This is a genomic window from Pseudomonas sp. LBUM1652, from assembly GCF_059716105.1.
In genome coordinates this window covers 1-57,364 of sequence record NZ_CP166804.1, presented here as the reverse complement: position 1 = coordinate 57,364, position 57,364 = coordinate 1, and the positions used below count along the sequence as shown (strand labels likewise).

The 57,364-nt window shown below is 59.6% G+C and carries 52 protein-coding genes (1 of these 52 cut by a window edge); 21 read left to right on the top strand and 31 right to left on the bottom strand.

Annotated elements, in window-relative coordinates; translation table 11 throughout:
• Window positions 1-759: the final stretch of an EAL domain-containing protein gene (locus ACA069_RS00260; RefSeq protein ID WP_187677284.1), read on the top strand. The gene continues 858 nt to the left of window position 1, outside the view; 759 of the gene's 1,617 nt are visible here — the last part of the coding sequence; its start codon lies off the left edge, out of view; it ends in the stop codon at window positions 757-759.
• Here the strand turns inward: ACA069_RS00260 and ACA069_RS00255 are convergent.
• Both ACA069_RS00255 and algB read right to left on the bottom strand, forming a co-directional pair.
• On the bottom strand, window positions 756-2,546 hold the full coding sequence (locus tag ACA069_RS00255; RefSeq protein ID WP_497615791.1) for a KinB sensor domain-containing domain: 1,791 nt from the start codon (window positions 2,544-2,546) through the stop codon (window positions 756-758). The genes ACA069_RS00260 and ACA069_RS00255 overlap by 4 nt on opposite strands.
• A 10-nt stretch (window positions 2,547-2,556) precedes the next feature.
• Window positions 2,557-3,903 carry a sigma-54-dependent response regulator transcription factor AlgB gene (gene algB / locus ACA069_RS00250; RefSeq protein WP_305440665.1) on the bottom strand — a complete coding sequence of 449 codons (1,347 nt, stop codon included), beginning with the start codon at window positions 3,901-3,903 and terminating at the stop codon, window positions 2,557-2,559.
• A gap of 427 nt (window positions 3,904-4,330) precedes the next feature.
• On the opposite strand from algB, the gene ACA069_RS00245 reads away from it, so the two are divergent.
• The 5 genes from ACA069_RS00245 (at window position 4,331) to ACA069_RS00225 (ending at window position 8,816) form a co-directional block, all read left to right on the top strand.
• A complete protein-coding gene (locus ACA069_RS00245) occupies window positions 4,331-4,615 on the top strand; it encodes a hypothetical protein (protein WP_497615789.1) in 285 nt (94 codons plus the stop codon).
• A 72-nt stretch (window positions 4,616-4,687) separates the two neighbouring features.
• Entirely contained in the window at window positions 4,688-4,852 is a 165-nt protein-coding gene (locus tag ACA069_RS00240; RefSeq protein WP_003177151.1) for a DUF1328 domain-containing protein, read from the top strand.
• A gap of 2 nt (window positions 4,853-4,854) precedes the next feature.
• Window positions 4,855-5,319, top strand: a complete 465-nt coding sequence (locus ACA069_RS00235) for an inhibitor of vertebrate lysozyme family protein (RefSeq protein ID WP_187677280.1) — start codon at window positions 4,855-4,857, stop codon at window positions 5,317-5,319.
• A gap of 706 nt (window positions 5,320-6,025) precedes the next feature.
• A complete protein-coding gene (gltP, locus tag ACA069_RS00230) occupies window positions 6,026-7,357 on the top strand; it encodes a glutamate/aspartate:proton symporter GltP (RefSeq protein WP_305440660.1) in 1,332 nt (443 codons plus the stop codon).
• A 229-nt stretch (window positions 7,358-7,586) separates the two neighbouring features.
• A complete protein-coding gene (locus ACA069_RS00225; RefSeq protein ID WP_187677278.1) occupies window positions 7,587-8,816 on the top strand; it encodes a nucleoside recognition domain-containing protein in 1,230 nt (409 codons plus the stop codon).
• Between the two features lie 121 nt (window positions 8,817-8,937).
• Here ACA069_RS00225 and ACA069_RS00220 read toward each other — a convergent pair whose 3' ends face one another.
• The 10 genes from ACA069_RS00220 to ACA069_RS00175 form a co-directional block, all read right to left on the bottom strand.
• The gene (locus ACA069_RS00220) at window positions 8,938-9,567 is read right to left on the bottom strand and encodes an ABC-type transport auxiliary lipoprotein family protein (RefSeq protein WP_497615786.1); all 630 of its coding nucleotides are present in this window, start codon (window positions 9,565-9,567) and stop codon (window positions 8,938-8,940) included.
• Window positions 9,564-10,502: an MlaD family protein gene (locus ACA069_RS00215; RefSeq protein WP_497615784.1), complete on the bottom strand. Its 939-nt coding sequence runs from the start codon at window positions 10,500-10,502 to the stop codon at window positions 9,564-9,566. Before ACA069_RS00215 ends, ACA069_RS00220 begins: the two co-directional genes overlap by 4 nt.
• Before the next feature lies 1 nt (window position 10,503).
• Complete coding sequence (locus ACA069_RS00210) at window positions 10,504-11,307, bottom strand: ABC transporter ATP-binding protein (protein ID WP_187677275.1); 804 nt, start codon at window positions 11,305-11,307, stop codon at window positions 10,504-10,506.
• Complete coding sequence (locus ACA069_RS00205) at window positions 11,304-12,452, bottom strand: ABC transporter permease (protein WP_497615781.1); 1,149 nt, start codon at window positions 12,450-12,452, stop codon at window positions 11,304-11,306. The genes ACA069_RS00210 and ACA069_RS00205 overlap by 4 nt, the downstream gene beginning before the upstream one ends.
• 54 nt (window positions 12,453-12,506) lie before the next feature.
• On the bottom strand, window positions 12,507-13,535 hold the full coding sequence (locus ACA069_RS00200) for a DUF5924 family protein (RefSeq protein WP_401268261.1): 1,029 nt from the start codon (window positions 13,533-13,535) through the stop codon (window positions 12,507-12,509).
• 194 nt (window positions 13,536-13,729) lie between these two features.
• Entirely contained in the window at window positions 13,730-15,124 is a 1,395-nt protein-coding gene (locus ACA069_RS00195; RefSeq protein ID WP_497615779.1) for a M16 family metallopeptidase, read from the bottom strand.
• Window positions 15,125-15,305: 181 nt separating this feature from the next.
• Window positions 15,306-16,964 carry a Na/Pi cotransporter family protein gene (locus ACA069_RS00190; RefSeq protein ID WP_187677271.1) on the bottom strand — a complete coding sequence of 553 codons (1,659 nt, stop codon included), beginning with the start codon at window positions 16,962-16,964 and terminating at the stop codon, window positions 15,306-15,308.
• Between the two features lie 327 nt (window positions 16,965-17,291).
• The gene (locus tag ACA069_RS00185; protein ID WP_187677270.1) at window positions 17,292-18,059 is read right to left on the bottom strand and encodes a TerC family protein; all 768 of its coding nucleotides are present in this window, start codon (window positions 18,057-18,059) and stop codon (window positions 17,292-17,294) included.
• An 85-nt stretch (window positions 18,060-18,144) separates the two neighbouring features.
• The gene (locus tag ACA069_RS00180; protein WP_401268255.1) at window positions 18,145-19,452 is read right to left on the bottom strand and encodes a CitMHS family transporter; all 1,308 of its coding nucleotides are present in this window, start codon (window positions 19,450-19,452) and stop codon (window positions 18,145-18,147) included.
• Window positions 19,453-19,851: 399 nt separating this feature from the next.
• The gene (locus tag ACA069_RS00175; protein WP_497615776.1) at window positions 19,852-20,178 is read right to left on the bottom strand and encodes a DOPA 4,5-dioxygenase family protein; all 327 of its coding nucleotides are present in this window, start codon (window positions 20,176-20,178) and stop codon (window positions 19,852-19,854) included.
• Window positions 20,179-20,261: 83 nt separating this feature from the next.
• On the opposite strand from ACA069_RS00175, the gene ACA069_RS00170 reads away from it, so the two are divergent.
• A complete protein-coding gene (locus ACA069_RS00170; RefSeq protein ID WP_187677264.1) occupies window positions 20,262-20,924 on the top strand; it encodes an NAD(P)-dependent oxidoreductase in 663 nt (220 codons plus the stop codon).
• Between the two features lie 4 nt (window positions 20,925-20,928).
• Here ACA069_RS00170 and ACA069_RS00165 read toward each other — a convergent pair whose 3' ends face one another.
• Window positions 20,929-21,879 (bottom strand): choline sulfate utilization transcriptional regulator, encoded by a 951-nt coding sequence (locus ACA069_RS00165; protein WP_497615773.1) that lies wholly within the window; start codon window positions 21,877-21,879, stop codon window positions 20,929-20,931.
• Window positions 21,880-21,993: 114 nt separating this feature from the next.
• Between ACA069_RS00165 and betC the strand changes: the two genes are divergently transcribed.
• The 3 genes from betC (at window position 21,994) to ACA069_RS00150 (ending at window position 26,212) form a co-directional block, all read left to right on the top strand.
• Entirely contained in the window at window positions 21,994-23,508 is a 1,515-nt protein-coding gene (betC, locus tag ACA069_RS00160; RefSeq protein WP_489880142.1) for a choline-sulfatase, read from the top strand.
• 16 nt (window positions 23,509-23,524) lie between these two features.
• Window positions 23,525-24,445: a choline ABC transporter substrate-binding protein gene (gene choX / locus ACA069_RS00155; protein ID WP_497615771.1), complete on the top strand. Its 921-nt coding sequence runs from the start codon at window positions 23,525-23,527 to the stop codon at window positions 24,443-24,445.
• Between the two features lie 198 nt (window positions 24,446-24,643).
• Window positions 24,644-26,212 (top strand): SulP family inorganic anion transporter, encoded by a 1,569-nt coding sequence (locus ACA069_RS00150; RefSeq protein ID WP_497615769.1) that lies wholly within the window; start codon window positions 24,644-24,646, stop codon window positions 26,210-26,212.
• An 81-nt stretch (window positions 26,213-26,293) separates the two neighbouring features.
• Here the strand turns inward: ACA069_RS00150 and aroE are convergent, their stop codons facing one another.
• Window positions 26,294-27,112 carry a shikimate dehydrogenase gene (gene aroE / locus ACA069_RS00145; protein ID WP_187677259.1) on the bottom strand — a complete coding sequence of 273 codons (819 nt, stop codon included), beginning with the start codon at window positions 27,110-27,112 and terminating at the stop codon, window positions 26,294-26,296.
• 13 nt (window positions 27,113-27,125) lie between these two features.
• A complete protein-coding gene (gene hemF / locus ACA069_RS00140; protein ID WP_489880145.1) occupies window positions 27,126-28,040 on the bottom strand; it encodes an oxygen-dependent coproporphyrinogen oxidase in 915 nt (304 codons plus the stop codon).
• A gap of 162 nt (window positions 28,041-28,202) precedes the next feature.
• On the opposite strand from hemF, the gene ACA069_RS00135 reads away from it, so the two are divergent.
• Window positions 28,203-29,180: an NADPH:quinone reductase gene (locus tag ACA069_RS00135; protein ID WP_497615766.1), complete on the top strand. Its 978-nt coding sequence runs from the start codon at window positions 28,203-28,205 to the stop codon at window positions 29,178-29,180.
• A 7-nt stretch (window positions 29,181-29,187) separates the two neighbouring features.
• Here the strand turns inward: ACA069_RS00135 and ACA069_RS00130 are convergent, their stop codons facing one another.
• The 8 genes from ACA069_RS00130 to ACA069_RS00095 all read right to left on the bottom strand — a co-directional run bounded on the left by ACA069_RS00130 (window position 29,188) and on the right by ACA069_RS00095 (window position 37,350).
• Window positions 29,188-30,519 (bottom strand): phenylacetate--CoA ligase family protein, encoded by a 1,332-nt coding sequence (locus ACA069_RS00130; protein ID WP_497615764.1) that lies wholly within the window; start codon window positions 30,517-30,519, stop codon window positions 29,188-29,190.
• The gene (locus ACA069_RS00125; RefSeq protein WP_497615762.1) at window positions 30,476-31,744 is read right to left on the bottom strand and encodes an aminotransferase class I/II-fold pyridoxal phosphate-dependent enzyme; all 1,269 of its coding nucleotides are present in this window, start codon (window positions 31,742-31,744) and stop codon (window positions 30,476-30,478) included. Before ACA069_RS00125 ends, ACA069_RS00130 begins: the two co-directional genes overlap by 44 nt.
• A complete protein-coding gene (locus tag ACA069_RS00120) occupies window positions 31,741-32,835 on the bottom strand; it encodes a DUF3419 family protein (protein ID WP_489880149.1) in 1,095 nt (364 codons plus the stop codon). Before ACA069_RS00120 ends, ACA069_RS00125 begins: the two co-directional genes overlap by 4 nt.
• A gap of 42 nt (window positions 32,836-32,877) precedes the next feature.
• Window positions 32,878-33,612, bottom strand: a complete 735-nt coding sequence (locus ACA069_RS00115) for an iron-containing redox enzyme family protein (protein ID WP_497615760.1) — start codon at window positions 33,610-33,612, stop codon at window positions 32,878-32,880.
• Window positions 33,590-34,258, bottom strand: a complete 669-nt coding sequence (locus ACA069_RS00110) for a GNAT family N-acetyltransferase (protein ID WP_497615758.1) — start codon at window positions 34,256-34,258, stop codon at window positions 33,590-33,592. Before ACA069_RS00110 ends, ACA069_RS00115 begins: the two co-directional genes overlap by 23 nt.
• 272 nt (window positions 34,259-34,530) lie before the next feature.
• Entirely contained in the window at window positions 34,531-35,088 is a 558-nt protein-coding gene (gene tsaC, locus ACA069_RS00105; protein WP_187677252.1) for an L-threonylcarbamoyladenylate synthase type 1 TsaC, read from the bottom strand.
• 55 nt (window positions 35,089-35,143) lie between these two features.
• Window positions 35,144-36,244, bottom strand: coding sequence for a DNA-processing protein DprA (dprA, locus tag ACA069_RS00100; RefSeq protein WP_497615757.1), 1,101 nt, complete (start codon window positions 36,242-36,244; stop codon window positions 35,144-35,146).
• Between the two features lie 80 nt (window positions 36,245-36,324).
• Window positions 36,325-37,350, bottom strand: a complete 1,026-nt coding sequence (locus ACA069_RS00095) for a LysM peptidoglycan-binding domain-containing protein (protein WP_187677250.1) — start codon at window positions 37,348-37,350, stop codon at window positions 36,325-36,327.
• A gap of 159 nt (window positions 37,351-37,509) precedes the next feature.
• Between ACA069_RS00095 and def the strand changes: the two genes are divergently transcribed.
• The 5 genes from def (at window position 37,510) to ACA069_RS00070 (ending at window position 42,199) form a co-directional block, all read left to right on the top strand.
• On the top strand, window positions 37,510-38,016 hold the full coding sequence (gene def, locus ACA069_RS00090; protein WP_187677249.1) for a peptide deformylase: 507 nt from the start codon (window positions 37,510-37,512) through the stop codon (window positions 38,014-38,016).
• A 56-nt stretch (window positions 38,017-38,072) separates the two neighbouring features.
• Window positions 38,073-39,032 (top strand): methionyl-tRNA formyltransferase, encoded by a 960-nt coding sequence (fmt, locus tag ACA069_RS00085; protein WP_401268225.1) that lies wholly within the window; start codon window positions 38,073-38,075, stop codon window positions 39,030-39,032.
• Window positions 39,029-40,339 carry a 16S rRNA (cytosine(967)-C(5))-methyltransferase RsmB gene (rsmB, locus tag ACA069_RS00080; protein ID WP_497615756.1) on the top strand — a complete coding sequence of 437 codons (1,311 nt, stop codon included), beginning with the start codon at window positions 39,029-39,031 and terminating at the stop codon, window positions 40,337-40,339. Before fmt ends, rsmB begins: the two co-directional genes overlap by 4 nt.
• Window positions 40,340-40,361: 22 nt before the next feature.
• Complete coding sequence (trkA, locus tag ACA069_RS00075; protein ID WP_497615755.1) at window positions 40,362-41,738, top strand: Trk system potassium transporter TrkA; 1,377 nt, start codon at window positions 40,362-40,364, stop codon at window positions 41,736-41,738.
• A 146-nt stretch (window positions 41,739-41,884) separates the two neighbouring features.
• The gene (locus ACA069_RS00070; protein ID WP_497615753.1) at window positions 41,885-42,199 is read left to right on the top strand and encodes a tetratricopeptide repeat protein; all 315 of its coding nucleotides are present in this window, start codon (window positions 41,885-41,887) and stop codon (window positions 42,197-42,199) included.
• Window position 42,200: 1 nt separating this feature from the next.
• Here the strand turns inward: ACA069_RS00070 and ACA069_RS00065 are convergent, their stop codons facing one another.
• The 3 genes from ACA069_RS00065 to ACA069_RS00055 all read right to left on the bottom strand — a co-directional run bounded on the left by ACA069_RS00065 (window position 42,201) and on the right by ACA069_RS00055 (window position 44,010).
• Window positions 42,201-42,440, bottom strand: a complete 240-nt coding sequence (locus tag ACA069_RS00065; protein ID WP_401268220.1) for a PilZ domain-containing protein — start codon at window positions 42,438-42,440, stop codon at window positions 42,201-42,203.
• An 83-nt stretch (window positions 42,441-42,523) separates the two neighbouring features.
• A complete protein-coding gene (locus ACA069_RS00060) occupies window positions 42,524-43,411 on the bottom strand; it encodes a lysophospholipid acyltransferase (protein WP_305440626.1) in 888 nt (295 codons plus the stop codon).
• Between the two features lie 41 nt (window positions 43,412-43,452).
• Window positions 43,453-44,010 (bottom strand): DNA-3-methyladenine glycosylase I, encoded by a 558-nt coding sequence (locus ACA069_RS00055; protein ID WP_034152197.1) that lies wholly within the window; start codon window positions 44,008-44,010, stop codon window positions 43,453-43,455.
• Window positions 44,011-44,091: 81 nt separating this feature from the next.
• On the opposite strand from ACA069_RS00055, the gene glyQ reads away from it, so the two are divergent.
• From glyQ to ACA069_RS00035, 4 genes are all read left to right on the top strand, one after another.
• Entirely contained in the window at window positions 44,092-45,045 is a 954-nt protein-coding gene (gene glyQ / locus ACA069_RS00050) for a glycine--tRNA ligase subunit alpha (protein ID WP_034152298.1), read from the top strand.
• Window positions 45,042-47,096 (top strand): glycine--tRNA ligase subunit beta, encoded by a 2,055-nt coding sequence (gene glyS, locus ACA069_RS00045; RefSeq protein WP_497615749.1) that lies wholly within the window; start codon window positions 45,042-45,044, stop codon window positions 47,094-47,096. Before glyQ ends, glyS begins: the two co-directional genes overlap by 4 nt.
• 4 nt (window positions 47,097-47,100) lie before the next feature.
• On the top strand, window positions 47,101-47,640 hold the full coding sequence (gene gmhB, locus ACA069_RS00040) for a D-glycero-beta-D-manno-heptose 1,7-bisphosphate 7-phosphatase (protein ID WP_305440623.1): 540 nt from the start codon (window positions 47,101-47,103) through the stop codon (window positions 47,638-47,640).
• Between the two features lie 83 nt (window positions 47,641-47,723).
• Window positions 47,724-48,503, top strand: a complete 780-nt coding sequence (locus tag ACA069_RS00035; protein WP_401272136.1) for a lysophospholipid acyltransferase family protein — start codon at window positions 47,724-47,726, stop codon at window positions 48,501-48,503.
• Window positions 48,504-48,671: 168 nt separating this feature from the next.
• On the opposite strand, the gene ACA069_RS00030 is transcribed toward ACA069_RS00035, so the two are convergent.
• A complete protein-coding gene (locus ACA069_RS00030; RefSeq protein ID WP_497615747.1) occupies window positions 48,672-50,204 on the bottom strand; it encodes a sensor histidine kinase in 1,533 nt (510 codons plus the stop codon).
• 167 nt (window positions 50,205-50,371) lie between these two features.
• Here ACA069_RS00030 and ACA069_RS00025 point away from each other — a divergent pair, with 167 nt between their 5' ends.
• Complete coding sequence (locus ACA069_RS00025; protein ID WP_489880157.1) at window positions 50,372-51,091, top strand: response regulator transcription factor; 720 nt, start codon at window positions 50,372-50,374, stop codon at window positions 51,089-51,091.
• Window positions 51,092-51,156: 65 nt separating this feature from the next.
• Here the strand turns inward: ACA069_RS00025 and gyrB are convergent, their stop codons facing one another.
• The 4 genes from gyrB to dnaA are packed head-to-tail and all read right to left on the bottom strand — an operon-like array spanning window position 51,157 to window position 57,364.
• Window positions 51,157-53,574 (bottom strand): DNA topoisomerase (ATP-hydrolyzing) subunit B, encoded by a 2,418-nt coding sequence (gene gyrB / locus ACA069_RS00020; protein ID WP_187677237.1) that lies wholly within the window; start codon window positions 53,572-53,574, stop codon window positions 51,157-51,159.
• 5 nt (window positions 53,575-53,579) lie between these two features.
• On the bottom strand, window positions 53,580-54,683 hold the full coding sequence (gene recF / locus ACA069_RS00015; RefSeq protein WP_007911886.1) for a DNA replication/repair protein RecF: 1,104 nt from the start codon (window positions 54,681-54,683) through the stop codon (window positions 53,580-53,582).
• A 14-nt stretch (window positions 54,684-54,697) separates the two neighbouring features.
• Window positions 54,698-55,801: a DNA polymerase III subunit beta gene (dnaN, locus tag ACA069_RS00010; protein ID WP_007911887.1), complete on the bottom strand. Its 1,104-nt coding sequence runs from the start codon at window positions 55,799-55,801 to the stop codon at window positions 54,698-54,700.
• Between the two features lie 39 nt (window positions 55,802-55,840).
• Window positions 55,841-57,364, bottom strand: a complete 1,524-nt coding sequence (gene dnaA, locus ACA069_RS00005; RefSeq protein ID WP_187677235.1) for a chromosomal replication initiator protein DnaA — start codon at window positions 57,362-57,364, stop codon at window positions 55,841-55,843.

The following is a 57,364-nucleotide window of genomic DNA, read 5'->3' as shown; positions in this document are numbered from 1 at the left end:
CGCCGTGGCGAATTGCAGGTGCTCTATCAACCGATCTTCGACCTCGACACTCGCAACTGCGTAGGTGCCGAGGCCCTGCTGCGCTGGCGCCGTCCGGACGGCACGCTGACCAGCCCCGACCTGTTCATTCCACTGGCAGAAAACACCGGGCAGATCCGGCAGATGACCGACTTCGTTCTCCAACGCTTGCTGGAGCAATTGGGGCCGGTGCTGCGTGCCAACCCGCAGTTGTATATCTCGGTCAACCTCGCTGCCTGTGACGTGATGGTGCCGCGCATCGGCCAGGTCATGGCGCGTCTGCTGACCCTGCACAGAGTGGCGGCCAAGCAGATTGCGTTCGAGGTCACCGAACGTGGCCTGATTGATGTGGTGGTGGCGAAGGAAAACCTGCAAGCATTGCGAGATGTCGGCCATCAGGTATTGATCGACGACTTCGGCACGGGATATTGCAGCCTCGCCTACCTGCAAACACTGCCGGTGGACTGCCTGAAAATCGACAAGGCGTTCATCGACGCACTCGGCCATGACGCTGCCAGCAGCGGCGTCGCGCCACACATCATTCATATGGCGCAGGCGCTGGATTTGAAGGTGATTGCCGAAGGGATCGAACTCGAATCACAAGCCCAATTGCTCAGCAGCGAGGGCGTGAAGTTCGGTCAGGGCTGGCTGTTTGCGCACGCCCTGAGCGCGGTACAGTTCATTGAACTGATCACCCGTGGGCGACGGCTCGCCGGTCGCCGAATGGATGACGAAGCTTAAACGGCCAACGCCATATAGAACTGCGTCCCCTGCCCCGGCCGCGAATAAACCCCCATCCGTCCGCCATGCAGCTGGACGATTTCCTTGCACAGCGCCAGCCCAAGCCCGGCGCCACCCTTCTTGCGTCCAACCTGGACGAACGGCTCGAAAATTCGTCCTTGCTGGCCGTAGGCAATGCCTTCGCCGTTGTCTTCGACGCTGATGATCACCCGCTCGCCGTGGCGACGCGCCTGCAAGCGAATCTGACCGTCGCGGGCGGTGTGGCGCAGGGCGTTATCGATCAGGTTGTCGAGCACTCGATCCAGTTGCGCTTGATCCGCCTGCAAGCGCGGCAGCGGGCCCTGTACCTCTACTATCAATGCGATGCCTTTTTCCGCGGCCGTGTCGGCAAAGCGCAGTTGCGCCTGCTCCAGCAAATCTTCGATGGAGCACGGTGCCAGTGTCAGTTTCTGCAAGCCATTCTGGTAGCGCGAAAAGTTGAGCAAGTCGTTGATCAACTGCATCAAGCGCTGCATCTCTTCGTTGACGGTGTCGAGCAGGTCCGCCTCACGAGAATCCGCCGCAAACTTCGCCCGCTCACGGAACAGGCCGAACGCCATGTGCATACCAGTGACTGGCGTGCGCAGCTCATGGGATGCACGTAATACGAATTCGCTGCGCACCCGCTCGAAGGCACGCTGCTCAGTGACATCGTGCAGCACCATCACCGCTCCCAGAATATGACCCTGGGTATGGCTCACCGGGGTCAGGCTGTAAGTCAGCAGGCGAGATTCGCCGTCGACCTCAATGCTCAAATCTTCCGGTGCTCGTTCGAGGGTGCCGCCGCGCAACACCAGTTGCAGTTGCGCATCCAGCTCAGGCCGCCCAAGTGCGCTGCCCAGGCCTTGGCCGAGACGGTCATCGTCCCAGCCCAACTGGCGCTGGGCGACCGGGTTGAGATGCTCCAAGTGGCCCTCGCGGTCGATCATCAGCAAGCCGTCATCGATGCTGTCGAGCACGGCCTGTAAGCGTTGTTGACCGGCCATCAACTCATCGACGTTAGTCGCCTGATGCTCACGCAAGGCTTCGGCCATAAGCCCGAACCGCTTGGTCAGCAGATTCATTTCCATCGCTGAGGAAATCGGCAGGGTCACTTCAAAGTTGCCTTGGCCGATATTGTCCGCCGCCCGCGCCAGCGCCTCGATCGGTGCGCCGAAACGCCGGGCAATGCCTTGGGCCGTGACGAAACCGATGATCAACACCGCCAGCCCCACAAGCCCAAGCAGGCCGGCGACCAACAGCGCCCGCTCGCGGGCATCTCGCTGGACGGCGTTGATATTGTCGAGCGCATGCTTGTGCTCGGCGATCAGTCCGTTGCGCAAGGTATTGAAGCGCTCGCGGAAGTCCGCATTGCTCATCATCGTCTTGGCAGGGTCACGGGACAGGTCGAACGCCTGCAGGAAATTCAGATAATCTTTTTTGGCCTGACTGAAACCATACAACTGACCATCGCCCTCCTTTTCCTGGGCGATGCCTTCGTCGAGCAACTGGAAATAATGCTGCCTGGACGCTTCGAACGCCACGGGATCAGGCTTTTCCGCCAGCATGATGATCAGTTGATCACCCAGCGTCTGCCGTAGCTTGAGGCCCAGATCAAGGGTGGCGAAGTTACTGCGCACCCGCTCTTCCTGAGTTCCAGCCATCTGCATCACGCTGACCAGCCCGAGCAACAGCCCGAGCAAAGCCACTGTGATCAGTGCGGAAATGCTCAGGAACAAGCGGGTCCGCAACTTCATCGCCAGTTTCATCGTCGGGCGCTCACAGGTTGTACTGCTTGCGCTTGCGATACAGGGTCGAGGCATCAATGCCGAGGGTTTTCGCCGCTTGATCCAGCGTGCCGGCGGTGGCCAGAACGGCGCCGATATGCGCTTTTTCCAACTCGTCCAGGCTCAGCGCCGCGCCGACCCTTGGCGCATTGCTGGCGGGTTGCTCGGCCATGCCCAAATGGCTGATTTCCACGCGCTCCTGCGGGCAGATGATGCTTGCGCGCTCAACCACGTTGCGCAACTCGCGGATGTTGCCCGGCCAGCGATAGCCGAGCAGCGCCTCACGGGCTTCGTCGCTGAACCCCCGAGCCGGACGTGCGTACTCTTTAACGAAGCGGGCAAGAAAGCGGTCGGCCAGGGTCAAAATGTCTTCGCTGCGCTCGCGCAACGGCGGCAAGTGCAAGGTGATGACGTTGAGGCGATAGAGCAGGTCTTCACGGAAACGCCCGTCGCGCACCATGTCCTCTAGATTGAGGTTGGTCGCCGCCAGAATCCGCACGTCGGCGCGGCGGGTCACCGGGTCGCCTACCCGCTCGTATTCCTTGTCCTGAATGAAGCGCAGCAACTTGGGTTGCAACGTCAGGGGAAAATCGCCAATCTCGTCGAGAAACAGCGTACCGCCGTCGGCCTGATTGACGCGACCCAAAGTACTTTCGCTGGCACCGGTAAACGCACCGCGACTGTGACCGAACAGCTCACTTTCCATCAGTTCGGCGGTCAGCGACGGGCAGTTGATGGTCACGCAGGATTTCTTCTCGCGCTTGCTCCAGCCGTGAATCGCCCGGGCCAGTTCACCTTTACCGGTGCCGGACTCGCCGAGAATAAGAATGTTGGCGTCAGTGCTCGCCACCTGCCGCGCAGTCTCCAGCACGACTTTCATCGCCGGGCTGTGAGAATCGAGGCCGTCCTTCGGCTTGCGGATTTCGCCTTCGAGGGCTTCAAGACGTGCCGAGAGTTGGCGCACTTCCAGTTGCTTGGCGGTCGCCAGGCGCAGTTGATCCGGGCTGCACGGCTTGACCAGATAGTCGGCGGCGCCAGCCTGAATGGCATCCACGGCGGTATCGACAGCCGAATGCGCGGTGACGATCACCACGCGCATCCACGGCGCCTGAATGCGCATTTGCGCCAGCACATCGAGGCCGTTGTCTTCGCCCAAGCGCAAATCAAGGAAGCACAGATCAAAGACCTGGCGTTGCAGCAGTGCATCGGCCTGGGCCGCGCTGTTGGCAGTGGCGACCGTATAGCCTTCATCTTCGAGGCAATAACGGAAGGTTCGCAGGATGGCGGATTCGTCGTCCACCAGCAGAATGCGGCCTTGATGCTCAGTGGCAGATTCCATTTTTCCTACGCTCCATAGTGATTGGTCTTGGGTTAGTCCCGGAAAAATCGGGCAAGTTGCATGGTTGATTCTGAACGATGCCAGCCATAGGAGGGTAGCTCTCTCCTGCCTTTACGGCTAATACACTGATTTTGTTGATTTTTTAAACAATCATCGATTTGCAGGGGATTCCCTGCGTACTTTTCTGACATCCGCGCCCTGCTCTCAATTCCATAAGAATGAAATCTCCTACGAAATAATCGTGCATTGCGCACGACCCTAGGAGCCCCATCGTGCAGGATGCGTCGTAATTCATTTTTATAGCACTCATAACTAATTGATTTTATTGAATATTTTTCAAATAAAAAATTGGCATGCAGCCTGCAATATCTCTTTTAGCCCGGGCAGATAAGAACTGCCCCAACCGAATAAGAGTGAGGAACCCAGGATGACTCGCCAACGTGCCGCCCAAGTGCGTATCTCGCCACTGCATATCCAGCAAGGCCTGTTCGGCGTTCTTGCCCTGTTGATCACCCTGATCGCGTGCCAGCAATACCTGAGCTGGGAAAACAGCCAGAAGGCTGAGCCGCTGATCTCGATGCAACACAGCACGCAGAAGCACTTCAGCGCCGTCAGCAGTAGCCAGGCAGAGAGCGCCTCAATGCGCATGATGGATGTTGATCAGGCGCAGCCAATGGATCAGATGCCACGTGAAGAGCGCTGGGTTTTCTAACTGTTAAACAGATTCGGGCGCGATGCGCCGGAACACGCCACACCCCTAAATAGAGAAGTAAGGAGAATCACCATGTTGAGCTGGGCAATTACATTCTTGATCATTGCCATCATCGCTGCAGTACTGGGCTTCGGTGGTATCGCCGGCACCGCCACGGGTATCGCCAAGATTCTCTTTGTCGTGTTCCTGGTGATGTTCATCGCTTCCTTCTTCTTTGGCCGTCGCGGCCGAGGTTAACGATGATTGCGTTGAAGACATTGGCAGCCGCCCTGCTTCTGGGCGGTAGTGCCATGGCGATGGCGGCCAACGACGGCCAGACGCGAGTCAACGAACTCTTGAGTTCCGACCCGCAATACCGGGAAACCTGGGAAGGCGTGGTAAAGAAGGAAGAACGCCTGCCGGAATGGGTGATGAACCTGTCCGGCACGCCTGACCAGCAAATGAATGCCGTGACTGAAGATGGCGACCAGTATCTGGTTGGGCCGCTCTGTGAAAATGCAGACAAATGCCTGAACCACCGCTTGATCGTCGCGTTCAGTTTCGACAAGAAAGATGCCTACGCCATGCTCGTCGATGTGCCCGAAGGTCTGCCGGCTGACAAGTCGCCAACGCGACATGCCACCTACCGCTTCCTCGGCAAACCCGACCAGGGCATGCAGGATCTTTTGATGGAAACGCTGAAGAAAGATCCGAAGTGGTATTGATGCGAGTTTGAACATGAGGGCAGCCCCCCGCTGCCCTCCATTGCGCCCACCCGAGGAAGGCCGGCGCATGACCAAGGGGCCGGGACGTTCTGACTGTTACAGGGTCGGAGTGACCTACGGGTACAGGGAGTGCCTGCGCAAGGGCCGGGTCAGGGTAAAAGCTGCGCCGCAGGTTCGCCGACCCACAGTGGCTCGACGGACTTGCGCTGAGCTTTCAATCAGGCAGAACATTGATCTAGAGCGTCCTGCTCATCCTTTTATCGCTCACACTGCGCGCGAAAACATTTCGCGGTGTTTCCTGGCGACCGTATATCGCGAAAACATGTTTCCAACCAGTAGGACTTCTAGTCTCGAAATGTAGGCTTTTTCCGAAAATTTCCGTCGAAATTACTCGTTCAAAAAACAACCAATCTGCGCTGTGATGGCCGGTTCACGGCACTTATGCCGGCTGAAATGTCGCAATCGAACCGGTTGGGACGCCAGTTTCGTTAAAAAAAACTCATGCCGATTCGGCATAGGGTAGGCGTTTACGGCATTAGACGGCGCAACCTTGCATCGGAATAGTTGCGCCTTTTTTCGCCTGCCGAAGAGCCGTAAACACGCGCTTTGGGGCACCTTATACGGAGGCAGATGCACAGACTTTTCCGCTAAAAAGCGTTCCAGTTCCTGCATCTGCCTGAGTCAAACGCAAGTAAGGGTAAAGATAATGAAGAAGGCAAAACTCAGCCTCGCCTGGCAGATCCTCATCGGTCTGGTTCTAGGGATTGCAATTGGTGCGTTGCTCAACCATTTCAGTGCCGAGAAGGCCTGGTGGATCAGCAACGTCCTGCAACCGGCAGGCGATATCTTTATCCGTCTGATCAAGATGATCGTGATCCCGATCGTCATCTCTTCCCTGATCGTCGGCATCGCTGGCGTGGGCGACGCCAAGAAGCTCGGGCGTATCGGCCTGAAGACGATCATTTATTTCGAAATCGTCACCACCATCGCCATTATTGTTGGCCTGGTTCTGGCGAACGTGTTCCATCCGGGTGCCGGCATCGACATGAGCACGCTGGGTACAGTGGATATCTCCAAGTACCAGGCGACCGCCGCCGAAGTGCAGCATGAACACGCGTTCATCGAGACCATCCTCAACCTGATCCCGTCGAACATATTCGCGGCCATGGCTCGCGGCGAAATGCTGCCGATCATCTTCTTCTCCGTGCTGTTCGGCCTCGGCTTGTCGAGCCTGCAGTCGGATCTGCGCGAGCCGCTGGTGAAGATGTTCCAGGGCGTCTCGGAAAGCATGTTCAAAGTCACCCACATGATCATGAACTACGCCCCGATCGGCGTATTCGCACTGATCGCGGTGACTGTCGCCAACTTCGGCTTCGCCTCGTTGCTGCCGTTGGCCAAACTGGTGATCCTGGTTTACGTCGCCATCGCCTTCTTCGCCTTTGTGGTGCTGGGCCTGATCGCCAAGCTGTTCGGTTTCTCGGTGATCAAGCTGATGCGCATCTTCAAGGATGAGCTGGTGCTGGCTTACTCCACCGCGTCCTCGGAAACCGTGCTGCCGCGCGTGATCGAGAAGATGGAAGCCTACGGTGCGCCGAAAGCCATCTGCAGCTTCGTGGTGCCGACCGGTTACTCGTTCAACCTCGACGGTTCGACCCTGTACCAGTCCATCGCCGCCATCTTCATTGCCCAGCTCTACGGCATCGACCTGTCGATCAGCCAGCAACTGCTGCTGGTGCTGACCCTGATGGTCACCTCCAAAGGCATCGCCGGTGTACCGGGCGTGTCCTTCGTGGTGCTGCTGGCCACCTTGGGCAGCGTGGGTATTCCGCTGGAAGGCCTGGCATTCATCGCCGGTGTCGACCGCATCATGGACATGGCGCGTACTGCCCTGAACGTGATCGGCAACGCTTTGGCCGTACTGGTTATCGCGCGCTGGGAAGGCATGTACGACGACGCCAAGGGCGAGCGCTACTGGAACTCCCTGCCGCACTGGCGCAGCAAGGAAAAACTGCCGGCCGGCGAAATTTCCAAGAACTGATTGCTGAACCCTGTGGGAATGGCTTTTCTGTGGGAGCGAGCCTGCTCGCGAAGCGGTATGTCATCACGCATTGATGTGACTGACCGGACGCTTTCGCGAGCAGGCTCGCCCCCTCAGGGGATTTGAGCAAGACACAAGAGATGCACAGACAAACCCCGGACAAAATCCGGGGTTTGTCGTTTCTGGCGACCCCGCTATCATTCGCCGCATCTTCCGGGGGATTTGACTGATGCTTAATGGCCTGTGGCTTGGCTTCTTTGTCGTGGCAGCAATATCTGCGCTGGTGCAGTGGCTGGTCGGCGGTAACGCCGGAATCTTCGCGGCGATGGTGGAAAGCATTTTTGCCATGGCCAAGCTGTCGGTCGAGGTCATGGTGCTGCTGTTCGGCACCCTCACCTTGTGGCTGGGCTTTCTGCGCATTGCCGAGAAGGCCGGCATCGTCGACTGGCTGGCCAAGGTGTTGGGCCCGCTGTTTCTGCGCCTGATGCCGGAAGTCCCACCCGGTCACCCTGCCCTTGGCCTGATCACCCTGAACTTCGCCGCCAACGGACTTGGCCTGGACAACGCCGCCACGCCGATCGGCCTTAAAGCCATGAAGGCGTTGCAGGAACTCAACCCCAGCGCCACCATCGCCAGCAACGCGCAGATCCTGTTTCTGGTACTCAACGCCTCCTCCCTGACCCTGCTGCCGGTGACGATCTTCATGTACCGCGCCCAGCAAGGGGCGCCGGATCCGACCCTGGTGTTTCTGCCGATTCTGCTGGCAACCAGTTGCTCGACCATCGTCGGTTTCCTCTCGGTGGCATTCATGCAGCGTCTGCGGGTCTGGGACCCGGTGGTGCTGGCCTATCTGATTCCCGGTGCGCTGATCCTCGGTGGCTTCATGGCGCTGCTGGCGACGATGTCGGCCACCGCATTGGCGGGTCTTTCGTCGATCCTCGGCAATCTCACGTTGTTCGGGCTGATCATGCTGTTTCTGGTGATCGGCGCCTTGCGCAAGGTGAAGGTTTACGAAGCATTCGTCGAGGGTGCGAAAGAGGGCTTCGACGTCGCCAAGAACCTGCTGCCGTATCTGGTCGCAATGCTCTGTGCCATTGGCGTGCTACGCGCCTCCGGGGCACTGGATTTTGGTCTGGACGGGATTCGCCATCTGGTCGAATGGGCCGGTTGGGACACGCGGTTTGTCGATGCGCTGCCGACGGCGATGGTCAAACCATTCTCCGGCAGCGCTGCGCGGGCGATGCTGATTGAAACGATGAAAACCTCCGGCGTGGACAGCTTCCCGGCGCTGGTGGCGGCGACGATTCAGGGCAGTACCGAGACCACGTTCTATGTGCTGGCCGTTTACTTTGGAGCGGTGGGGATTCAGCGGGCGCGGCATGCGGTGGGGTGTGCGTTGCTGGCGGAGTTGGCGGGCGTGATTGGCGCGATTGGCGTGTGCTACTGGTTCTTCGGCTGATCACAGATCAAAACTGTAGGAGTGAGCCTGCTCGCGATAGCTTGCTGACAACCACTAATGATGGTGACTGACAAACCGCCATCGCCAGCAGGCTGGCTCCTACATTGGTTTTGTGTGGGGCTTAAGGTCTGGGTTGTGGTGCGAGTTTCTGCCCTTGATCTACCGCCCACGCCACGACCTTCGCGGTCAACCGATCACTGGCCTGGCCGAAGCCTGCGACCACCGCTGGCACCTGCACATCGCTCAACGGTTGACGCTCTTCAAAGCGGCGGCTGGCCAGAATCCGCTGGTCATAGCCACGCACCAGCAGCGCATCGACTCGCACCACGACGCTGGCCTGCGTCCCCTGATATTCAGTCTGAAACGCCTGCAAATTCCCGCCCAGCTCCAGATCCGCGGCAAAGTTGCTGTCATCGGTACTCAGCAACGTCACCCGGCCATCACGCGCGAAGCCGTCCAGCAACCGATTACGCACCAGCACCGGCGCCGGATCGCTCCAGCGCGAAGCCTTGTAGCTGCTGATCACGTCGCCCTGTGGAATCACCGCAATACTCGGCCGGTTCAACGCTTCGCTGGCCTGCAACTTGTTCAGGCGCAGCGACCACTGCTGCGGCGCCGCCGAACTGGCCGAGGCGGGTGCTTGTGCGCTCGGCAGACGGTAAACGTCCGATGGCTCCGACTTGGGCAAGATCGAGCACGCGCTGATCAGGGTAATGCTGGCGGCGAGGAGGGCGAGGCGAGTCAGCTTCATGGCGTGAACTCCTTGTTCTTGTCACTGCCCAGCAGGTAACCGCTGGGGTTGGCCTCCAGGCGTTGGGAAATGGCGCGCAGCGAAGTCAGGGTTTCGCGCAGTTCGCGGATCGCCGGGGCGAGGCCATTGAGGCCCTGCATGCCGTTGTCGAGGGAGTTCTGGTTCTTGCTCAGCAGGCCGTTGATGGTCGCGCTGCTTTGTTCCAGCGACTTCATCGCCTGTTCGGCACTGCCTAGCGCCTGTTTGCCCTGATCGTTGAGCAGGCCGTTGGCGTTGCGCATCAACAGCGAGGTCTGTTCGAGCATGTTGCCGGCCTGTTTGCCGACCGTCGCCAGTTGCTGCATGGCCTGACGCAAGTCGCCGCGCTGATCGTTGATCGAGCCGGTGGTTTGTTCCAGATGGGCGAGGGTGTTGCTGACGCGTTCGACATTCTCGGCGGAGAACATGTGGTTGGCATTACCCAGCAACGTACTGATGCCGGTCATCAAGTCGTTGCTGTCATTGAGCAGGCGCGAAATCGGCGAAGGCGAGGCGACAATGGTCGGCAGGTTGCCGTCATGCCCTCTGAGTTTCGGGCTTTCTGGCGTACCGCCGCTGAGCTGGATGATCGACGTACCGGTGATCCCGGTCAGCGCCAGTTTGGCCAGAGTGTCTTCCTTGATCGGGGTGTCGCCATCCAGACGAATCCGCGCCAGCACCCGGCGCGGGTCCTTTGGATCGAGCCGCAGGCTGACCACGTCGCCGACCTTGATCCCGCTGTACTGCACCGAACTGCCCTTGGACAGACCGCTGACCGCCTCGTTGAAGACGATTTCGTAATCCTTGAACTCGGTGTCGACGCTGGACTTGGCCAGGAACAGACCGAAGAGCAGGGCGCCGGCCACCACGATGACGGTGAACAGGCCAATCAACACATGATGGGCTCGGGTTTCCATGTCAGACCTCGTTAAGCAATTTTGCGGCGTCCAGCGCCGAGCGGCCGCGCGGGCCGTGGAAGTATTCGTGAATCCACGCGTCATCCGTTTCCGAAACGACGTCGATGGGACCCGCGACCAGCACTTTCTTCTGCGCCAGCACCGCCACGCGGTCGGTGATGGTGTAGAGCGTGTCGAGGTCGTGGGTCACCAGAAACACGCTCAGGCCCAGCGCGTCGCGCAGGGTCAGGATCAATTGATCGAACTGCGCCGCGCCGATCGGATCGAGGCCGGCGGTGGGTTCGTCGAGAAACAGGATGTCCGGATCCAGCGCCAAGGCCCGCGCCAATGCGGCGCGCTTGATCATGCCGCCGGACAGCGACGACGGGTATTTGTCCGCCGCCGACAGCGGCAACCCGGCCAGCGCCAGTTTGACCGCGGCCAGATGCTCGGCATCGTGGCGGCTCAGGCCGGCGTGCTCGATCAGGGGCAGGGCGACGTTCTCGGTCACCGTCAGCGAGGAAAACAGCGCGCCTTTCTGGAACAGCACGCCAAAGCGCCGCTCGACCAGTGAGCGCTCGTGCTCGGACAGGCTTGGCAGGTTCTGGCCAAATACTTTGACGTTGCCTTCGCTGGGCCGGCGCAGGCCAACGATGCTGCGCAAAAGCACCGACTTGCCGCTGCCGGAACCGCCGACCACGGCGAGGATTTCGCCTTTGTACAAATCCAGATCGAGGTTTTCGTGCACGCTCTGGCTGCCAAAGCGATTGCACAGACCACGGACTTCGATCACCGCCTCGGCGGGCGCGCGGGGTAGACGACTCACCAGCCCATCTCCATGAAGAACAGCGCGGCCACCGCATCAAGCACGATCACCACGAAAATCGACTGCACCACGGCGGAGGTGGTGTGGGCGCCGACCGATTCGGCGCTGCCGCTGACCTTGAAGCCTTCCAGGCAACCGATCGCGGCGATCAGGAAGGCGAAGATCGGCGCTTTGACCAGCCCGACCAGGAAATGCTGAATGCCGATGTCCGATTGCAGCAGCGACAGGAACATCGCCGGCGAAATATCCAGCGACACCGCGCAGACCACGCCGCCACCGACGATGCCCGAGAGCATCGCCAGAAATGTCAGCATCGGCAACGCCACCAGCATCGCCAGCACCCGTGGCACTACCAGCAACTCCATGGGGTCGAGGCCGAGGGTGCGGATCGCGTCGATTTCTTCGTTGGCCTTCATCGAGCCGATCTGCGCGGTGAACGCACTGGCGGTGCGCCCGGCCATCAGGATCGCCGTCAGCAACACGCCGAACTCACGCAGGAACGAGAAGCCCACCAGATCCACGGTAAAAATCGTCGCGCCGAAACTGGCCAGCACCGTCGCGCCGAGAAACGCCACCACCGCGCCGACCAGAAAGGTCAGCAACGCCACGATGGGTGCGGCGTCGAGTCCGGTCTGTTCGATGTGCGCGATCATCGGCGTGATCCGCCAGCGCTTGGGCCGGAACAGGTTGCGGGCGATGGTTTCCAGAATCAGCCCGACGAAGCCGAGCAGTTGCAGGGTGTCTTGCCAGATCGTGTCGACGGCGCGGCCGATGCGCGTCAGCAACTGCACGCTGACGCTGACTTCCGGTTCCTTGATCGGCACGCAGAAATCGGTCAACGACTGATACACGGTTTGCAGCAGCGCGCGATCAGCAGAGGAAATCGAGCAATCGGGATGTTCGGCGGATTTGCCGAGGCGTTCGGAACCGAGCAGTTCCACCAGCAACGAGGCGCCAGCGGTATCGAGGGCACCGAGGCCGTTCAGATCAATCGGCGTGCTGGCGTCGTATTGGCCGTGGAGCTTTTCGCTCAGTTGCTTGAGGTCGGCGTAATGGGCGAGCGTCCAGTCCCCGGAAACCCGCAGGCGGGCAGGGGTGATCGACGTGTCCAGTTGGGCACTGCCTGTCATTGAACGGCTGGTCATAAGCTCCGTGCTTTTCGGCTAAATACGCTGGCATACGTAATAGCACGAACCTGACTACTTTTCTTTGACCGCTGTGCTGTCCGTCACTTCAAACCGCAGCACGCCGATCACTTGGCCATCCTCGGTCAGTACTCGAACCTGCCACTTGCCTGCCGGATTGCCGGGGAAATTCTGCTTGTGCGTCCACGCCCGGTAGCCTTCCTTGCGCCCGCCATGGATGTCGAGAGCGATGCGATCGACCTCTTTGCCGTTGAACTGCCAGACGTGATAAATCCGCTCATCCAGGCCGCGCGGCGCGTTGATCGCGGTGTAGGCGTAGAGCCCGCCGTTGCGGATCTGTTCGGCACTGACCTCGTCGAGGCTGGCGCCGGGGGTGCGATCCTGCATCTGCGTACTGATCGCCACGTCGCTCATCCACAGCGTCGCTGGCGGCACCCACGAACGCAGCACCCAGCCGACGCCGCCGATGCCCACCGTGATGCAGAGAATCGCCAGCGCGTTGCGCACCGTGCGGATCGGGAAGATGGAGGCCAGGCTCGGGAACGACAACACCACTGCGGTGCCCAGCGCCCATTTGAAACTCTGCGAAGTGGTCAGGTGCATGATCACCGGCAATGCAGTGAGCAGGGCGGCGAACAGGGTCAGGGTATGCAGCGCGAGAAACGCCCAGCGTCGCGGCGCCAGCCATTTGTAGTAGAGCGGATCGATCACCGAAATCAGTGCGGCGATGCTCAACAGCCCGGTGAAAATCAACTGGCCGCTGTTCCACGTCGTGGTGATGAAGAAGAACGGCAGGACAAAAAACAGGCTTTCCTGATGGATCATCTGCGTCGCGTAACGCAGCAGCGGCTGGGGAATTTCCCGTTTGAAAATCCGCGTGAACAGCTTGGTCAGGCTGTTTTCCAGCATCAGCCAGATCCAGCTCAGCAGCATGATCGTGGTGATCCAGCTCGCCAGGCCCTGTTGCCGGTCGACCAGGATGAAACTGCCGACCCCGGAGATGAAACCACCAAGCGCAATGACCCCGGGATAGCGCTTCATCAGTTCGAGGATGCGCTGGATCAGCAGGGTCAGTTTTGGCATTTTGGGGAGTCACGACACTGTAGGAAAAAACCCGGAAAGGTTACCGCCACATAACCCCTGTGGCGAGGGGATTTATCCCCGATCGGCGGCTCAGCCGTCGCAAATCCGGTGAATGCGGTTTGCCTCAATGAACGGGGTTCCTGTGTTTGGGGCTGCTGCGCAGCCCATCGGGGATAAATCCCCTCACCACAGGGTTATTGGTTGCCCACAGATTTTCGGCGGTGGTGCAAACGCCAGCCAGTCAGAATCAGCAGCAACACGCCCAGCCCACCCGCACTCAGCCACAACACCTGATCATCACTGATCAACGGCTTCTCGATCCGCAGATACCCCGGTTGCAGCAACAACTCGCGCATGGCCTTGTTCGCCGCGTCCAGCGTCACGCCCTGCAGCTCGCGGGCGGGGTTGGCGAAACGGCCGTCCTCATAGTCACCCAGCGCGCTCCAGTAGTAATCGGCCAGCGCGCTGTTGCCTTGCACCGCCCAGGCCTGATGGGCGATGGCAGCTTGTTTGATGCGGGCGAAGGTGTCCGGATCGAGGCCGTTTTTCAGCAGATCGGCCTTGAGGGTTTCCAGCACCTGGATGGCTTCGTCAACGTCATCGCGATCCAGATCAGCATTCAGGCTCATGAAGCCGACGCCACCAAACACTTCGCGCTCGGCCCACGGCCCATAAGACAAACCGTGGTTCAGGCGTATCTGTCGATACAGCGCCCAGTCGAGGTAGTCCTTGAGGATGTCGAAGGTCTGGTCGTACTGATCGTCCAGCACCGGTTCCGGCACCAGCCAGTGCAGCTTGGCGCTGTCGCCGATAAAACCACGCGTGAGGGTGCGTTCATGGGCAGCGCTGGAGCGGATGTCCGGCAGCGGGCGATGTTCGCTCGGTTCAACCGCGTCGAGCGCGCCCCAGGTGCGTTCCAGATAGGCCGGCAGCAATTTGTCGAGTTCGCCGACGACGATCAGGCTCATGTTGTTCGGCGCGTACCAGGCCTTGCGCACCTTCTCCAGTTGCTCTTGGGTCAGGTGATCAACCTCCGCGCGTTGCGGACATTTCAGGCCCAGTTCGACCGCCAGTTGATTGCTCGCGGTGTGGCCCAGATCCTGACGGTCGAGAAAGCGTTGCAGCTTGGTGTAGTGACCGCCGTCCTCACGCTCGACCACACGTTTGGCGGCGTTGATTGCGTTGTCGTCGATGCGGGTCTGGGTCAGCAGATCGAGCAGCAGGTCGAGCACTTTGCGCTGGTTCTTCGCCGGGGCTTCGATGACGAACGTGGTGTCGGCGTTGCTGGTGAAGGCGTTCCACTCGCCACCGATCGCCTGCATGCGTTCTTCGAGGCCGCCTTCGCCCGTGGCGTCGATGCCGCTGAACAGCAGGTGTTCGAGCAGGTGCGGCAGCTCCTTTTCGTCGCAGTCAAAATCGTCGAGGCCGACGCCCACCACCAGCCGGATCGCCACATGCCCGCGTTCGGTGCCGGGCTTGAGTAGCAACTGCAAACCGTTGGGCAATGCATAGCCTTCGACCTGAAAACGATCCAGGGCAAAAGAGGGGAGTGAACCGAGCAACAGACAGGCGAACAACAGGCAACGCATAACAGGCTTCCATACGGCTGATTTGGAGATCCGTGTCGCTATTCAGGCCGCCCTTCGCGAGCAGGTCGAATCGTCGCACCGTCACTCCCACAAGGGAACGTGTTTCAAAGGTGGGAGCGAGCCTGCTCGCGAAGGTCTTAAGGCTGAATCAAAGTTACTGACTAAACCCAGCCCCAGACGTTCAAGGCGAATGCGTAATGTCGCTCATATCATCCGCCGCCAGCGCCCCGGTATCCGCCGTTTCCAACACCACATACGCGCTGCCGCAAAACAGCGAATTGAGCCGTCTCATGTCTGCAATCAACTCCAGATGCAGCGAACTGGTTTCAATACTCTGCACGATCTTGCGTTGCAAACGGCTGACATGCGCATGGGCCAAACGCCGTTCCTGCGCGCGAAAGCGCCGTTTCTCGCGCAGCAACTGGCGAGCGCTTTCGCGGTCGCTGCTGAGAAATACCGACAGGCCCAACCGCAGGTTGGCGATGAGTTGCTGATGCAGGACGGCCAAATCCTCCAGCCCCTCTTCGGAAAACGAACGACGCTGCGAAGTCTTCTGCTGCTGAATCTTGCGCAGCATGCGTTCGATCAGATCACTGGCCAGTTTCAGGTTGATCACCAGTTCGATGATCTCCGCCCAGCGCCGGCTGTCGTGCTCGCCGAGGTCCTCGCGGGGCATCTGTGCCAGATACAGCTTGATCGCGCTGCACAGCGACTCGATGTCATCGGTCAGCCGACGGATTTCCTGGGTGACGGCAGTTTGTTTGCCGCGCAGTACGTCGAGGGTGGCGTCGAGCATGTTGTCGAGCAGATCGCCCACGCGTAGGGTTTCCCGCGCGGCATTGGCCAAGGCCAGGCTGGGCGTGACCAGCGCGGTCGCGTCGAGATGACGGGGTTTGGCCGTACCGTTGACCTCCGGGCGCTCCGGCAGCAGCCACGCACAGAGCCGCGCCATCGGCCCGACACTCGGCAGCAGGATCAGGCAGCGCGCGGTGTTGTAGAGCAGGTGGAAGCCGATGACCATTTCCTGCGGACTGAAATCGAGGCTGTCGATCCAGTGCACCAGCGGATCGAGCACCGGGATGATCAACAAGAGGCCGATCAGCTTGTACAACAGACTGCCCAGCGCCACTTGCCGGCCCGCCGCGTTCTGCATGCTGGTGCTCATGAACGCCAGAATGCCGCTGCCAATATTCGCGCCGATCACCAGACCGATCGCCACCGGCAGGCTGATTACCGCAGCCCCGGCCAGCGTCGCAGTCAGGAGAACGGCGGCGAGGCTGGAGTAGGAAATCATCGCGAACAACGCACCGACCAGGGCGTCGAGGAGGATGTCGCCTGTCAGAGAAGCAAAAATCACTTTCACGCCTTGAGCGTGGGTGATTGGTGCAGCCGCTTCGACGATCAATTGCAGCGCGAGAATGATCAGCCCCAAACCGATGCTGACCCGGCCCATCTGCCCGAGCCGCGTCTGTTTGCGCGATAGAAAGAAAATCACCCCGAGGAAAATCAGCAGTGGCGACAGCCACGACAAATCGAACGTCAGCACTCGCGCCATCAGCGCCGTACCGACGTCGGCACCGAGCATGGTCGCCAGCGCCGGGGTCAGCGCCATCAGGCCTTGGCCGACGAAGGAGGTGACGAGCATGGCGGTGGCGTTGCTGCTCTGCACCATCGCGGTCACGACGATACCGGCGACGAACGCGAGCCAGCGCTTGGACATATTCTGGCCGATCACATGGCGCAGATTGGTGCCGTACACCCGCAGGATGCCGGTTCGGACGATGTGCGTGCCCCAGATCAGCAGGGCGACGGCAGAAAGAAGATTGAGCAGGGTGAGCATGCAGACCCCCTGTAATAGCAGCGCCCCAGAGGAGCAAGTTGACTGTACCGCGCGGTTTCTACGTTCTGATACTTAAGCTGTAGTTGGCTAACGGTCTGGGCGCCAGCATTGCACAGCTAAAGTGCTGATTGAAACAAAAGTGTCATGAAAAGCGGTTCATGCACCCACTTGAATCCAACATATTTCCCGAATTTTGCCCAAAACAAATGTGGGAGCGAGCCTGCTCGCGAAAGCGGTGGATCAGCCAACATTGTTGTCGACTGACACTCCGTTTTCGCGAGCAGGCTCGCTCCCACAGGGGGTATTGCGTGCGCCTGGATTACCGGGTTACTGCCCCGGAATGTCCTTGCGCAGTTTCACCGGATCCTGCTGCTGTTTCTTCTTCGCCATCGCCCCACGCAGTTTGATGTTGATCGCTTCAACCGCCAGCGAGAACGCCATCGCGAAGTAGACGTAGCCTTTTGGCACATGCACGTCGAACGACTCGGCAATCAGCACGGTACCGACCACCAGCAGGAACGACAGCGCCAGCATTTTCAACGACGGGTGCTTGTCGATGAATTCGCTGATCGTGCCCGCCGCGAGCATCATCACCAGCACCGCAACGATGATCGCTGCAACCATGACCGGTACGTGCGAGACCATGCCGACAGCGGTGATCACCGAGTCCAGCGAGAACACGATATCGATGATCGCGATCTGGATGATGGTGTAGAGGAAGTTGCCGCCCTTGCCGCCTGGCGTTTCTTCGCTTTCGTCTTCGCCTTCCAGTGCGTGGTACATCTCTTGCGAGCTCTTCCACAGCAGGAACAGACCACCGAAGAACAGGATCAGGTCGCGGCCGGAGATGCCTTGGCCGAAGACCACGAACAGGTCCGCGGTGAGGCGCATGACCCAGGTAATCGACAGCAGCAACAGGATCCGCGTGATCATGGCCAGCGCCAGACCGAAAATCCGGGTGCGCTGCTGCATGTGTTTAGGCATGCGGCTGACCAGGATCGAAATCATGATGATGTTATCGATGCCGAGGACGATTTCCAGGGCGGTCAGGGTAAAGAAGGCAACCCAGATTTCAGGGTTGGTCAGCCATTCCATGTGTATTCCTTTGAGCGATTGTTAAACCGAAAAAGGTCCGGGCTTCAAACAGCGAAGCCAGGACCCGCAACGGTGAGTCTTGGGCTTATAGAGTGCTGAACACCGGGAAAGTCCCCAACAGCAGCGCAGCAATCAGAATGCATATACAAACCAGGATCGCCCATTTCAGGGTGAAACGCTGGTGGTCACCAAAATCAATACCGGCCAGAGCCACCAACAGATAGGTCGATGGCACCAACGGGCTCAGCAAGTGCACGGGTTGACCGACGATCGAGGCACGAGCCATTTCCACCGCGGTGATCCCGTAGTGGCTGGCAGCCTCGGCCAACACCGGCAACACGCCATAGTAGAACGCATCGTTGGACATGAAGAAGGTGAACGGCATGCTCACCAGCGCCGTGATTACGGCCAGGTACGGGCCAAGGAAATCAGGGATCACCGCCAACAGGCTCTTCGACATCGCATCGACCATGCCGGTGCCCGACAGGATACCGGTGAAGATACCCGCCGCAAAGATCAGCCCGACCACTGCCAGCACACTACCGGCGTGAGCCGCGACGCGATCCTTCTGCATTTGCAGGCAAGGATAGTTGACGATCATTGCAATACTGAACGCCACCATGAACAACACCGGCAGCGGCAACAGGCCGGCGATCAAGGTGCACATGAGACCGAAGGTCAGCGCGCCGTTGAACCAGATCAATTTAGGACGACGGGCATCCGGGAACTGCGAGACGCTGATTTCGCTGTGATCGATATCGTCGCCCACCAGGTGCAACTCACCCAGACGCGCACGTTCACGCTTGCCGTAGAAGTAGGCAATGATCAGGATCGCCACCACACCGGCGCCCATGGCCGGAATCATCGGTACAAAGATGTCCGAAGGGTCGACGTGCAGCGCACTGGCGGCACGGGCGGTCGGGCCACCCCACGGGGTCATGTTCATCACGCCACCGGCGAGGATGATCAGGCCGGCCATGATTCGCGGGCTCATGCCGATGCGGCTGTACAGAGGCAGCATGGCGGCCACGCAGATCATGTAAGTGGTCGCGCCGTCACCATCGAGGGAAACGACGAGCGCCAGAACGGCGGTGCCGACCGAAACTTTCAGCGGATCGCCCTTGACCAGCTTGAGGATCTTGCGCACGGCCGGGTCGAACAGGCCGGAGTCGATCATCAGGGCGAAGTAGAGAATGGCGAACATCAGCATCACGCCAGTTGGCGCCAGCTTGGTGATGCCTTCGAGCATCATCGGGCCGATCTTCGGCGCGAAACCACCGAACAGGGCAAACAGGATCGGGATGATGATCAAAGCGATCAGCGCGGACAGGCGCTTGGTCATGATCAGGAACATGAACGTGATGACCATGGCGAAGCCAAGGAAAGTCAGCATGGGAATACTCCAGGCGTAGCGCGGCTAGTTGATTGAGCGGATCGTGGGGATCAACGCAGAACGGGAAGCACGAGACGTACGGGCGGAGTGACAGCGCGGAGGCGGGCTACAGAGGACATCAGAATCACCATTGTTGTTAATTGGGCCGGGCGAGCGAGCAATCACACGCGTTGGCCAACCGGTCTGTTGCCGGAAGTAAAGCGATCCTAATGGGGCAACCTTTCAGCTACCTTTCGCTGATGAAAGCTTTGAATGAACGGTCAACCGGCCGTCGGAAGCGGCTGGAGTCAATGAAAACGGGGAGCGGAACGAAAAATCAGGCGAAGACGCTGTGATCGCAGACACATACGCTTTCAGTTCGGCGCGGCCCCGCCCATGGTCACGAACAAGAGCTGCTGATCAAAAAACAGCCAGATTCAGCGGTCGCAGTGCGCCCATCCAGATCGCATGCTCGGTGTGGTCGAGCAAGTCATCACCGGTGTCCGGGTGCAGGAACACCACCAACCCCTTGCGATTGAGTGCCAGCCACGGCAGCACGTCGCTGATCAGCTCCGGGGCGAAGGCCAACTGACAGCTCCAGTCCGGATGCGGGCCGACCGGGCGTTCGTGGACGCGGCCCATTTTCAATGGAAACAACTGCGCGGCTTGCTCGCACAAGGCTCGCGCCTGATCAATCGTGCCGGCGTCGAAATAGACGTGGGCGTGGTAGCCCTTGATCGCTTGCATCGGAAAGCCTCGCAAATCGGTTCGAACCCTCGGCGTTGCGCGTATGTCACACGCTTTACAAGGGAAAACAAAAGGGATCAGCCATGAAAAATGCCGAAACCCCGGTGGTAAAAGTGGTGCTCTATGGTGCCATGAGTAGCCTGGGCGGCGCGTTGATGGCTGAGTTGCTGCGCCGCCAGCACGAAGTCATCGCCATTCTCGACGACCTCACGGCGCTCGCGCCACGTCCGGGTTTGCGCACCAAGAGCGGTGATCTGTTTGATATCGAACGGGTCAATCAAAGCGTAGCGGGGAGTTCAGCGGTGATCTGCCTGCTGGATGCGCCGGGTTTGCCGTTCAGCAGTGATCACGTGGAAAAGTCCGTTGTATTGGGGCCGGTTGAACAGGTGCTGGCCGTCGACGCACTGGTCGATGGGCTGCAATTGGCCAATGTCGCGCGATTGTTTCTGGTGGGTGATTTCGCCGTCCTCGACGAGCCGGAGCTGGACGATCGCCTGCAACGTCACGCCGCCGAAGAAATCCGCGAAGCCCTGCAAAGCAGCCCGCTGCACTGGACGCTGGTCAATGCGCCCCACGGCGTGGCCGGATTGACGATCGAGCATTTCAGCCAGGTCGGCGGCAATCTCGAGCCCGGTCTGGCCGAACCGCTGGAGCGCTTGAATCGCGTGGCGGTGGGGATTGCCGATGAGCTGCGGCTGAATCTGCATGTGGGCCAGCATGTGAATTTTGTCGCGACGACCGAGTGAATATTTAAACGGCAATCGATGGGAGGGTCAGTCCGGCTAGCGACTCAGCGCTGCCGGCCTGCTCCGCCATCAACCAGTCGACAAACTGTTGATTCAACGCACCACGACGTTTGCGCTGGGGCAGCACCACGTAGTAACCCAGCCGCGACAGGGTGGTTTCGGCAATCGGGCGGCACAGCAAACCCTGAGTCAGCAAGTTATCCACAAGGTGACGCCAACCGATAGCCACACCTTGGCCGCCAATCGCCGCTTGAATCAACAATGTGTAATTGTCGAACCGCAACTGCCCCGGCGCTGGCGGTGTACTGATGCCAAGTTCACGGAACAGCCCGCTCCAGTCAAACCAGTTACTGCTGTTTTCACCGCGCAGATGCAGTAACGGAAACTCCAGCAGCGATTGAGCCGGCAAGGGCAGGGCCCGCTCCTTGAGCAACTGCGGGCTGCAAACCGGAAACACTTCCTCGCTGAACAGCCAATGACTTTCGCCCTGTTTAAAACGCCCGTCGCCAAACAGGATCGCCACATCGATGTCGGTGCGCAGCATGTTGTGATTACGCTCGCTGGTGACCAGGCTGACGTCGACCTGCGGATTGGCTTCGTGGAAGCGGTGCAAACGTGGCATCAGCCAGTAGGCAGCGAAGGCGAAGTCGGTGGCGACTTGCAGCACTTCGTGTTGCTGTTGTGCGCTGATCGCACTCAATCCGGCGTCGATATTCTGCAAACCGAGCTGAACCTGCTCAAACAGGATCGTGCCGACCTCGGTCAATTCGATGCCGCGATAGATGCGGTCAAACAACCGCGTGCCGAGTTGATCTTCCAGCCGTTTGATCTGCTGACTGATCGCCGGTTGCGTGGTGCCAAGCTCTACCGCAGCAGCGGTGAAACTGCGATGCCGGGCTGCCGCTTCAAAGGCCCGCAGCAGGTCGAGCGACAGATCACCCAGGGCTTCATACATAAGCTGTGCTTATCCTAGTCATTGCCCGGCGCGGGCTTTACCGTTTAGAGCATGGACTCCATGCTCGGTCGCAGCAATGTCGCATAAATATTCACTATGGAATGCCGCGATCACATGAAGCGCAAGAATATTCTTTTCATCATGGCCGATCAGATGGCCGCGCCAATGTTGCCTATCTATGGCCCGTCGCCGATCAAACTGCCGAATCTTTCGCGCCTCGCCGCCCAAGGCGTGGTGTTCGATGCCGCTTACTGCAACAGCCCGTTATGTGCACCGTCGCGCTTCACCCTGGTCAGCGGCCAGTTGCCGAGCAAGATAGGCGCCTACGACAACGCCGCCGATTTCCCTGCCGATGTTCCGACCTATGCCCATTACCTGCGCCGTCTCGGCTACCGCACCGCGCTGTCGGGGAAGATGCATTTCTGCGGCCCGGACCAGTTGCACGGCTACGAAGAGCGCCTGACCAGCGACATTTATCCGGCCGACTATGGCTGGGCGGTGAACTGGGATGAGCCGGACGTGCGGCCGACCTGGTATCACAACATGTCCTCGGTGCTGCAAGCCGGGCCGTGCGTGCGTACCAACCAACTCGATTTCGATGAAGAAGTGGTGTTCAAGGCGCAGCAATACTTGTTCGACCACATCCGCGAGGACGGCGACCAGCCGTTCTGCCTGACCGTATCGATGACTCACCCACACGACCCGTACACGATTCCCAAGGCGTTCTGGGATTTGTACGATGATGGTGATATCCCGTTGCCTACAACGCCGGATCAACACGAACTCGATCCACACTCCCAGCGCCTGCTCAAGGTTTACGACCTGTGGGATAAACCGCTGCCTGTGGATAAGATTCGCGATGCGCGCCGCGCGTACTTCGGCGCGTGCAGCTATATCGACGCCAACGTCGGCAAACTTCTGCAAACCCTCGAAGAAACGGGCCTCATCGATGACACCATCATCGTTTTCTCCGGCGATCACGGCGACATGCTCGGCGAGAAAGGCCTCTGGTACAAAATGCACTGGTACGAGATGGCTGCCCGCGTGCCCCTGTTGATAAGTGCTCCGGGCCAGTTCAGTGCGGGCCGAGTCAGCGCCGCCGTATCCACCGCCGACCTGCTGCCGACCTTCGTTGAACTGGCCGGCGGCACGCTGGAACCGGGTTTGCCGCTGGACGGCCGTTCGCTGGTGCCGCATCTGCAAGGGCAGGGCGGGCATGACGAAGTGTTCGGCGAGTACATGGCCGAAGGCACGATCAGCCCGTTGATGATGATCCGTCGTGGCGCGTACAAATTTATCTACAGTGAAAGCGACCCTTGCCTACTCTTTGACGTAGCCAACGACCCGCGAGAACTGGAAGAACTCAGCCAATCGCCGCAACATCGCCAGCTGTTCGACGATTTTCTCGCCGAGGCGCGGGCCAAATGGGACATCCCGTCTATTCATCGGGAAGTGCTCGCCAGCCAGCGCCGCCGTCGTTTTGTTGCCGATGCGTTGACCATCGGCAAGCTGAAGAGCTGGGATCACCAGCCGCTGGTGGACGCCAGTCAGCAGTACATGCGCAACCACATCGATCTCGACGATCTGGAACGCAAGGCCCGTTATCCACAACCCTGCCAAAACCAATAATGTTAAGGGGAAGTCCATGCGCAAGTTATCCACAGTACTGACGGTCAGCCTGCTGGCTCTGGGCAGCGCCTCGGCATTTGCCGAGCAAAGCTGCGAAACGGTGAAGATGGCCGACCCCGGCTGGAGCGACATCGCCGCGACCAACGCCATTACCGGGTTTCTGCTGGATGGCATGGGCTACAAGGCCAAGGTCGATACCCTTGCGGTGCCGATCACCTTTGGCGGGCTGAAAGATGGCCAGGTGGATGTGTTCCTCGGCAACTGGATGCCGGCGCAGCAGGGCTTCTACGATAAATTCGTCGCCACTGGCGATGTCACGCAATTGGCGAAAAACCTCGACGGCACCGAGTTCACCCTCGCCGTGCCGGATTACGTGTGGGACGCGGGTGTGCATAACTTTGCCGACCTGAACAAATACGCCGATAAATTCGACAAGAAGATTTACGGCATTGGTTCCGGCGCGCCAGCGAACATCTCGCTGCAAGACATCATCAAGAAAAACGACTTCGACCTCGGCCAGTGGAAGCTGATCGAATCCAGTGAACAGGCGATGCTCGCCGAAGTCTCGCGGGCGGTGAAGAAGCAGAAATTCGTCACCTTCCTTGGCTGGACGCCGCACCCGATGAACGTGCAGTTGAAAATGCATTACCTCAAGGGCGGCGAGAAGTACTTTGGCGATACCGGTAGCGTCTTCACCTTGACCCGCAAGGGCTACGCCGAGGCGTGTCCGAACGTGGGTAAATTGTTGACCAATCTTTCGTTCACTCAGGAGATGGAGAACAGCATCATGGCCGAAGTGGTGAACAAGAAGGTCAGCAATGCCGAGGCGGCGAAGGCGTGGATCAAGGCGAATCCGGCGGTGTTGGACAAGTGGCTGGATGGGGTGAAAACGGTGGATGGGAAGGAAGCGCTGACCGCCGTGAAAGCCAAGCTCTGACTCACCACTTACCTGTGGCGAGGGGATTTATCCCCGATGGGTCGCGCAGCGGCCCAAAACGCGAACTCACGGTATGTCAGATCCCATCGTGAATACCGGTTTCACGACTGCTGCGCAGCCGGTCGGGGATAAATCCCCTCGCCACAATTGTCGGACGGTACTGATAACCTTGCAAAAACTCATCATCCGCGAGGCCCCATGGCTTTCCCCAGTCGCCGCTCACTTTTCCCTTTTCTGAACTGGCTCCCCCGGCAAACCCGTGCCAGCGTCGGACGGGATCTGATCGTCGGGCTCAGCGGTGCGATTCTCGCGTTACCCCAGTCGATTGCCTACGCGCTGATCGCCGGTCTCCCACCTGAGTACGGTCTCTATGCCGCGATCATCCCGGTGTTGATCGCCTGCCTGTGGGGCTCGTCGTGGCATCTGATCTGCGGGCCGACGGCGGCGATTTCGATCGTGTTGTACGCCAGCGTGAGTCCGCTGGCCGTTCCAGCTTCACAGGACTACATCACCCTGATTCTGTTGCTGACATTCCTTGCAGGGATTTTCCAGTGGCTGCTGGGCTTGCTGCGCTTCGGCGCGCTGGTGAATTTCGTCTCGCATTCGGTGGTGCTCGGTTTCACCTTGGGCGCAGCGGTGGTCATTGCCATTGGGCAGTTACCCAATCTGTTGGGCCTGGATCTGCCGGCAAAAGCCACAGCGCTGGACAGTCTTATGGATCTGTTGCAGCACCTCGGGGCTGTGGATAAACCCTCCGTGCTGCTCGGCGTTGCCACGGTCGTGGTTGGCGTGTTGCTGAAACAGTTGCTGCCACGCTGGCCGACCCTGTTGATAACTCTCGTGCTGGCGAGTCTGCTGGTTTGGCTGTGGCCGGCAATGTTCGGCCATGTGCACCTGGTCAGTGCATTTGTCGGGCGCTTGCCGCCGTTCAGCGGACTACCACTGGATCTGGATTTGATCCTGCGCCTACTGCCAAGTGCAGTGGCGGTGGGCATGCTCGGGCTGGTCACCAGCCTGTCGATTGCCCGTTCGATTGCCGCGCGTTCGCAGCAGTTGCTCGATGCCAATCAGGAAGTCCGCGCGCAGGGCTTGTCGAATATGGTCGGGGCATTCTTTTCCGGATCGTTGTCCGCCGGCTCGTTTACCCGCTCGGGCCTGAGTTACGAGGCAGGCGCGTGCTCACCGCTGGCTGGGGTGTTTTCGGCGATCTGGGTCGCGCTTTTCGCGATTTTTGGTGCCGGGCTGATTGCGCACATTCCGATCCCGGCCATGGCTGGGAGCATTCTGCTGATCGCATGGGGGCTGGTGGATCATCGCGGCATTCGCGCGTTGCTGCGGGTCAGCCGCGCCGAATTCGTGGTCATGGCGCTGACCTGTCTGGCAACGCTATTACTGGAATTACAGACGGCGATCTACGCCGGGGTGCTGGCGTCGCTGTTCTTCTACCTCAAACGCACCTCGCAACCGCGGGTGCAGCATTGGCGTGATGGCGAAGACGATGTGCTGCGGGTCGGCGGCTCGATCTTCTTCGGCGCCAGCCATTACCTGCAAGTGCGTTTGCAACGCATGCACGGCGCGCGGGTGGTGATCGAGGCGCAGCAGATCAACTTCATCGACTATTCAGGGGTGGAGATGCTGCATCAGGAGGCGCGGCGCTTGTTGCGCCAGGATCGTAGCCTGACCTTGCGTGGCGCGCGGCCGCAAGTGGTAGAAGAGTTGAGAAAGCTTGAGGGGCCGGAGAAGTGTCCGATCCGGTTTGAGGATTGAAAAGATCGCAGCCTGCGGCAGCTCCTACATGGGATTTGTGTTCACTCTGTAGGAGCTGCCGCAGGCTGCGATCTTTTGCTTTCAGGCTAACTGCCGACGCAACTCAGCCAGGACGGGCGCCGTATCCGGGCGCACGCCGCGCCACAAAAAGAACGCCTCGGCCGCCTGCTCCGCCAACATCCCCAAGCCATCCATCGACACCGCCGCGCCATGCTCGGTGGCCCAGCGGCAGAACGCCGTCGGCTCCTTGCCGTACATCATGTCGTAGCACAGGGTTTTGCCCGGCTCGATCAGGCTTGGCGCAATCGGCGGCACTTCACCGGTAAGGCTGGCGGAAGTGGCGTTGATGATCACGTCCACCGGCTCGCGCAACCAGTCGAAACCACTGGCTGACACCGGCCCCAGATCGCAGAACAATTCGGCCAGCAACTCAGCTTTTTCCACCGTGCGGTTGGCGATGATCACCGATGCCGGTTTCTCTGCCAGCAAAGGCTCCAACACCCCACGCACCGCGCCACCGGCGCCGAGCAGCAGAATGCGCTTGCCGGTCAGGTTGAACCCGGCATTCACCGTAAGATCGCGCACCAGCCCGGCGCCGTCGGTGTTGTCACCGAGCAGCAAACCATCGGCCAGTTTGCTCAAGGTATTCACTGCACCGGCACGCTGTGCGCGGGCGGTCAGGCTGTTGGCCAGGCGATAGGCATCTTCTTTGAACGGCACGGTGACATTGGCGCCGCGACCCTGCTGGAAAAACGCCGTGGCGCAGCCGGTGAAATCGTCGAGCGGCGCCAGCAGGGTGCTGTAGTCGAGACTCTGCCCGGTCTGTTCGGCGAACAGTTTGTGAATCATCGGCGACTTGCTGTGGCCGATCGGGTTACCGAAAACAACGTAACGATCCATCACAACTCCTCGTTCAGGCCTGGGCCAGCCAGTCGCGGTCTTGCAGGAAGTACTCGGTCAGGCGTGCCTCTTCGCTGCCAGGCTCGGCTTTCCAGTCGTAGGCCCAGCGCACTTGCGGCGGCAGCGACATGAGGATCGACTCGGTACGCCCGCCCGATTGCAGGCCGAACAGCGTGCCACGATCGTAAACCAGGTTGAACTCGACGTAACGGCCACGGCGGAATTCCTGGAACTCACGCTGTTTGGCGGTGAACGCATCGTTCTTGCGCCGCTGCACGATCGGCAGGTAAGCGTCGATGTACGCATCGCCAATGGCGCGCATGAAAGCGAAGCTGGTGTCGAAGTCCCACTCGTTCAGGTCGTCGAAGAACAGCCCGCCGATGCCGCGCGGTTCGTGCCGATGTTTGATGTGGAAATAGGTGTCGCACCAGGCTTTGTAGCGCGAGTAGACGTCCGGACCGAACGGCGCACAAGCCTGCTCGGCGACGCGGTGCCAATGGATGCAGTCTTCTTCGTTGCCGTAATACGGGGTCAGGTCGAAGCCACCACCGAACCACCAGACCGGCTCTTCACCTTCCTTCTCGGCGATGAAAAAGCGCACGTTGGCGTGGGACGTCGGCACATGCGGGTTGTGCGGGTGGATCACCAGCGACACGCCGAGGGCTTCGAAGCCGCGACCCGCCAGTTCCGGGCGATGGGCGCTGGCTGACGGCGGCAGACCGCTACCGAAGACGTGGGAAAAGTTGACGCCGCCCTTTTCGATCAGCGTGCCGTTCTCGATCACGCGGGTGCGACCGCCACCGCCGGCCGGCCGGGCCCAAGCGTCTTCGACGAAGCGCGTGCCGCCGTCCTCGTTTTCGAGTGCGGTGCAGATGCGGTCTTGCAGGTCGAGCAGATAGGCCTTTACGGCGTCGGTGCGGGTCGTCATGGCTTCACCTTGATCGGGGCATCACTACGCGGCGCCCCGCAGGCGGGGGGCGGCGCAAATGGGCGCGTAGCATACCACCGCAGACCCGCGCGCCGCAGTTGACGAAGATCAAGCATGGGAGTTGGATAGGGGGCTTACAAAAGACCCAAGGAGAGCAGGCAGATGGCAAAGCGTATCCAGTTCCGCGCCCACGGCGGCCCCGAAGTGCTCGAATATGTTGACTACCAACCTGCGGAGCCAGGCCCACAGCAGGTTCGGGTGAGCAACAAAGCGATCGGCTTGAATTTCATCGACACCTATTACCGCAGCGGCCTCTATGCACCGCCAGCCTTGCCGTCCGGCTTGGGCGCAGAAGGCGCGGGCATCGTTGACGCCGTTGGCAGCGAAGTAACCCGGTTCAAGGTCGGGGATCGCGTCGCTTACGGTAGCGGCCCGTTGGGCGCCTACAGTGAACTGCACGTTTTGCCCGAAGCAAATCTGGTGCACTTGCCCGACCAAATCAGTTTCGAAACCGCTGCCGGAGTGATGCTCAAGGGTCTGACCGTGCAGTACCTGCTGCGCCAGACTTATGAGCTCAAGGGTGGCGAAACCATTCTGTTCCACGCCGCTGCCGGGGGCGTCGGTTCGCTGGCCTGCCAATGGGCCAGGGCCTTGGGTGTGAAGCTGATCGGCACCGTCAGCTCGAAAGAAAAAGCCGAGCTGGCGAAAGCCAACGGTGCTTGGGCCACCATAGATTACAGCCACGAAAACGTCGCGCAACGCGTACTGGAGCTGACCGACGGCAAGAAGGTCCCGGTGGTATATGACGGTGTCGGCAAGGACACTTGGCTGACTTCGCTCGACAGCGTGTCGCCGCGTGGTCTGGTGGTGAGTTTCGGCAATGCCTCCGGCGCCGTGGATGGCGTCAATCTGGGGATTCTCTCGGCCAAAGGCTCGTTGTACGTGACCCGACCGACCCTGGCGACCTACGCCAACAACGCCGAAAACCTGCAGCGCATGGCCGATGAGCTGTTCGAGATGATCATCAGCGGCAAGCTCAAGGTCGATATCAGCCAGCGTTATCCGCTGGCTGAAGCGGCGAAGGCGCAAACCGAGCTGTCGGCACGGCGCACCACCGGATCCACCATCCTGCTGCCGTGATACCACGCTACTCCGGTGAATACGGGGTAGCGTCCACCTCAAAAAAAAACGGCGTCTTGCCGGCGGAGGTTGTTTCGAAGCCGCTGCGGGCAAGACGCTGCACCCTCAATCCCAGTACTCCGGGCAGCCTGAGCAAAGCGCTCGCTTGCGCTTCGTCATGCAACGCCTGTTCGATGACGGCTTCTGCACTGGCTGGCAGTTTGTCCTGAGCAATGACCAGACGCATGCTGGCACCGTTGGCCTGTCGATCGATTTGTACCTGAACATCGTTAGCGTCCAGGTCGGGCAACGCTTGGGCGAGTAAGCTCATGACCTGTCGCTGCGTGATGATCGCGCCACCCAGTTTGATCGACGTCTCGACCCGCCCCTCAAGCTCCAGCACCGGCAAATTACTACCACATGCGCAATTCGATTCCTGAAGCAGAATTCGCCCACGATCACCAATCCGATAACGCAACAGCGGCACATGATCGGGCAGCAGCGACGTCAGCAGAAACTCCCCGCTTTCGCCTTCGGCCACTGCTTGCAGGGTCAATGGGTCAACGACTTCGGTCAGCATCGCATCGGCGTGCAGATGATAAAAACCATGCTCCAGGTGTGCGCACTGAAAGCCGATGGGGCCGGTCTCCGTAGAGCTGTAGCCCAGCGACCGCACTCTGATTTCAGGCCAGTCCCGAGCCAATTGCTCGCGCAGCGGTTTGCTGCAGGGTTCCCCGATGTAATAGAGCCATCTCAGACTGGCCAACTGTGTGGCATCGATATCGTCATGGTTGAACAGCGCCGCCGCGAAGGAGGGAGTGCAAATCAGCGCATCGGCCGCTTGTGACTGAATCAGCTCGGCAATCCGCGTAACGCCCATCAGCGATCCGGCGGGCAACAACCGAGCACCGATGTGCTGGACGATGGCCGCGGCGTACTGAAAAGCGCCTTGCATTTCACCGGCAGTCAGGCAGTTAACGACAACAGCTGGATGTTCGTTCGCGCCCCCAAACATCCGCGCCCCCAGCAGCACGATACTGGCGTTGAATGCCCAGGAATGGGTGATGTGTTTGCGGTTTCCGGTGCTGCCTCCCGACTTCAGGGTCAGTCCGCCACCCGGTGCACGATGCGAAGCCTCACCAAGCACGGAGAACAGCACACCGCCGTGCTCGTCCTCGACGGCTTGAATCGGCAGCCGATGCAAATCCTCCGGGCTCTGCACGTGCAGGATCTGCGGACACAGCGCACAGAACCACGGCAGTGACCGTGCATGGGCCAATTTGCGTGTAAAAGCCTGGTTTGCATGGCTCATCGGATCATCGCCCATCGCCACTTCCTCTTTGACGAATACCCAACTCATCGAAACCGCCATTAACGGCATTGGCCAGGCACGCCAACTGGGCCTGACTATGATTGGCACTGATCGCCAGACGCAGAATCGCCTCGCCCTTGGCCACCACCGGAAACAACGCGGTGGTGACGGCAATCGCTTGCCGCCGCAGGTACAGCGCCAGACTGATCGCGTCACGCTCGGCACCGACACGCACGAAACGGATGGGCGAGGCGACTTCATGGTTGCCAAGAACCGGTCCGAGCAAATCGTCGATCAGGGCAACATTTCGCCACAGGGCGGCTTGCAGCTCGCCCAGCTCTGGCGAAAGATGGATTTTTCCGGAGGCGACTGCCGCACCAACCCCGCCCATCGACAATGGCCCTCCGAACGTATAGGTCGACGCATGGCGCCTTATCATCTCGGCATCGTCCGCCGTAAGCACGGTGATCGCCCCACCGGTTGCCCCAAACGCCTTGGACAGCGAGGACAGAAGGATCAAGCGTCCGCGCAAGCGCTCATCGCCACTGGCAAGGGCATAACCACCCCCCGCCACACCGTAGATCGAAGTGCCGTGGGCGTCATCCGCATACAGATACCCTTCAAAGCGCTCCGCCAGTTGCAACAGTCGATTGATCGGATACACGCCGCGCATCGAACCGATGCTGTCGGTCAGGATGATCGGTGTATTGCCAGCCGCTACTGCCGCCGAACACGCCTGCTCGACTTGCTCCATATCCCTGCAATCGCACCGCTGTACAGGGCCAAACTGCCAAAGAATCCCTTGCAGCACTTGCATTGAAGCGTGGGCCGCCCGGTCGACGATCCAGCTCGGGCCACGGCGCAACGGATAGGACGGCAACTCACCGGATCCCAGTAAGGGCAGACAGCCCAGATGTGCACTGCCCACCGAGTTGAAGGTGACCGCGTGCCCCTGGAATATCCGGTTCAACTGTTCGTCTAGTTCACGCATTGACGGCAACAGTGCCCGGGTTCGTGCGGCGGCGAACTGCACGCCGAAGGTTTCGACGGCGTCCACGGCGCCTTGAATCAGGCGGGGATCGCACTCAAGCCCCAGATAGGAGCATGAGAGAAACTCGGTGAGCCGCTCGCCGCTGCTCAACTCGATCTCCTTGCCTTCGCGTTGTGCCAGCTTCAGGCCGTTGAGCCCGGCATCGAACAACTGTTGCTGATCTTCACGCGCCTGCCGAATACGGTTTTTGAGCCAATTGACGGTGGGTTGCTGAGTGCTCATCGAGATACCTGCAAAGGTGATGTCCGGCGATAGACCTGCACACGCCAGAGCTGGGTTCTTTCTCGTGCAATCGCTTTCTGGTAGTCGGCGGTGATATCGCCGAAGCCTGAACAATCGGGCTGGACGACGTGCAAATGGCCACGTATGACCGTCAGCGCCTCTTCGGCCAGGGACGGGCGTAACCGCTGCAAGACACTCGCACCGTCAGCTTCGGGCATGAAAGAAGGGACGTCCGAGAGCGAGACGAAGTCGACCTCCGAGAGCGTGGCAACACAGTCGAGAATGTCGGCCTGTACCACCTGCAGCTCGCACTGTTGAAGCGCCTCACGGGCACGCTTGAAAATCTTCGGGGCGCACTCCAGCGGAAAACCTTGTGGGTAGCGCAGTTCACCGAAAAACAGCATTTGCAGAAAGAAGCTCTCGCGCACCACCTGAGTGGTGAACAAGGCGTGAAAAATCTCCAGGTACGCCGCGCGGGAACTGATGCCCAGGTTGTTGGGCGGGAACGAGCCTTTGTAGAGCAGGGAATTGAGTACCGCTGCGTTGCCCAACAGCGCGATCACAGCCTTCCAGCGTTTGAGGGGAAAGCGGGTCTGGTAATACTCGATTTGCTCGCCAAGGTCGCGACAGTGGAAAACTTCACGACCTGCCTTGCCGGTAAACAGTCGGTTGACCTTCGCCAATCGCTGCAGGGTCTGCTCGAAGGCTCCCATGTAGATCGGCGCTTGCCAGTGACGGGACTGGAACAACTCGGTCAACCAGTGGCGATCGGCCTGCGGCAAATCCAGATGCTGAAATATGGACTGGCGTCGCTTGGTCGAACTGTCTGTCCGGTAACCCATGAATGCCATGAACGACGCGTGATCGGTCTGTTCCAGCAAGGCGAATCGCAGCCGGGTAAATGCCAGTTGCGGCGCGCTGATATCGGTGCAGGTCATACGCGCCGGACTGCGGGCCAGCAACGGTAAAAGCCGCCCGCCACTCCCGGCGATACCCACCACATGTCTGGCGTGCTTGGGGAGGATTGCATATTCGAGCGCTGTGTCTTCATCCCCCAGCGCATAGTTCAACCGCTGGAAATAGTCAGCCATGCCTGCCTCCTTCCCTCGGTTCTGACACTCGACGTGAAGTCTTCATGAGTTATCCAGGGCATGGAGGAAGTCATAACGGGGCGCATGGCCGTTTTGCCAAGCCTCATACTGCTCATAAACGGCTTCGAGCATGTTGCCGGTCAGCCGCAAGCTGGTTTCCATTACATTGGCAATGGCATCCCAGTCGTGCTGATTTTTGCAAGTACGCTGCAGGATGAGTTTGATTTCATTGAAGTGCTCGACATCGATGTCGGAATGCGCAACGAAGAACGTCAACTGAGCCGGTTTTAGCGCCAGGATTTCGCTCAGGTTATTGATCAACGGGGTGATGAATTGATAGGCATTTTCTGCCCAATAACTGTATCCCAAGCGTTGTAGTGGATTACCGGTAAAGGATATCCAATACAAATAAGCAATCAGTACTTCGGTTGCCGGAAGCGCAGACGGGATCTCGAACTTTTCATTTTTCAGGCCAAGACTCATGACATCATGCAGTGCCATTTTCTCATGGCCAACTTCTTGCGCCGCATGTTCAAAACAGAACTTTGCATAAACCGGATTATCGGCATGGCGCACACCCACCAATCCCTGATTTCGCGCATTGTGGGCAGTGTAGTGAAAGGTTTCTATCATGTAGATCGCATATAACGCCTTGGTAACACTACCCTCGCGTATGGCTTTTACCAATCGCGAGTTATCCAGAATATCGGCCCACAATTGTTCGATGCGTTTATCAAGCAGGATCAACTGTTGTTCAAAGCTGATGAGCGTATTCATCGTGGTTCTCCGGGGTGTTGAAGGGGGTGTGATCAGGGTGTTGAACAGCGGCAAGGATTTGCTGCCATTGCGCTGACAGCAGCCAGTAGTCGCCGCGAGCGCGTTGTTCGATATGAAGGGCGTCGGAGGTGATAGGGGTCAGGCCGAATCGCTGGAACAGACGCCGTTGTGGCGATCGGCAGAGGGCGGTGACGCCTTGATATCCATGCCTGATCGCCCACTCGGTGGCCGCCGCCAGCAGGCTGTTGATCGGAACAGCCAGGTGGCTTCGCGAGAGAGTGATCAACCGGCTGAACTCGACGTGGCGCGATAGCATCACGGTGGGGGAAACATGCTGGTGCGCCAGTGAGGCCCATTCGAACGGCGATGGCGTCACTCTCAATACCGCCACCAGCTGCTCGTGTTGATACAGCAGAAAGTGGGTACTTCGCGCCGTCACCGCCAGCCTCGTTTCAAGCAATCTGGCTCTGGATGTCAGCATGTAATGTTGCAGTCGAAGACGAAATTGCCGACCAATAAACCGTTCGAACTCCCGCGTATCTGATCCCGCTTCAAGAATAACGACCCGGCAATCTTCATGGCGACTTCTGAACGTTGCCTGAAGTGCCTGCAGATAATCCGTTAGTTGTAAATCCGTAGTATCCATTCTTTCTCCGCAGACGTTAACTTATCGAAGTTTTCTGAGCGCATTGAAATGATGGATGCTTTTAGAAATATCGCCACTGCGCGACTTCTGATAATTACGTGGGAAAAGTTACTGAATCTGTGTACTTACTGATTGGTCTGACACACGAAGGAAAAATACAAACAGTTGAATGTTGTAAGTTGATCGTTGTTTGAAGGATAAATCGCAGGCAAAAGTAGTACTTCTCGCCATAAAAGCCGAGAAGTACTCAATACATGAAGTCAGGAGTGACGTCAGTCGGGACGAATAACGTTGCCGGAGGCCAGATCACGGATGACGCTGGGGTTCTTGCGCCCACCCAACTCCCCACCCAGCACCAGATCGATCTGCCCGCGGAAATACTGCTCGACCCGCAACCGCGTGCGCGCTGCCGGACGGCCTTGTGGATTGGCTGAGGTCGAAATCAACGGACCGACCATCGAGCACAAGTCACGCACCTGAGGATGATCGCTGACGCGCAGCGCCACCGTGTCATGCACCCCCGTGACCCACTCCGGTAGCAGATTCTGATGCGGCACCAGCCAGGTATTCGGCCCAGGCCAGGTGCTGGCCATACGGTCGATCCACTCTTGCGGGAAGTCTTCGAACAAGAAATCGAACTGGCGAATGTTGTCGGCAACCAGAATCAGGCCCTTGTCGACCGAGCGATTCTTGATCGCCAGCAACCGATCCACCGCTTCTTCATTCCACGGGTCGCAACCCAGCCCCCAGACGGCTTCGGTTGGATAGGCAATCACCGCCCCGGCGCGAATCTCTCGCGCGGCTTGTTGCACACGCCAACTGTTGACCATGAAAAAACTCTCCGCAAACAGGTTTCGCGCAGTTTACCGATCTTCCTTGTAAAACCTAGCTCACACGCGCAAACCAGCGGCCGTTTTCGCACACCGCACGGCCGTCCATTTCCAGTTCGGTCAGCGCCGCCAGCACTTTGGGCAACGCCCAGCCGCAGCTGTCGGCCAAGGCTTCACTGGTATGCGGCGCAGCGTGGAGCAGGGCAAGTAAGGGATGATCCGCTTGCGGTGTGCCTGTGGATAACGGCACCTGCTGCCAGCCACGCAGGGCTTCGAGAATGTGTTCGATGGTTTCCACCAACACCGCGCCGTCGCGAATCAACTGGTGACAACCACGCGCACCGGGATGATGGATCGAGCCAGGGATTGCATACACCTCGCGCCCTTGTTCCGCCGCCAGCCGTGCAGTGATCAGCGAACCACTGGCGACGCTGGCCTCGACCACCAGCACGCCAAGGGATAAACCGCTGATGATCCGGTTGCGTCGCGGGAAGTTGCTCCCGCTGGGGCCGGCATCCAGCGGAAACTCCGAAAGCACCGCACTGCCGGAGGCAATCATCGCGTCGGCCAGCCGCCGATTGCGCTGTGGATAAAAGTTTTCCAGGCCCGTGCCCAACACTCCGACCGTCAGCCCGCCAACATCCAGCGCCGCTTGATGCGCAGCCGCATCAATGCCCAGCGCCAAGCCACTGTTGATGACAAAACCGGCCCCGGCCAGGCTACGAGAAAATGCGGCGGCGGTGTCCATTCCCGGACGTGAAGCACGACGGCTGCCGACCATGGCCAGCTGCGGCCTCTCGAGAATCAGGGGGTCACCCGCCACGAATAACAGCGGCGGAGGGTCGGGAATCTGCGCCAACAATGCCGGATAGTCCGCTTGATCCCACATCAACAAATGCTGACCCGGACGCTCTAGCCAGCGCATTGCGTGGCTGGCGCCGTCGCGAACGTCGGGACAGCGCCGTGCTTCGGCACACGCCGCTGGTAAACCCAGCGAGCGCCAGGCGCTGGCCGGCGCGCTGATGGCTTTGGATGCCGAGCCAAAGGCTTCGAGCAATTTCAGAAACCGCTTCGGGCCGATGTCCGGCAAGCGATGCAGGCGCAGGCGCGCTTCCAGTTCCGCAGGGGAAACCGGCGTATAGACAGACAGCGTCATGGATCATCCTTGATCGTTATAAGCCCCGAACCATTCGGAACAAGCTGTGGATAACTCTGTTGGTAACTTGTTAAGCACGCTTACGGATTTCGCACCTTGTCGAGCACCGCCAGCGAGCGTGAAGCGTTGAGGACCAAGCCGTAGCTGAGTTTGTCGTAGGTGCGAAAAACCATCAGCAGCCCGGCCCGTTCGTCGGGGATTTTAAGTGGTTGACCGGTCACCCGGTCGCGCACGGTTTCACCGGTTTTCATCACCACCAACACATTGCCTTCGGCCAGGCCGTCGCGTTTGCCCTTGTTCAACGTAACCACATCCATCGCACCGATCTGCGTGACGCCGCGTGGGACATCGATGATCAGGCCATTGATGTCGGTGGTCGGAGCACTGGGCATGAAGGTCGAATTGATCGAGCGCTCTTCGCCGCTGAACAAGCGGTCGCCGAGGCGCACTTCCTGGGTGGTGCGCTGCAGGGCGAGGGTGGCGACGTCGTCTTCGGTGGCAACGATTTCACCGCCGCCAATGTCGTCGGCGTTGATCCCCAGAAATTCCTTGGTTTGCGGATCGGTATAGACCTTGCCCTGACGGAAGATCCCGTAGACCGGTTGATTCGGATCGAAATGGCCACGGGCAAAGATCCGGTCGCCGGTGCCGCTGAGCACGCGTTCCGCGTCACCGGCGACGATGTACGGCGCCTTGTCGAAATCCTCGACCTTGTCGACGATGCGGTTGCTCAGCAGAAAGCTGTTGATCGATTTCAGCGGAATACTCGGAATCGCCTCAGCCACCGGGCTGGTACGAATGCGTGGCGAGAGCTTGATGGTGCCGCGCGACTCGCCGCGATTGAGGGTCAGGCGCGGCTGGCCGTTGACGTAACTGAGCGTCAGCGTGTCGCCGGGATAGATCAGATTGGGGTTTTCGATCTGCGGGTTGGCCCGCCACAGTTGTGGCCATTGCCAAGGCTCGCGCAGGTATTTTCCGGAAATATCCCAGAGTGTATCCCCCGAAACCACCGTGTATTGCTGCGGAAAACCATCCCTGAGTTGCACTTGCCCTTGCACCGCGCCGGCCGAGGCCAACAGCAGCAGGGCGAGTAGTGTTTTCCTCATGCAGTGAATCCCTTTATCATGTGCGTTCGCGTGAACCGTCAGAGCCCCCGTGGCTCGCTTCTGCCAAATGCAGAAGCTACGCTTCACAACGGTAGCCTGCATCTTCGGACCTGCCAGGCCATCGATCCGACTTTACTCAATACGTGCAGCAATCAGCCTATGGCCATTTTAAACATCCTCGAATTTCCGGACCCGCGTCTGCGTACTATCGCCAAGCCTGTGGCTGTAGTGGACGCCGAAGTGCGTCAGTTGGTCGATGACATGTTTGAAACAATGTATGAAGCGCCGGGCATCGGCCTTGCCGCGACCCAGGTCAACGTGCACAAACGTATCGTCGTGATGGACCTTTCCGAAGACCGCACCGAGCCACGGGTGTTCATCAACCCCGAGTTCGAATCGCTGACTGACGAAATGGATCAGTACCAGGAAGGTTGCCTTTCGGTGCCGGGTTTCTACGAAAACGTCGACCGCCCGCAAAAGGTCAAGATCAAGGCGCTGGACCGCGACGGCAAGCCCTATGAACTGATCGCCGAAGGCCTGCTCGCGGTGTGCATCCAGCACGAATGCGACCACCTCAACGGCAAATTGTTCGTCGACTACCTGTCCACGCTCAAACGCGACCGGATCAAGAAGAAACTGGAAAAGCTGCATCGCCAGAACGCTTGATGCCCTCCTTCAAAGGCTTGCCGCGGCAAGCCTTTTTCTTTTTATGAGACTCCTTCATGACTGAGCCACTGCGCATCGTTTTTGCCGGCACCCCGGAATTCGCTGCCGAACACCTCAAGGCCCTGCTGAGCAGCCCTTACGAGATCGTTGCGGTCTACACCCAACCGGATCGTCCGGCCGGTCGCGGACAAAAACTGATGCCGAGCCCGGTTAAACAGCTGGCGCTGGAAAATAATATCCAGGTGTTGCAGCCGCCGACTTTGCGCAACGCTGACGCTCAGGCTGAACTCGCCGCACTGAAGCCGGACTTGATGGTGGTGGTCGCCTACGGCCTGATCCTGCCGCAAGTGGTGCTGGATATTCCGCGTCTGGGCTGCATCAACAGCCATGCCTCGTTGCTGCCACGCTGGCGCGGTGCGGCGCCGATCCAGCGTGCTGTCGAAGCGGGCGATGCCGAAAGCGGCGTGACCGTGATGCGCATGGAAGCGGGCCTCGACACCGGGCCGATGCTGCTCAAAGTCGTTACGCCGATCAGCGCCGACGACACCGGCGGCAGTCTCCACGACCGTCTCGCCGAAATGGGCCCACCCGCCGTGGTGCAGGCGATTGCCGGTCTGGCTGCCGGAACGCTGGAGGGCGAAGTGCAGAACGACGAACTCGCCACCTACGCGCACAAACTGAACAAGGATGAGGCGCGCATCGACTGGAGTCGCCCGGCCGTTGAGCTGGAACGTCTGGTTCGCGCCTTCAATCCATGGCCGATCACCCACAGCACGCTCAATGGCGAAGCGCTGAAAGTGCTGGCGGCCAATCTCGCCGAAGGCAACGGCGCACCCGGTACCATCCTCAGCGCCAGCAAGGACGGCCTGATCGTCGCGTGCGGCGAGCAGGCGCTCTGCCTGACACGCCTGCAATTGCCCGGCGGCAAGGCGCTGAACTTCAGTGACCTGTTCAACAGCCGTCGTGAGAAATTCGCCGTTGGCACCGTGCTCGGCGCAGTGGTGGACGCGCAATGAACCCGCGTCTGGCCGCCGCCAAGGCACTCGCCGCCGTACTCAGCGGCAAAGCCTCGCTCAACAGCTCTCTGCCGACACAACTGGACAAGGTTGAGGATCGCGATCGCGGCTTCACTCAGGATCTGGCGTTCGGCACCGCACGCTGGCAGCCACGTCTGTCGGCGCTAGCGGAAAAGCTCCTGCAGAAGCCGTTCAAGGCTGCCGACGCCGATGTCGAGGCGCTGCTGCTGGTCGGGCTCTACCAATTGCTCTACACCCGCGTGCCGGCCCACGCCGCCATCGGCGAAACCGTGGGTTGCGCCGACAAGTTGAAAAAGCCTTGGGCCAAGGGTCTGCTCAACGCCGTGCTGCGCAATGCCCAGCGCGAAAGCGAAACGATTTTCGCCGAGCTGGAACGCGATCCGGTGGTGCGCACCGCTCACCCGCGCTGGCTGCAAAAATCCCTCAAGGCCTTTTGGCCTGAGCAATGGGAAGCCATCTGCGCAGCCAACAACGCGCATCCGCCGATGATCCTGCGGGTCAACCGCCGCCATCACAGCCGCGACGCCTACCTCGGTCTGCTGACCGAGGCCGGCATCGCAGCAACTCCGTGCGTCTATAGCCGCGACGGCATCATCCTCGAAGCCGCCACCGATGTGCGCAGCCTGCCGGGGTTCGCCGAGGGCTGGATCAGCGTGCAGGACGAAGCCGCGCAACTGGCCGCCGATCTGCTGGATCTGGCGCCAGGGCAGCGTGTGCTCGACGCCTGCTGCGCACCCGGCGGCAAGACCTGCCACATCCTCGAAGCCGAACCGGCGCTGGCCGGCGTGGTGGCGGTGGATCTGGAAGCCAAGCGTCTGTTTCGAGTGAAAGAAAACCTCGAGCGTCTGGGCCTGAGCGCCGAACTGATCGCCGCCGACGGTCGTGACATCGACAAATGGTGGGACGGCAAGCCGTTCCAGCGCATCCTGCTCGACGCGCCGTGCTCGGCCACCGGCGTCATCCGCCGCCACCCGGACATCAAGCTGACCCGCCAGGCCGACGACATCGCCGCCCTCGCGCAGCTGCAAGGCGAGTTGCTCGACGCGATGTGGAAAACCCTCGAAGTGGGCGGCATCCTGCTTTACGCCACCTGCTCGACTTTGCCGACCGAGAACACCGAAGTGATTGCCGCGTTCCTTGAGCGCACGCCGGGCGCACGGGAGCTGGACTTGGCAATCACCGCCGGGATCAAGCAGCCCCATGGTCGCCAATTGCTGGCCCAGCAGGGCGGGCACGACGGGTTCTACTACGCCAAGCTGATCAAGATCGCTGCCGCGCGCGGCTAAACGGATTCAACGGAGTGACTGGATGAAAATCATCATCCTCGGTGCAGGTCAGGTCGGCGGTTCGCTGGCCGAACACTTGGCGAGCGAAGCCAACGACATCACGGTGGTCGACACTGACAGCGAGCGCTTGCGCGACCTCGGCGACCGCCTCGACATCCGCACGGTGCAGGGTCGTGGCTCGCTGCCGTCGGTGCTGCGTCAGGCCGGCGCCGACGACGCCGACATGCTGGTGGCGGTGACCAACAGCGACGAAACCAACATGGTCGCCTGTCAGGTTGCGCACACGCTGTTCCATACCCCGACCAAGATTGCCCGGGTGCGCGAAGCCTCCTATCTCAACCGCGAAGAGCAGCTGTTCCAGAACGAAGCGATTCCGGTCGACGTGCTGATCAGCCCCGAGCAGGTGGTCACCAACTACATCAAGCGCCTGATCCAGCATCCCGGTGCCTTGCAGGTAATCGACTTCGCCGAAGGCAAGGCACAACTGGTGGCCGTGCGCGCCTATTACGGCGGGCCGCTGGTGGGCCAGCAACTGCGTCAGTTGCGCGAGCACATGCCGAACGTCGAAACCCGCGTCGCGGCGATTTTCCGCCGTGACCGGCCGATCCTGCCCCAGGGCGATACGGTGATCGAGGCCGATGACGAAGTCTTCTTCATCGCCGCCCGTGAGGATATTCGTGCGGTGATGAGCGAAATGCGCCGTCTCGATGAGACCTACAAACGCATCGTCATCGCTGGCGGCGGGCAGATCGGCGAGCGTCTGGCCGAGGCCATCGAAAGCCGTTATCAGGTGAAGATCATCGAGATGAACCCGGCACGCTGCCGCTATCTCTCCGACACCCTCGACAGCACCGTGGTATTGCAGGGCAGTGCGTCGGACCGCGACTTGCTGATGGAAGAGAACATCGCCGACGCCGATATCTTCCTTGCGCTGACCAACGATGACGAAGCCAACATCATGTCGTCGCTGCTGGCCAAACGGCTAGGGGCGAAGAAGGTGATGACCATCATCAACAACCCGGCTTACGTTGATCTGATTCAGGGCGGCGACATCGACATCGCCATTAGCCCGCAGCTGGCTACCATCGGCACCTTGCTGGCCCACGTGCGCCGTGGCGATATCGTCAGCGTGCACTCACTGCGCCGCGGGGCGGCGGAAGCCATTGAGGCGATTGCCCACGGTGATGCGAAGTCGAGCAAGGTGATCGGCAAGCCCATCGAGAAGATCGGCCTGCCACCGGGCACCACCATCGGCGCGGTGATTCGCAATGAACAGGTGATCATCGCCCACGACGACACAGTGATCGAAGCGGGTGACCATGTGATTCTGTTCCTTGTGGATAAAAAGCATATTCGTGATGTGGAGAAGCTGTTTCATGTGGGGTTGAGCTTCTTCTGAGGTTTGCGCTGATGGCACTGGCCCCTTCGCGAGCAGGCTCGCTCCCACATTTGGAATGCGTTTCCCCTGTGGGAGCGAGCCTGCTCGCGAAGGCGGTCTCAATAAACCCCATCAACACCTGACGCTTCCAAGAAAGGAATCCACCGATGCTCGAATCCCTGGAAAAAATGCTCGCCAAGGGTGTGGATAACGCTCTGCTGCGCTTCGGCTTGGGCAAGGGTTATCTGGATTTGGGCGAAAACGCCAAGGCGGCCGAGCATTTTCAGCGCTGTGTCGGTTTCGATCCGAAGTATTCGGCAGCGTGGAAGCTGTTGGGCAAGGCGCAACTGGCGCAGGGTGATCACGCCGCTGCGCGGCAGGCATGGGAACAGGGTCTGGAAGCGGCCCGCGCCCATGGCGACAAGCAGGCCGAAAAGGAAATGGCGGTGTTTCTGAAGAAGCTCGATCGTCAGGCGCAATAATCTACAGGTAACGCAGGCCGATACCTTCGGCATCCACCGTCACCACTTCCATCCGCACTCGCGGCGCGCCTGTGGGTAAACCCTGCACCTGGCCGTAAACCACTGCGCCTTTGGGCAATGACGTCAGACCCGGATGCTGCACATACACCCCGGTAGGCGTAAGATTGCGCGTCTGCCCGAGGCATTCGCCGAAGCTGTCGTGGGTGATCTTGATGCGAAACGATTTGCGGTGTTCGGACATCTGCTGCGCCCTTGAATGAACGGTTGTGGATAACCTCGACGATGAGGTTATCCACAGATCATGCCAATCACATCTCTAACGCCTCAGTACCAGCGAGCTTCACCCGGCGGACGTTTCTTGAAGCGCTTCATGCTCCACATGTACTGGCTCGGATACGCCGCGACATAACGCTCGACGACTTTGCTCATGGCGGCGCAGGAGGTCTCGGTATCGGTGCTGTACATCGCTTCCGGTGCAGCTTCGAGGATGACTTTGTAGCCGGAACCGTCGGGCAGGCGCAGCGCATGCAGGAACACGCCGACGGCTTTGCCACCGGCCAGCATGTTCGGCACGAACTTGCTCGTCAGCGCCTGCGTGGCGAAGAACGGCACGAAGATTCCGGCGGATTCGGCCGGTTCCGGGTCAGCCGGAATGCCCACTGCACCACCCTTGCGCACTTCCTTGATGACACTGAGGATGCCTTCCTTGGTCGACGCGGCAACTTTGTTGCCCAGTTGCACGCGTTGCTTGCGCAGCAATTCATCCACAGCCTTCAACTTTGGCGGACGGTAGAAAATGATCGGTTTGCACTGGCTGCAATAGAAGTGGTTGAGCACTTCCCAGTTGCCCAGGTGGCTGGTGATACCGACAACGCCTTTGCCCGAAGCCAATGCGTCCTTGAGGATGTCGAGGCCTTCGACTTCGCGCACCAGATCGATGGAACGCTGCGCCGGCCAGATCCACGCGCAGGCGCTTTCGGTCAGGGACTTGCCGATGTCTTTGAGACTCTGACCGACCAGACGCTCACGTTCGGCCGGGTCCATCTGTGGAAAACATTTGGCGAGATTGATCCGCACCACGTCGCGGGAACGGTTGGGGGTTTTCCACATGATCCAGCCAATCGCCGAACCCACGGCCTGCACGGCCCGCCATGGCAACAGGGCAAACAGCCGCAGAGCGCCTACCAGCAAGGCGCCTTTAAACTTTTCCACAGGTCACTCCTGATCTTTGTGCTGTGCGCGAGGCGGGCATTCTAACCGCCGTTGGCGAGCTGCGCGTAGCGGTCGCAATCCTGCGTGTGATCCATGACCATGCCCGAGGCCTGCATCAACGCGTAGCAAATGGTCGGTCCGACGAACGTAAACCCGGCCTTTTTCAGGCCTTTGCTCATCGCCAGCGCTTCGGGGGTGATCGCCGGGACTTCGCTGCGATCCTTGAAATGATTGATGATCGGTTGGTCCCCGACAAACGACCAAAGAAACGCCACCGGGTCCTCCAGCGCCAGCCAGGCCTGGGCATTGCGCCGGGCGGCATTGAGTTTGAGGCGGTTACGGATGATGCCGGGGTCAAGCATCAATTCGTCGATTTCGGCGTCGCTCATCTGCGCCACGCGCTGCACGTCGAAGCCGAACAACACCTCGCGATAACGCTCGCGTTTGCGCAATACGGTGATCCAGGACAGCCCGGCCTGGAACCCTTCGAGCAAAAGCAACTCGAACAAACCCTGCGCATCGCGTAGCGGCGTGCCCCACTCCTGATCGTGATAAGCCATGTACAACGGATCTTCGGTACACCAAAAGCAGCGTGGCATAAGGCTCCAGGGGGCGTGCGCAGCAACGAATCGGGTATACTCCCGCTCTTTAAATCGCAGCCCAAGAAACAGGTGAATTTCGTGAGCCAGCCTACGCCAGCCGTGCGTACCTTCCAAGACTTGATCCTCGCGCTCCAGCAATACTGGGCCGAGCAAGGTTGTGTGGTACTTCAGCCCTACGATATGGAAGTAGGCGCCGGCACTTTCCACACCGCGACCTTCCTGCGCGCCATCGGCCCGGAAACCTGGAACGCCGCATACGTGCAGCCAAGCCGCCGTCCGACTGACGGCCGTTACGGCGAAAACCCGAACCGTCTGCAGCACTACTATCAGTTTCAGGTCGTCCTGAAGCCGAACCCGGATAACTTCCAGGAACTGTACCTGGGCTCCCTCAAGCATGTCGGTCTGGACCCGCTGGTCCACGACATTCGCTTCGTCGAAGACAACTGGGAATCGCCGACCCTCGGCGCCTGGGGTCTGGGCTGGGAAGTCTGGCTCAACGGCATGGAAGTGACTCAGTTCACTTACTTCCAGCAGGCGGGCGGCATCGAGTGCTACCCGGTGACCGGCGAGATCACCTACGGTCTCGAGCGTCTGGCCATGTACCTGCAAGGCGTGGATTCGGTTTACGACCTGGTCTGGGCTGACGGCCCAATGGGCAAAGTGACTTACGGCGACGTGTTCCACCAGAACGAAGTGGAGCAGTCCACTTACAACTTCGAACACGCCAACGTCGACAAGCTGTTCGAACTGTTCGACTTCTATGAAGGCGAAGCCAAGCGCCTGATCGAGCTCGACCAGCCGCTGCCGTTGCCGAGCTACGAAATGGTGTTGAAGGCTTCGCACACCTTCAACCTGCTGGATGCGCGCCGGGCAATCTCGGTGACTGCGCGTCAGCAATACATTCTGCGCGTTCGCACCCTGGCGCGTTCCGTCGCTCAAGCCTACCTGCTGGCCCGCGCCAAGCTGGGCTTCCCGATGGCGACCCCGGACCTGCGTGACGAAGTACTGGCCAAGCTGGAGGCTGCACAATGAGTGCGCAAGATTTTCTGGTTGAACTGGGCACCGAAGAACTGCCACCCAAAGCCCTGAACACTTTGGCTGACGCGTTCCTCGCCGGTATCGACAAGGGCCTGCAAGCCGCCGGCCTGAGCTATGAGAGCAAAACCGTCTACGCGGCGCCGCGTCGTCTGGCTGTGCTGATTACTGCGCTGGCTACCCAGCAGCCGGATCGCAGCATCAACCTCGACGGCCCGCCACGTCAGGCGGCGTTCGACGCTGAAGGCAATCCGACGCAGGCAGCCTTGGGTTTTGCCAAGAAGTGCGGCGTCGAGCTGAGCGAAATCGACCAGAGCGGTCCGAAACTGCGCTACAGCCAAAGCATCGCCGGCAAGCCGACCGCGAGCCTGCTGCCGACCATCGTCGAAGATTCGCTGAACGACCTGCCGATCCCGAAACGCATGCGTTGGGGTGCGCGCAAAGAAGAATTCGTGCGTCCGACCCAATGGCTGGTGATGCTGCTCGGTGACCAGGTCATCGACTGCACCATCCTCGCGCAGAAGGCTGGCCGTGACTCCCGTGGCCACCGCTTCCATCACCCGGAAAGCGTGCGCATCGGTTCGCCGTCGAGCTACCTGGCCGACCTGCGTGCTGCCTACGTTCTGGCTGACGCCAACGAGCGTCGCGAGATCATCAGCAAGCGCACCGAAGAGCTGGCCACCCGTCAGGAAGGCACAGCGATCGTGCCGCCAGCACTGCTCGACGAAGTGACCGCGCTGGTTGAATGGCCGGTGCCGCTGGTGTGCTCATTCGAGGAACGCTTCCTCGACGTGCCGCAAGAAGCGCTGATCACCACCATGCAGGACAACCAGAAGTACTTCTGCCTATTGGATGCCGACGGCAAGTTGCTGCCACGTTTCATTACTGTGGCCAACATTGAGAGCAAAGATCCGCAGCAGATCATCGCCGGTAACGAGAAAGTGGTTCGCCCACGTCTGACCGACGCCGAGTTCTTCTTCAAGCAAGACAAGAAGCAGAAGCTCGAAGTGTTCAACGATCGCCTGAAAAACGTGGTCTTCCAGGAAAAACTCGGCAGCGTCTACGACAAGGCCGAGCGCGTATCGAAACTGGCGGCGTACATCGCCGCACGCATCGGCGGCAACGCATCGTGGGCGGCCCGCGCAGGCCTGCTGTCGAAGTGCGATCTGGCCACCGAAATGGTCGGCGAGTTCCCGGAAATGCAAGGTGTCGCCGGTTACTACTACGCCCTCAATGATGGCGAGCCGCAAGACGTCGCGCTGGCGCTGAACGAGCAGTACATGCCGCGCGGTGCCGGTGCTGAACTGCCTGCGACCCTGACCGGTGCAGCCGTCGCTATCGCCGACAAGCTTGACACTCTGGTCGGCATCTTCGGTATCGGCATGCTGCCAACCGGCAGCAAAGACCCGTATGCCCTGCGTCGTGCGGCACTTGGCGTGCTGCGCATCCTGATCGAGAAACAACTGGATCTGGACCTGAACGACGCCGTGGCCTTCGCCGTGAATGCGTTCGGCGCCAAGGTCAAGGCTGCCGGCCTCAACGAGTCGGTGCTGGAGTTCATCTTCGATCGTCTGCGTGCGCGTTACGAAGACGAAGGCGTCGATGTGGCCACTTACCTGTCGGTACGTGCCCTGAAGCCGGGTTCGGCGCTGGACTTCGACCAGCGTGTGCAAGCGGTACAGGCCTTCCGCAAACTTCCGGAAGCCGCAGCACTGGCGGCGGTGAACAAGCGTGTTTCGAACTTGCTGAGCAAGGTTGAAGGCTCGGTGCCGACCGTGGTCGAAGCCAAGTACTTCGACAACGCCAACGAGTTCTCGCTGTACTCGGCGATCCAGCAGGCTGACCAGGCTGTTCAGCCAATGGCCGCAGCGCGTCAGTACAACGAATCGCTGGCACGCCTGGCGGCATTGCGTGAGCCGGTCGACGCGTTCTTCGACGCGGTGATGGTCAATGCCGAAGACGCCAAGGTTCGGGCCAACCGTTACGCGCTGCTGGCGCGTCTGCGTGGCTTGTTCCTCGGTGTTGCCGACATCTCGCTGCTGGGTTGAGGGATTGCTGTTGAAACTGCTGATTCTCGATCGGGACGGAGTGATCAATTACGACTCCGACGCTTACATCAAGTCGGTGGAGGAGTGGATTCCTTTGCCCGGTTCGATCGAGGCGATTGCGCAGTTGAGCAAGGCCGGCTGGACGGTGGCGGTCGCCACCAACCAGTCGGGCATTGCTCGCGGCTACTACGACCTCGCTACCCTCGACGCCATGCACGCGCGCCTGCGCGAGTTGGTGGCGGAGCAGGGCGGTGAAGTCGGGCTGATCGTTTACTGCCCGCATGGGCCGGATGAAGGCTGCGATTGCCGCAAGCCGAAACCGGGCATGTTGAAAACCATCGCCGAGCATTACAACGTGGCGCTGACGAATGTCTGGTTCGTCGGCGACAGCCTTGGTGACCTGGAGGCCGCCAAAGCCGTCGATTCACAGCCAGTTTTGGTAAAGACCGGGAAAGGCGAAAAGACTCAGGGCAAAACCCTGCCGGTTGGCACTCTGATTTTTGACGATCTGGCGGCGATTGCCGCAGAACTTATCCACAACTAGAGTACTTCTGAAATTCCTGACCAGGGATTGATCGGGAGTGCGCTTGAACAGACGGGCATTGCCCCGTAACGGTAAACGTCGCCATGTCGATACTGCGGGCCTTCAGAATTTTCCTTTTTTATCTGCTGCTGGGCACCACGTCCTTGCTGTGGTGCAGCCTGAGCTTTTTCATCGCGCCCTTTCTGCCATTCAAGGCGCGCTATCGTTTTATCAACGTGTACTGGTGCCGTTGCGCCTTGTGGTTGACCAAGGTGTTCCTCGGTATCCGTTACGAAATCAAAGGCGCGGAAAACGTGCCTGACCGGCCCTGCGTGATTCAGTCGAACCACCAGAGCACTTGGGAGACGTTTTTTCTCTCCGCCTATTTCTCGCCTCTGAGCCAGGTGCTCAAGCGCGAATTGCTTTACGTGCCGTTCTTCGGCTGGGCCATGGCCATGCTGCGGCCGATTGCCATTGATCGCGACAACCCGAAAGCGGCGCTGAAACAAGTCGCTGCAAAGGGTGATGAACTGCTCAAGGACAACGTTTGGGTGCTGATCTTTCCGGAAGGTACGCGCGTTCCTTTTGGCACTGTCGGCAAGTTCTCGCGCAGTGGCAGCGCATTGGCAGTAAATGCGGCGCTTCCGGTCCTGCCGATTGCACACAATGCGGGCAAGTTCTGGCCGAAAGTCGGCTGGGGCAAGATGTCCGGAGTGATCACGGTGGTCATTGGTGAACCGATGTTCGCCGAAGGCACTGGCCCGCGTGCTATCGCCGAGCTGAACGACCGGGTGCAGGCCTGGAACGAGAAGACCCAGCGCGAAATGGGTTCACTGCCACCGGCCCCGCAAGCGCCGGCTGCGAGTGATCAGCTGGCTGTCTGAGATTTTGTGGATAACCTGTGTACGGTTTTGTTGAAAATGCCTGAATATTGATCTTAAGTAATTGATTTACTTATATATTTCTCAAGCTCATAAAACACCGTAAAAGGTGCATAAGTTTTTTTCGGAAGTAAAAAAACCGGCTGATATAGCCGGTTTTTTTGTGCCTTATCAATCAGCGATCAAAGGCAACTCAAGCACGAACGTTGTGCCTTGATCGACCACGCTAAAGCACTCGATCCGGCCGCCATGATGATCGATCACGGCTTTAACCATCGACAATCCAAGGCCAACACCATCGATGCCGTGAGCCGAAGAAAAGCGCCGATACTGGGTGAACAAATCGGGGAGTTCTTCGGCGGCAATGCCTTTGCCCTGATCCCTAATCTCGCAGCGTAGCCATTCGTTGTGGCAAGTGACGCGCAGCTCAATCGCGGTATCGGCCGGGCTGTACTTGATGGCGTTTTCCAGCAAATTGAACAGTGCGCGGGTCAGCAATCCCTGGTCGGCCAGCACCAGCCGCTCCTGTGCTTGCTCGTCCATGTCGTGGAGCAACTCGATACGTTGTTGTTGGGCGATGGGCAATGCCTGATCCACCACGTCGAGGACCAGCATCGCAAACAGACTGGGCTGGAACTGATAGGCCTCGGATTCCGCCCGCGCCAACAGCACGAAGCCGTCAGTCAAGGAAAGCGCGCGGCGCACCTGACGTTCAATCTGCTCGAACAGCGGAGAATCCGCGCCAGCCTGATGGCGGTGAACATCGAGCAGAGCGAGGATAGCCGAATGCGGCGCGCGCAGATCGTGGGACAGGAAGCGCAGCAAGACGCCGCGTTGTTCTTCGGCGGCGCGTTCAGCGCTGAGGTCGGTCAGGCTCAGCAACCAACCGATTGGCGTGTCACCGTCCACCGGCAACAACGCGGCACGCTCCAGGCGCAGGCTGCGTTCCTTGTGATCGCGAAACTCCAGCAGTGGCAGGGCGGACAATGTTGGGCGCGGCGCTGCCGACAACTCGGGATAACCGAGCTGTGCCAGTTGATCGAGAACATCGTCGCCCACCAGCGCCTGATCGAACAGAAGGCGAGCCTTGCGATTGCCCAACAGGATTCGTCCCTTGGGGTCGCTAATCAGTGTGGCAACGGGCAAATACTCCAGACCGTCCGCGATGAACCGCCGGGTATCGCGGGTGCGGCTCATGGCTTGTTCGAGTGCCATGATTTGGCCCTGCAAGCGATCAGCGCCGGTAAATTGCGTGCGGCGGCGCTCGGGAAACACTTTCGGTTCGCTGTCGAGCCGCGCCAATTCCCAGCCGAAGTACGTCAGCACCACGCTGAGCCGGCGCCAGTTCCAGATCAGATAGCCAAACAGCATGCCCAGCACCGCTGGCGTCGGCGACCACCATAGGCGCATTTGCGCCAGGCCGGCGCTGGTAATCAACACGCATGCCATGCCAATCAGTGTCATCCAAAGTGCCAGGCGCGGCCGCCACAGCAGTAGGCCCAGCACGCAAGCCACCAAGCCCACCGAGAGTAGGGCACCCGCTGCCGGAGAAGCATCGGGCAAGTTTATCTGAGCGCGATAAGACAACAGGGCAGTCAGCGGCAACAGCACTAGACTTATCCACAACCACTCACGCACCAACTGGCGAAACAGTCGCTGCACCTGGCTCGGCTCGCGGCTTTCGTGCCGTCTGCGGTCATTCATGGGAAAAAGGGGTAGGGCGGGTGAATGGTTTCATAGGTCACAGGTCTGAGACATGACCCGAAGAATCATAGCGGACGTCGACCAACGGCGGGCTGCTTCCTTTCATAGCGATGGCCGAGCGACTAAGGTTGACGACCAACTGCCCCAGCAACAAGGAACCACCGCGTATGCGCGTTGCGATACTGGACGACGAACCCGCCGAGCTGCGCCGGGTCGAGCAGACCTTGCAACAGATGGCCGAGGTCGGAGAACAGCCATGGTCGCTGCACAGCTTCGAGCGCGGTGAAGACTTGCTGCGACAGCTGCGCCGGGAAACCTTCGATCTGCTGGTCCTCGACTGGCAACTGCCAGATCTCTCCGGACTGGCGTTGCTGCGCTGGACCCGCGAACACATGGAAGCGCCGCCTGCGGCGATCATGCTCACCAGCCGCGATGGCGAAAGCGATATCGTCCAGGCCCTCAACGCCGGCGCCGACGACTACGTCAGCAAACCGTTCCGGCCCAATGAACTGAAAGCCCGGGTCGCCGCAGTGCTGCGCCGGCACAGCCAGCCACGCACACCTGCTGCCGAAGTACTCACCTTCAATGACCTGATCTTCGACGATGCCGAATTGACCGTCACCCGTGAGGGCATACCGATCGTTATGACTGAGCGCGAGTATCGGCTGGCTCGGTGCCTGTTCAGCAATTTAGGGCGACCCCTGTCGCGCGATTACCTGTATGAGCGATTTTGGCCACATGAGGAAGTAGCCTCCTCAAGACCGCTGGATACGCATATCTATCGGTTGCGTAACAAGCTGGGGCTGACGGCGGATCGCGGTTGGCAGTTGCTGACGATTTACGGGTATGGGTATCGGTTGGAGAGTGTGACGTCGGCGGGCGAGTAAATAGCGGGTAATAAAAAAGGCCAACGCAATGCGTTGGCCTTTTTCGTTGGAGCCGCCGACCGGGATCAGAAATCCAGGTTGGAAACCGCCAACGCATTGCTCTCGATGAACTCACGGCGAGGTTCGACCGCATCACCCATGAGGGTGTTGAAGATCTGGTCTGCGCCAATGGCGTCTTCGATGGTGACTTTCAGCATGCGACGCACGCTTGGGTCCATGGTGGTTTCCCACAGCTGATCCGGGTTCATCTCGCCCAGACCTTTGTATCGCTGAATGGTATGACGCTTGGTGCTTTCGGCCATCAGCCAGTCCAAAGCTTCCTTGAACTCAGTGACCGCTTTCTTGCGCTCGCCACGCTGGATGTAGGCGCCTTCGTCGAGCAGGGTGCTCAGCTGCGCGCCGAGAGTGACGACGGTTTTGTAGTCGTTGCTGCCGAAGAAGTCGCGGTTGAAGGTGACGTAGTTCGACAGACCGTGGGAGATCAGTTCGACCTCTGGCAGCCACACGCCACGTTCACGATCTTCACGCAGGCTGGCCTTGTAGACCAGACCGGACTTCTCGTTGGTGCGCAGACGGACTTCGTACTGAGCCAGCCAATCTTGCATGGCTGCATGATCGCCAAGCGTTTCCAGGCTGACGGCCGGCAGGTAGATGAAGTGTTCGGTCAGTTCCTGTGGGTACAGGCGTGACAGACGCTTGAGGGTCTTCATCACCATGCGGAAGTCATTCACCAGACGTTCCAGCGCTTCACCGGAAATGCCCGGGGCTTCGTCGTTCAGGTGCAGGCTCGCATCTTCCAGGGCCGACTGCGTCATGTACTCTTCCATGGCGTCGTCGTCTTTGATGTATTGCTCTTGCTTGCCTTTCTTGACCTTGTACAACGGCGGCTGGGCGATGTAGATGTAGCCACGCTCGATCAGCTCCGGCAACTGACGGAAGAAGAAGGTCAGCAGCAGGGTACGGATGTGCGAACCGTCGACGTCAGCATCGGTCATGATGATGATGTTGTGATAACGCAGCTTGTCGATGTTGTACTCGTCGCGACCGATGCCACAGCCCAGTGCGGTGATCAGGGTGCCCACTTCCTGGGACGAGATCATCTTGTCGAAACGTGCTTTCTCGACGTTGAGGATCTTGCCCTTGAGCGGCAGGATGGCCTGGGTCTTGCGGTTACGTCCCTGCTTGGCAGAGCCGCCCGCGGAGTCACCTTCCACGAGGTACAGTTCGGACAGCGCAGGATCTTTTTCCTGGCAGTCAGCGAGCTTGCCCGGCAGGCCGGCGATGTCCAGCGCGCCTTTGCGGCGGGTCATCTCACGGGCCTTGCGCGCGGCTTCACGGGCGCGGGCGGCATCGATCATCTTGCCGACAACCAGCTTGGCTTCGTTAGGGTTCTCCAAGAGGAAGTCGGAGAAGTACTTGCCCATCTCCTGCTCGACCGCGGTCTTCACTTCGGAAGACACCAGCTTGTCTTTGGTCTGGGAGCTGAACTTCGGATCCGGCACTTTCACCGAGATGATCGCGGTCAGACCTTCACGGGCATCGTCACCGGTGGTGGCGACTTTGTGCTTCTTCGCCAGACCTTCCTGCTCGATGTAGTTGTTCAGGTTACGCGTCAGTGCCGAACGGAAGCCCACCAGGTGGGTACCGCCGTCGCGCTGCGGAATGTTGTTGGTGAAGCACAACAGGTTCTCGTTGAAGCTGTCGTTCCACTGCAGGGCGATTTCCACGCCGATGCCGTCTTCACGCTGGATGTTGAAGTGGAACACCTGGTTGACCGCAGTCTTGTTGGTGTTCAGGTATTCAACGAACGCACGCAGACCACCTTCGTACTTGAACAGCTCTTCCTTGCCGCTGCGCTCGTCCTTGAGGACGATGCCGACACCGGAGTTAAGGAAGGACAGTTCACGAATACGCTTGGCCAGGATGTCCCAGCTGAAGTGGATATTCTTGAAGGTGTCAGCCGATGGCTTGAAGTGAATCTGGGTGCCGGTGGTTTCGCTGTCGCCAACGATGGCCATCGGTGCCTGAGGTACGCCGTGGATGTAGGTCTGTTCCCAGATCTTGCCGCTGCGGCGAACGGTCAGTACCAGCTCTTCGGACAACGCGTTCACTACCGACACACCTACACCGTGCAGACCGCCGGATACCTTGTAGGAGTTATCGTCGAACTTACCGCCAGCGTGGAGGACGGTCATGATGACCTCGGCGGCGGAAACGCCTTCCTCTTTGTGCACGTCTACCGGGATGCCACGGCCGTTATCTTTAACGGTGATGGACTCATCCGGGTGGATAATGATGCTGATGTCGTCGCAGTGGCCAGCGAGGGCTTCGTCGATCGAGTTGTCGACCACTTCGAACACCATGTGGTGCAGACCGCTGCCATCGTCGGTGTCACCAATGTACATACCGGGACGTTTGCGTACGGCATCCAGGCCTTTCAGCACTTTAATGCTCGTTGAGTCGTACGTATTTTCTTCGCTCAATGCCTTCACTCCCGATGGTCGTGGGTCTGGGTGATACGGCCCTGTTCCACGTGGAACAAAGCGACTGGCGTTTCCGTCTGCCAGCCTTCCCTCAATAATTCGTGATCTACACAGGTGATAAACACCTGGCAGCGTAAGTCTTCCAGCAAACGGCACAGCGCACGGCGGTGGCTCTCGTCCAGTTCGGACGGCAAGTCATCCACAAGATAAATACACTGACCGCGTCGGGCCTGGCTCACCAGATGCCCTTGGGCAATCCGCAAGGCACAGACCACCAACTTCTGCTGACCCCGGGACAAGATGTCCGCGGCGTTGTGCGCGCCCAATCTAAGACGCAAATCAGCTCGTTGTGGCCCGGCTTGGGTGTGACCCATCTGCTGATCCCGTTGCAGGGATCCGGCAAGTACGGCACTCAATTCGCGGTCTTTGTCCCAGCCTCGGTAATAGCTCAGCGTCAAACCTTCAAGCTCAACCAGTTCGCTCAAGGTTTGTTCAAAGACTGGTTTCAAGGCTTTGATGTAAGCGCGGCGGTATTCATCGATTTCAGCGCTGGCCTGGCACAGTTCCCTGTCCCAAACCGCTTGCGAAACGGCGTCAAGTGTACCATGCCGCAGCCAAGAGTTTCTCTGGCGCAGGGCCTTCTGCAAGCGCTGCCAAGTGGCCATGAACCGTGGCTCGACGTGGAACACACCCCAGTCGAGAAATTGCCTGCGAATCTTCGGCGCGCCTTCCAGCAGACGGAAGCTGTCCGGATTGATCAACTGTAGCGGCAGAATCTCCGCAAGCTGTGCGGCGCTACGAGCGTTCTGGCCGTCAATGCGGATTTGGAACTCGCCCTGACGGTCGCGCGATATCCCCAACGCACTGTGCCCACCCTCGGCCAATTCGACCTGACCGAACACGGTGCAGGCGAGTTGCTCGTACTGAATGACCGGCAACAACCGCGTGCTACGAAACGAACGGGCAAGCCCCAGCAGATGAATGGCTTCCAGAACACTGGTTTTGCCGCTGCCGTTGGCGCCGTAAAGAATATTGATGCGGGGGGAGGGGGAGAAGGTCACCGGGTGCAGATTGCGCACCGCGGTGACCGAAACACGACTTAAGGACATCCAGGGTCAGCTGATCACAGACGCATCGGCATGACAACGTAAGCCGAATCGTCGTTGTCGGACTCTTGCACCAGCGCACTGCTGTTGGAGTCGGACAGGATCAGACGAACCTGCTCGGTGGTCATCACGCCCAGCACGTCGAGCAGGTAGCTCACGTTGAAGCCGATTTCCAGGGAGCCGCCGTTGTATTCAACGCCCACTTCCTCTTCCGCTTCTTCCTGCTCCGGGTTGTTAGCCTGGATCTTCAACTGACCGCTGGCCAGCTGCAGACGAATACCACGGTACTTCTCGTTGGACAGAATCGCGGTACGGCTGAACGCTTCACGCAGAGCCTGACGATCGCCGAGCACCAGCTTGTCGCCGCCCTTCGGCAGAACGCGCTCGTAGTCAGGGAATTTGCCGTCGACCAGTTTGGAGGTGAAAGTGAATTCGCCGGTGGTCGCGCGGATGTGGTGCTGACCCAGGACGATGCTGACATTACCGTCCGGCTCGGTGAGCAGACGCGCCAGCTCGAGAATACCTTTGCGCGGTACGATCACCTGGTGGCGATCCGGCTGACCGATATCGGCCTTCATCGAGCACATCGCCAGACGGTGACCATCGGTGGCCACTGCGCGGATGATGCCTTCCGAGACTTCCAGCAGCATGCCGTTGAGGTAGTAGCGCACGTCCTGCTGGGCCATGGCGAAGCTGGTGCGTTCGATCAGACGACGCAGTTTGCTTTGCTCCAGGCTGCACGTCAGCGAGCCTGGGCCTTCTTCCACAGTCGGAAAATCGTTGGCCGGCAGGGTCGACAGTGTGAAGCGGCTACGGCCAGCCTTTACCACCAGCTTCTGCTCGTCGACCTTGATGTCGATCAGCGCATCGTTGGGCAGGCTCTTGCAGATGTCCATCAGCTTGCGCGCAGGCACGGTGATGGAACCTGTTTCAGCCGGCTCCTCAAGTTGCACACGACCGACCAGCTCGACCTCGAGGTCGGTACCGGTCAGCGACAATTGCTGGCCTTCGACAACCAGCAGCACGTTTGAGAGTACCGGCAAGGTCTGTCGGCGCTCGACGACGCCTGCGACCAGTTGCAGGGGTTTCAACAGGGCTTCGCGTTGAATGGTGAAATGCATGGTCTAGTCCCTTGCCTTAATAAGCTGCGCTGGTGTTCATCAAGTGGTCAGTGTACGCAGCAGGTTCTTGTAGTCCTCGCGGATGTCCGCGTCGGATTCCTTAAGTTCGTTGATCTTGCGGCAGGCGTGCAAAACAGTCGTGTGGTCGCGACCGCCAAACACATCGCCGATTTCCGGCAGGCTGTGGTTGGTCAGTTCCTTGGACAACGCCATGGCGACCTGACGCGGACGAGCGACCGAGCGCGAACGGCGCTTGGACAGCAGGTCGGAGATCTTGATCTTGTAGTACTCGGCGACAGTGCGCTGAATGTTATCCACAGAGACCAGTTTGTCCTGCAACGCCAACAAGTCTTTCAGGGATTCGCGAATCAACTCGATGGTGATGTCGCGGCCCATGAAGTGCGAGTGAGCGATCACGCGTTTCAGCGCGCCTTCCAGCTCACGGACGTTGGAGCGAATGCGCTGGGCAATGAAGAACGCCGCATCGTGTGGCAAGTCGACTTTGGCCTGGTCGGCCTTCTTCATCAAGATCGCTACGCGGGTTTCCAGCTCCGGCGGCTCGACGGCAACCGTCAGGCCCCAGCCGAAGCGGGATTTGAGGCGCTCTTCAAGGCCTTCGATTTCTTTCGGATAGCGGTCACTGGTGAGAATGACCTGCTGACCACCTTCAAGCAGGGCGTTGAAGGTGTGGAAAAACTCTTCCTGGGAACGCTCTTTCCGGGCGAAGAACTGAATGTCGTCGATCAGCAAAGCATCCACCGAACGGTAGAAACGCTTGAACTCATTGATTGCGTTCAGTTGCAGCGCCTTGACCATATCGGCCACGAAACGCTCGGAATGCAGGTACACGACCTTGGCATTCGGGTTCTTCTTTAATAGATGGTTACCCACCGCGTGCATCAAATGGGTCTTACCCAAGCCAACGCCACCATAAAGGAAGAGTGGGTTGTAGCCATGCTTGGGATTGTCCGCCACTTGCCAGGCCGCCGCGCGAGCGAGCTGGTTGGATTTACCTTCGACGAAATTCTCAAAGGTGAATGTGCGGTTCAGGTAACTGGTGTGCTTAAGCGCGCCTTCGACCTGCACGGTGCGCTGTTCGGCGCGAACCGGGGCCTGTTGCGAGGCGGCACCGGCCATCGGGTCGAAGCTGTCGCGAGATGGCTCTTCGCTGACTTCAGCGGTTTTCTGCGTGGAACGCTTGGCCGGAGCGGGCGCCGGGGCTGGCGCTGGCGTGTTCGCTGGCGCGGCATTGGCCTGAGCCTGGGAAGCTTGCGCAGCGGCCAACGGAGCATTCGGTGCTGCACGCGGCGCCGAGCTGCGCTTGCTGCCTATTAATAAGGAAAGCGCAGGCGCCATGCCGTTGCCGTGCTCATCCAGCAGTTCGAGGACGCGTCCCAGGTACTTTTCGTTGACCCAGTCCAGCACGAAACGGTTCGGTGCGTAGACGCGCAACTCGTCGCCTTCGGCTTCGACCTGTAGTGGACGGATCCAGGTGTTGAATTGTTGGGCAGGCAGCTCCTCGCGCAAAAGCTCCACGCACTGCTGCCAAAGTTCCACTGACAC

Excerpts from the sequence above, each read along its gene's own strand:
- ACA069_RS00180 (WP_401268255.1), bottom strand. The coding sequence starts at position 19,452 with ATGCTGACTTTCCTTGGCTTCGCCATGGTCATCACGTTCATGTTCCTG.
- ACA069_RS00220 (WP_497615786.1), bottom strand. The coding sequence starts at position 9,567 with ATGAAGCTGACTCGCCTCGCCCTCCTCGCCGCCAGCATTACCCTGATC.
- ACA069_RS00095 (WP_187677250.1), bottom strand. The coding sequence starts at position 37,350 with ATGAGGAAAACACTACTCGCCCTGCTGCTGTTGGCCTCGGCCGGCGCG.
- ACA069_RS00065 (WP_401268220.1), bottom strand. The coding sequence starts at position 42,440 with ATGTCCGAACACCGCAAATCGTTTCGCATCAAGATCACCCACGACAGC.
- betC (WP_489880142.1), top strand. The coding sequence starts at position 21,994 with ATGAAGCGCAAGAATATTCTTTTCATCATGGCCGATCAGATGGCCGCG.
- ACA069_RS00030 (WP_497615747.1), bottom strand. The coding sequence starts at position 50,204 with ATGAATGACCGCAGACGGCACGAAAGCCGCGAGCCGAGCCAGGTGCAG.
- ACA069_RS00120 (WP_489880149.1), bottom strand. The coding sequence starts at position 32,835 with ATGGCTGACTATTTCCAGCGGTTGAACTATGCGCTGGGGGATGAAGAC.
- ACA069_RS00165 (WP_497615773.1), bottom strand. The coding sequence starts at position 21,879 with ATGTATGAAGCCCTGGGTGATCTGTCGCTCGACCTGCTGCGGGCCTTT.
- recF (WP_007911886.1), bottom strand. The coding sequence starts at position 54,683 with ATGTCCTTAAGTCGTGTTTCGGTCACCGCGGTGCGCAATCTGCACCCG.
- choX (WP_497615771.1), top strand. The coding sequence starts at position 23,525 with ATGCGCAAGTTATCCACAGTACTGACGGTCAGCCTGCTGGCTCTGGGC.
- aroE (WP_187677259.1), bottom strand. The coding sequence starts at position 27,112 with ATGGATCGTTACGTTGTTTTCGGTAACCCGATCGGCCACAGCAAGTCG.
- ACA069_RS00055 (WP_034152197.1), bottom strand. The coding sequence starts at position 44,010 with ATGCCACGCTGCTTTTGGTGTACCGAAGATCCGTTGTACATGGCTTAT.
- def (WP_187677249.1), top strand. The coding sequence starts at position 37,510 with ATGGCCATTTTAAACATCCTCGAATTTCCGGACCCGCGTCTGCGTACT.
- ACA069_RS00215 (WP_497615784.1), bottom strand. The coding sequence starts at position 10,502 with ATGGAAACCCGAGCCCATCATGTGTTGATTGGCCTGTTCACCGTCATC.
- gltP (WP_305440660.1), top strand. The coding sequence starts at position 6,026 with ATGAAGAAGGCAAAACTCAGCCTCGCCTGGCAGATCCTCATCGGTCTG.
- ACA069_RS00170 (WP_187677264.1), top strand. The coding sequence starts at position 20,262 with ATGAAAAATGCCGAAACCCCGGTGGTAAAAGTGGTGCTCTATGGTGCC.
- ACA069_RS00190 (WP_187677271.1), bottom strand. The coding sequence starts at position 16,964 with ATGCTCACCCTGCTCAATCTTCTTTCTGCCGTCGCCCTGCTGATCTGG.
- ACA069_RS00245 (WP_497615789.1), top strand. The coding sequence starts at position 4,331 with ATGACTCGCCAACGTGCCGCCCAAGTGCGTATCTCGCCACTGCATATC.
- ACA069_RS00115 (WP_497615760.1), bottom strand. The coding sequence starts at position 33,612 with ATGAATACGCTCATCAGCTTTGAACAACAGTTGATCCTGCTTGATAAA.
- ACA069_RS00240 (WP_003177151.1), top strand. The coding sequence starts at position 4,688 with ATGTTGAGCTGGGCAATTACATTCTTGATCATTGCCATCATCGCTGCA.
- hemF (WP_489880145.1), bottom strand. The coding sequence starts at position 28,040 with ATGACGACCCGCACCGACGCCGTAAAGGCCTATCTGCTCGACCTGCAA.
- ACA069_RS00185 (WP_187677270.1), bottom strand. The coding sequence starts at position 18,059 with ATGGAATGGCTGACCAACCCTGAAATCTGGGTTGCCTTCTTTACCCTG.
- trkA (WP_497615755.1), top strand. The coding sequence starts at position 40,362 with ATGAAAATCATCATCCTCGGTGCAGGTCAGGTCGGCGGTTCGCTGGCC.
- tsaC (WP_187677252.1), bottom strand. The coding sequence starts at position 35,088 with ATGGTCAACAGTTGGCGTGTGCAACAAGCCGCGCGAGAGATTCGCGCC.
- ACA069_RS00235 (WP_187677280.1), top strand. The coding sequence starts at position 4,855 with ATGATTGCGTTGAAGACATTGGCAGCCGCCCTGCTTCTGGGCGGTAGT.
- ACA069_RS00110 (WP_497615758.1), bottom strand. The coding sequence starts at position 34,258 with ATGGATACTACGGATTTACAACTAACGGATTATCTGCAGGCACTTCAG.
- algB (WP_305440665.1), bottom strand. The coding sequence starts at position 3,903 with ATGGAATCTGCCACTGAGCATCAAGGCCGCATTCTGCTGGTGGACGAC.
- ACA069_RS00200 (WP_401268261.1), bottom strand. The coding sequence starts at position 13,535 with ATGCCAAAACTGACCCTGCTGATCCAGCGCATCCTCGAACTGATGAAG.
- ACA069_RS00125 (WP_497615762.1), bottom strand. The coding sequence starts at position 31,744 with ATGAGCACTCAGCAACCCACCGTCAATTGGCTCAAAAACCGTATTCGG.
- ACA069_RS00135 (WP_497615766.1), top strand. The coding sequence starts at position 28,203 with ATGGCAAAGCGTATCCAGTTCCGCGCCCACGGCGGCCCCGAAGTGCTC.
- fmt (WP_401268225.1), top strand. The coding sequence starts at position 38,073 with ATGACTGAGCCACTGCGCATCGTTTTTGCCGGCACCCCGGAATTCGCT.
- rsmB (WP_497615756.1), top strand. The coding sequence starts at position 39,029 with ATGAACCCGCGTCTGGCCGCCGCCAAGGCACTCGCCGCCGTACTCAGC.
- glyS (WP_497615749.1), top strand. The coding sequence starts at position 45,042 with ATGAGTGCGCAAGATTTTCTGGTTGAACTGGGCACCGAAGAACTGCCA.
- ACA069_RS00035 (WP_401272136.1), top strand. The coding sequence starts at position 47,724 with ATGTCGATACTGCGGGCCTTCAGAATTTTCCTTTTTTATCTGCTGCTG.
- dprA (WP_497615757.1), bottom strand. The coding sequence starts at position 36,244 with ATGACGCTGTCTGTCTATACGCCGGTTTCCCCTGCGGAACTGGAAGCG.
- ACA069_RS00175 (WP_497615776.1), bottom strand. The coding sequence starts at position 20,178 with ATGCAAGCGATCAAGGGCTACCACGCCCACGTCTATTTCGACGCCGGC.
- ACA069_RS00070 (WP_497615753.1), top strand. The coding sequence starts at position 41,885 with ATGCTCGAATCCCTGGAAAAAATGCTCGCCAAGGGTGTGGATAACGCT.
- ACA069_RS00195 (WP_497615779.1), bottom strand. The coding sequence starts at position 15,124 with ATGCGTTGCCTGTTGTTCGCCTGTCTGTTGCTCGGTTCACTCCCCTCT.
- ACA069_RS00225 (WP_187677278.1), top strand. The coding sequence starts at position 7,587 with ATGCTTAATGGCCTGTGGCTTGGCTTCTTTGTCGTGGCAGCAATATCT.
- ACA069_RS00255 (WP_497615791.1), bottom strand. The coding sequence starts at position 2,546 with ATGAAACTGGCGATGAAGTTGCGGACCCGCTTGTTCCTGAGCATTTCC.
- ACA069_RS00025 (WP_489880157.1), top strand. The coding sequence starts at position 50,372 with ATGCGCGTTGCGATACTGGACGACGAACCCGCCGAGCTGCGCCGGGTC.
- ACA069_RS00205 (WP_497615781.1), bottom strand. The coding sequence starts at position 12,452 with ATGACCAGCCGTTCAATGACAGGCAGTGCCCAACTGGACACGTCGATC.
- ACA069_RS00150 (WP_497615769.1), top strand. The coding sequence starts at position 24,644 with ATGGCTTTCCCCAGTCGCCGCTCACTTTTCCCTTTTCTGAACTGGCTC.
- ACA069_RS00130 (WP_497615764.1), bottom strand. The coding sequence starts at position 30,519 with ATGAGTTGGGTATTCGTCAAAGAGGAAGTGGCGATGGGCGATGATCCG.
- dnaN (WP_007911887.1), bottom strand. The coding sequence starts at position 55,801 with ATGCATTTCACCATTCAACGCGAAGCCCTGTTGAAACCCCTGCAACTG.